This window comes from Mitsuaria sp. BK041 (assembly GCF_014193085.1).
Classification (GTDB): Bacteria; Pseudomonadota; Gammaproteobacteria; order Burkholderiales; family Burkholderiaceae_C; genus Roseateles.
The window spans coordinates 169,658-226,454 of the sequence record NZ_JACHYT010000001.1; the positions used below are offsets into that span (position 1 = coordinate 169,658).

At 70.4% G+C, this 56,797-nt stretch carries 50 protein-coding genes (2 of these 50 cut by a window edge); 32 read left to right on the top strand and 18 right to left on the bottom strand.

Translation table 11 applies throughout. The features are described from left to right. Positions 1-180: the 5' portion of an HlyD family secretion protein gene (locus tag FHT38_RS00725; RefSeq protein ID WP_183488905.1), read on the bottom strand. 819 nt of this gene lie to the left of the window's left edge; only the first 180 of its 999 coding nucleotides appear in the window; it begins with the start codon at positions 178-180; the stop codon falls past the left edge of the window. A gap of 378 nt (positions 181-558) precedes the next feature. Between FHT38_RS00725 and FHT38_RS00730 the strand changes: the two genes are divergently transcribed. Next, the gene (locus tag FHT38_RS00730; protein ID WP_183488908.1) at positions 559-1,260 is read left to right on the top strand and encodes an SDR family oxidoreductase; all 702 of its coding nucleotides are present in this window, start codon (positions 559-561) and stop codon (positions 1,258-1,260) included. 125 nt (positions 1,261-1,385) lie between these two features. Beyond that, positions 1,386-1,601: a putative motility protein gene (locus FHT38_RS00735; protein ID WP_183488911.1), complete on the top strand. Its 216-nt coding sequence runs from the start codon at positions 1,386-1,388 to the stop codon at positions 1,599-1,601. Positions 1,602-1,626: 25 nt separating this feature from the next. On the opposite strand, the gene FHT38_RS00740 is transcribed toward FHT38_RS00735, so the two are convergent. Beyond that, positions 1,627-2,034 carry a DUF3224 domain-containing protein gene (locus tag FHT38_RS00740; protein ID WP_183488914.1) on the bottom strand — a complete coding sequence of 136 codons (408 nt, stop codon included), beginning with the start codon at positions 2,032-2,034 and terminating at the stop codon, positions 1,627-1,629. 103 nt (positions 2,035-2,137) lie between these two features. Here FHT38_RS00740 and FHT38_RS00745 point away from each other — a divergent pair, with 103 nt between their 5' ends. The 5 genes from FHT38_RS00745 (at position 2,138) to FHT38_RS00765 (ending at position 6,489) form a co-directional block, all read left to right on the top strand. Further along, a complete protein-coding gene (locus FHT38_RS00745; RefSeq protein WP_183488917.1) occupies positions 2,138-3,055 on the top strand; it encodes a helix-turn-helix transcriptional regulator in 918 nt (305 codons plus the stop codon). 123 nt (positions 3,056-3,178) lie between these two features. After that, the gene (locus FHT38_RS00750) at positions 3,179-3,580 is read left to right on the top strand and encodes a VOC family protein (protein WP_183488920.1); all 402 of its coding nucleotides are present in this window, start codon (positions 3,179-3,181) and stop codon (positions 3,578-3,580) included. Next, positions 3,577-4,464, top strand: coding sequence for a helix-turn-helix transcriptional regulator (locus tag FHT38_RS00755; RefSeq protein ID WP_183488923.1), 888 nt, complete (start codon positions 3,577-3,579; stop codon positions 4,462-4,464). The genes FHT38_RS00750 and FHT38_RS00755 overlap by 4 nt, the downstream gene beginning before the upstream one ends. Positions 4,465-4,537: 73 nt before the next feature. Continuing rightward, on the top strand, positions 4,538-5,677 hold the full coding sequence (locus FHT38_RS00760) for a hypothetical protein (protein WP_183488926.1): 1,140 nt from the start codon (positions 4,538-4,540) through the stop codon (positions 5,675-5,677). Then, positions 5,674-6,489, top strand: coding sequence for a hypothetical protein (locus tag FHT38_RS00765; protein WP_183488929.1), 816 nt, complete (start codon positions 5,674-5,676; stop codon positions 6,487-6,489). The genes FHT38_RS00760 and FHT38_RS00765 overlap by 4 nt, the downstream gene beginning before the upstream one ends. A gap of 9 nt (positions 6,490-6,498) precedes the next feature. Here the strand turns inward: FHT38_RS00765 and FHT38_RS00770 are convergent, their stop codons facing one another. The 5 genes from FHT38_RS00770 to FHT38_RS00790 form a co-directional block, all read right to left on the bottom strand. Beyond that, complete coding sequence (locus tag FHT38_RS00770; RefSeq protein ID WP_091720178.1) at positions 6,499-6,885, bottom strand: hypothetical protein; 387 nt, start codon at positions 6,883-6,885, stop codon at positions 6,499-6,501. 9 nt (positions 6,886-6,894) lie between these two features. Next, the gene (locus tag FHT38_RS00775; RefSeq protein WP_183488931.1) at positions 6,895-7,707 is read right to left on the bottom strand and encodes a hypothetical protein; all 813 of its coding nucleotides are present in this window, start codon (positions 7,705-7,707) and stop codon (positions 6,895-6,897) included. A 229-nt stretch (positions 7,708-7,936) separates the two neighbouring features. Beyond that, the gene (locus FHT38_RS00780) at positions 7,937-9,265 is read right to left on the bottom strand and encodes a TRAP transporter large permease (RefSeq protein ID WP_091720188.1); all 1,329 of its coding nucleotides are present in this window, start codon (positions 9,263-9,265) and stop codon (positions 7,937-7,939) included. Then, a complete protein-coding gene (locus tag FHT38_RS00785) occupies positions 9,262-9,921 on the bottom strand; it encodes a TRAP transporter small permease (RefSeq protein WP_221213781.1) in 660 nt (219 codons plus the stop codon). The genes FHT38_RS00780 and FHT38_RS00785 overlap by 4 nt, the downstream gene beginning before the upstream one ends. Before the next feature lie 176 nt (positions 9,922-10,097). Then, positions 10,098-11,132 (bottom strand): TRAP transporter substrate-binding protein, encoded by a 1,035-nt coding sequence (locus FHT38_RS00790; protein ID WP_183488936.1) that lies wholly within the window; start codon positions 11,130-11,132, stop codon positions 10,098-10,100. Positions 11,133-11,304: 172 nt separating this feature from the next. On the opposite strand from FHT38_RS00790, the gene FHT38_RS00795 reads away from it, so the two are divergent. Both FHT38_RS00795 and FHT38_RS00800 read left to right on the top strand, forming a co-directional pair. Beyond that, on the top strand, positions 11,305-13,251 hold the full coding sequence (locus FHT38_RS00795; protein ID WP_091720196.1) for a sensor histidine kinase: 1,947 nt from the start codon (positions 11,305-11,307) through the stop codon (positions 13,249-13,251). Then, positions 13,248-13,886 carry a response regulator transcription factor gene (locus tag FHT38_RS00800; RefSeq protein ID WP_091720200.1) on the top strand — a complete coding sequence of 213 codons (639 nt, stop codon included), beginning with the start codon at positions 13,248-13,250 and terminating at the stop codon, positions 13,884-13,886. The genes FHT38_RS00795 and FHT38_RS00800 overlap by 4 nt, the downstream gene beginning before the upstream one ends. A 23-nt stretch (positions 13,887-13,909) precedes the next feature. Here FHT38_RS00800 and FHT38_RS00805 read toward each other — a convergent pair whose 3' ends face one another. The 3 genes from FHT38_RS00805 to FHT38_RS00815 are packed head-to-tail and all read right to left on the bottom strand — an operon-like array spanning position 13,910 to position 16,348. Further along, complete coding sequence (locus tag FHT38_RS00805; protein ID WP_183488939.1) at positions 13,910-15,136, bottom strand: beta-ketoacyl synthase; 1,227 nt, start codon at positions 15,134-15,136, stop codon at positions 13,910-13,912. 14 nt (positions 15,137-15,150) lie between these two features. Beyond that, positions 15,151-15,435: an acyl carrier protein gene (locus FHT38_RS00810; RefSeq protein WP_091720218.1), complete on the bottom strand. Its 285-nt coding sequence runs from the start codon at positions 15,433-15,435 to the stop codon at positions 15,151-15,153. Continuing rightward, a complete protein-coding gene (locus tag FHT38_RS00815) occupies positions 15,419-16,348 on the bottom strand; it encodes a carboxylesterase (protein WP_183488942.1) in 930 nt (309 codons plus the stop codon). Before FHT38_RS00815 ends, FHT38_RS00810 begins: the two co-directional genes overlap by 17 nt. Before the next feature lie 135 nt (positions 16,349-16,483). Here FHT38_RS00815 and FHT38_RS00820 point away from each other — a divergent pair, with 135 nt between their 5' ends. The 4 genes from FHT38_RS00820 to FHT38_RS00835 all read left to right on the top strand — a co-directional run bounded on the left by FHT38_RS00820 (position 16,484) and on the right by FHT38_RS00835 (position 20,918). Next, the gene (locus FHT38_RS00820) at positions 16,484-17,173 is read left to right on the top strand and encodes a response regulator transcription factor (RefSeq protein WP_091720224.1); all 690 of its coding nucleotides are present in this window, start codon (positions 16,484-16,486) and stop codon (positions 17,171-17,173) included. A gap of 8 nt (positions 17,174-17,181) precedes the next feature. Continuing rightward, positions 17,182-18,573 (top strand): sensor histidine kinase, encoded by a 1,392-nt coding sequence (locus FHT38_RS00825; RefSeq protein WP_183488945.1) that lies wholly within the window; start codon positions 17,182-17,184, stop codon positions 18,571-18,573. Positions 18,574-18,732: 159 nt separating this feature from the next. Then, a complete protein-coding gene (locus FHT38_RS00830) occupies positions 18,733-20,409 on the top strand; it encodes an S-layer protein (protein ID WP_310737335.1) in 1,677 nt (558 codons plus the stop codon). 116 nt (positions 20,410-20,525) lie between these two features. Then, positions 20,526-20,918 (top strand): DUF488 domain-containing protein, encoded by a 393-nt coding sequence (locus FHT38_RS00835; RefSeq protein WP_183488948.1) that lies wholly within the window; start codon positions 20,526-20,528, stop codon positions 20,916-20,918. Between the two features lie 43 nt (positions 20,919-20,961). Here FHT38_RS00835 and FHT38_RS00840 read toward each other — a convergent pair whose 3' ends face one another. Beyond that, positions 20,962-21,975, bottom strand: coding sequence for a LysR family transcriptional regulator (locus FHT38_RS00840; protein WP_183488951.1), 1,014 nt, complete (start codon positions 21,973-21,975; stop codon positions 20,962-20,964). Between the two features lie 257 nt (positions 21,976-22,232). Between FHT38_RS00840 and FHT38_RS00845 the strand changes: the two genes are divergently transcribed. The 5 genes from FHT38_RS00845 (at position 22,233) to FHT38_RS00865 (ending at position 30,642) form a co-directional block, all read left to right on the top strand. Beyond that, positions 22,233-23,081, top strand: coding sequence for an alpha/beta hydrolase fold domain-containing protein (locus FHT38_RS00845; protein WP_091720246.1), 849 nt, complete (start codon positions 22,233-22,235; stop codon positions 23,079-23,081). 89 nt (positions 23,082-23,170) lie between these two features. Next, positions 23,171-24,400, top strand: coding sequence for an efflux RND transporter periplasmic adaptor subunit (locus tag FHT38_RS00850; RefSeq protein ID WP_183488954.1), 1,230 nt, complete (start codon positions 23,171-23,173; stop codon positions 24,398-24,400). A 115-nt stretch (positions 24,401-24,515) separates the two neighbouring features. Further along, on the top strand, positions 24,516-27,779 hold the full coding sequence (locus FHT38_RS00855) for an efflux RND transporter permease subunit (protein ID WP_183488957.1): 3,264 nt from the start codon (positions 24,516-24,518) through the stop codon (positions 27,777-27,779). Positions 27,780-27,884: 105 nt separating this feature from the next. Beyond that, on the top strand, positions 27,885-29,300 hold the full coding sequence (locus FHT38_RS00860; RefSeq protein WP_183488961.1) for an efflux transporter outer membrane subunit: 1,416 nt from the start codon (positions 27,885-27,887) through the stop codon (positions 29,298-29,300). 46 nt (positions 29,301-29,346) lie between these two features. Next, positions 29,347-30,642, top strand: coding sequence for a hypothetical protein (locus tag FHT38_RS00865; protein ID WP_183488963.1), 1,296 nt, complete (start codon positions 29,347-29,349; stop codon positions 30,640-30,642). A gap of 93 nt (positions 30,643-30,735) precedes the next feature. Here the strand turns inward: FHT38_RS00865 and FHT38_RS00870 are convergent, their stop codons facing one another. Genes FHT38_RS00870 through FHT38_RS00880 form a run of 3 tightly spaced genes read right to left on the bottom strand, consistent with a single transcriptional unit; the run spans position 30,736 to position 33,203 of the window. Continuing rightward, positions 30,736-30,969, bottom strand: coding sequence for a hypothetical protein (locus FHT38_RS00870; RefSeq protein ID WP_183488966.1), 234 nt, complete (start codon positions 30,967-30,969; stop codon positions 30,736-30,738). Between the two features lie 60 nt (positions 30,970-31,029). Then, positions 31,030-31,986 carry an alpha/beta fold hydrolase gene (locus FHT38_RS00875; RefSeq protein ID WP_183488969.1) on the bottom strand — a complete coding sequence of 319 codons (957 nt, stop codon included), beginning with the start codon at positions 31,984-31,986 and terminating at the stop codon, positions 31,030-31,032. Further along, positions 31,983-33,203, bottom strand: a complete 1,221-nt coding sequence (locus tag FHT38_RS00880) for a low temperature requirement protein A (RefSeq protein ID WP_183488972.1) — start codon at positions 33,201-33,203, stop codon at positions 31,983-31,985. Before FHT38_RS00880 ends, FHT38_RS00875 begins: the two co-directional genes overlap by 4 nt. Before the next feature lie 178 nt (positions 33,204-33,381). Between FHT38_RS00880 and FHT38_RS00885 the strand changes: the two genes are divergently transcribed. The 5 genes from FHT38_RS00885 (at position 33,382) to FHT38_RS00905 (ending at position 38,776) form a co-directional block, all read left to right on the top strand. Continuing rightward, a complete protein-coding gene (locus FHT38_RS00885) occupies positions 33,382-35,298 on the top strand; it encodes a diguanylate cyclase domain-containing protein (protein ID WP_183488975.1) in 1,917 nt (638 codons plus the stop codon). A gap of 7 nt (positions 35,299-35,305) precedes the next feature. Next, entirely contained in the window at positions 35,306-36,193 is an 888-nt protein-coding gene (locus tag FHT38_RS00890) for a c-type cytochrome (protein WP_221213720.1), read from the top strand. Continuing rightward, positions 36,190-37,590 (top strand): c-type cytochrome, encoded by a 1,401-nt coding sequence (locus FHT38_RS00895; RefSeq protein ID WP_255488568.1) that lies wholly within the window; start codon positions 36,190-36,192, stop codon positions 37,588-37,590. The genes FHT38_RS00890 and FHT38_RS00895 overlap by 4 nt, the downstream gene beginning before the upstream one ends. Before the next feature lie 209 nt (positions 37,591-37,799). Beyond that, positions 37,800-38,294 carry an Hsp20/alpha crystallin family protein gene (locus FHT38_RS00900; protein WP_183488978.1) on the top strand — a complete coding sequence of 165 codons (495 nt, stop codon included), beginning with the start codon at positions 37,800-37,802 and terminating at the stop codon, positions 38,292-38,294. Between the two features lie 50 nt (positions 38,295-38,344). After that, on the top strand, positions 38,345-38,776 hold the full coding sequence (locus FHT38_RS00905) for an Hsp20/alpha crystallin family protein (RefSeq protein WP_183488981.1): 432 nt from the start codon (positions 38,345-38,347) through the stop codon (positions 38,774-38,776). 141 nt (positions 38,777-38,917) lie between these two features. Here the strand turns inward: FHT38_RS00905 and FHT38_RS00910 are convergent, their stop codons facing one another. Next, positions 38,918-39,724, bottom strand: a complete 807-nt coding sequence (locus tag FHT38_RS00910) for an amidohydrolase (protein ID WP_183488984.1) — start codon at positions 39,722-39,724, stop codon at positions 38,918-38,920. A gap of 41 nt (positions 39,725-39,765) precedes the next feature. Here FHT38_RS00910 and FHT38_RS00915 point away from each other — a divergent pair, with 41 nt between their 5' ends. Both FHT38_RS00915 and FHT38_RS00920 read left to right on the top strand, forming a co-directional pair. Further along, positions 39,766-40,494, top strand: a complete 729-nt coding sequence (locus tag FHT38_RS00915) for a GntR family transcriptional regulator (protein ID WP_147240438.1) — start codon at positions 39,766-39,768, stop codon at positions 40,492-40,494. Positions 40,495-40,515: 21 nt separating this feature from the next. After that, complete coding sequence (locus FHT38_RS00920; RefSeq protein ID WP_183488987.1) at positions 40,516-41,487, top strand: tripartite tricarboxylate transporter substrate binding protein; 972 nt, start codon at positions 40,516-40,518, stop codon at positions 41,485-41,487. A gap of 39 nt (positions 41,488-41,526) precedes the next feature. Here FHT38_RS00920 and FHT38_RS00925 read toward each other — a convergent pair whose 3' ends face one another. The 3 genes from FHT38_RS00925 to cphA (FHT38_RS00935) are packed head-to-tail and all read right to left on the bottom strand — an operon-like array spanning position 41,527 to position 48,471. Then, positions 41,527-43,647: an FUSC family protein gene (locus FHT38_RS00925; protein ID WP_183488990.1), complete on the bottom strand. Its 2,121-nt coding sequence runs from the start codon at positions 43,645-43,647 to the stop codon at positions 41,527-41,529. Next, a complete protein-coding gene (cphA, locus tag FHT38_RS00930) occupies positions 43,647-46,235 on the bottom strand; it encodes a cyanophycin synthetase (RefSeq protein WP_183484598.1) in 2,589 nt (862 codons plus the stop codon). Before cphA (FHT38_RS00930) ends, FHT38_RS00925 begins: the two co-directional genes overlap by 1 nt. Before the next feature lie 58 nt (positions 46,236-46,293). Beyond that, a complete protein-coding gene (cphA, locus tag FHT38_RS00935; RefSeq protein WP_183488993.1) occupies positions 46,294-48,471 on the bottom strand; it encodes a cyanophycin synthetase in 2,178 nt (725 codons plus the stop codon). Positions 48,472-48,647: 176 nt separating this feature from the next. Between cphA (FHT38_RS00935) and FHT38_RS00940 the strand changes: the two genes are divergently transcribed. The 7 genes from FHT38_RS00940 to FHT38_RS00970 form a co-directional block, all read left to right on the top strand. Beyond that, entirely contained in the window at positions 48,648-50,954 is a 2,307-nt protein-coding gene (locus FHT38_RS00940) for an ABC transporter ATP-binding protein (RefSeq protein WP_183484603.1), read from the top strand. An 18-nt stretch (positions 50,955-50,972) separates the two neighbouring features. Next, positions 50,973-51,440 (top strand): DUF1854 domain-containing protein, encoded by a 468-nt coding sequence (locus FHT38_RS00945; protein WP_091720330.1) that lies wholly within the window; start codon positions 50,973-50,975, stop codon positions 51,438-51,440. Between the two features lie 159 nt (positions 51,441-51,599). Then, positions 51,600-52,778 (top strand): isovaleryl-CoA dehydrogenase, encoded by a 1,179-nt coding sequence (locus FHT38_RS00950; RefSeq protein WP_091720335.1) that lies wholly within the window; start codon positions 51,600-51,602, stop codon positions 52,776-52,778. Between the two features lie 56 nt (positions 52,779-52,834). Beyond that, a complete protein-coding gene (can, locus tag FHT38_RS00955) occupies positions 52,835-53,512 on the top strand; it encodes a carbonate dehydratase (protein ID WP_091720339.1) in 678 nt (225 codons plus the stop codon). Positions 53,513-53,558: 46 nt separating this feature from the next. Continuing rightward, positions 53,559-55,436 (top strand): bifunctional isocitrate dehydrogenase kinase/phosphatase, encoded by a 1,878-nt coding sequence (aceK, locus tag FHT38_RS00960; protein ID WP_183492348.1) that lies wholly within the window; start codon positions 53,559-53,561, stop codon positions 55,434-55,436. Positions 55,437-55,485: 49 nt separating this feature from the next. After that, positions 55,486-56,664, top strand: coding sequence for an acetyl-CoA C-acyltransferase (locus FHT38_RS00965; RefSeq protein ID WP_183484609.1), 1,179 nt, complete (start codon positions 55,486-55,488; stop codon positions 56,662-56,664). 11 nt (positions 56,665-56,675) lie between these two features. Beyond that, on the top strand, positions 56,676-56,797 hold the 5' portion of the coding sequence (locus FHT38_RS00970; RefSeq protein WP_091720345.1) for an SDR family oxidoreductase. It continues 547 nt past the right edge of the window; the window shows 122 of its 669 coding nt (coding positions 1-122); its start codon is at positions 56,676-56,678; its stop codon lies off the right edge, out of view.

The window sequence follows — 56,797 nt, forward strand, 5'->3', positions numbered from 1 at the left end:
GTCGATGCTGAACAGCGGCGCGCCGGCCGCCACGGTGTCGCCGCGCTGCACCTGGAGGTCGAGCAACTGGCCCGCGACCGGCGCCGCGACGTAGACCGGATCGCCTTCGGCATAACCGGACCAGGCTGGCGGCGGTTCGCGACCGCAGGCGGCGAGGGCTGTGGCGGCCAGCAGCGCCATGACCGCATTCGCGCGACCTGCTCCCCGAGCCTCCGGAGCCTGCGGGGTCGCCGCGCCGGCCGCGCGGACCGCCTCGGCCTGGCGACCGATCCGGACCCCATTCCAACGGAAGAGGCGGTGAGGCGGGCGGCGCGGCATCGTGGGCATCGGCGGCTTCTCCGGACGACGGGATGGCCGGGATTATTGCCCCTGAGCCAGCTGCGCGCGCGAGTAGCCGGAGCGCCAACATCGGTCCGCGCGGCTCGGCGACGTCCCCTCCGCCGACAGGGGCAAGGCGTGCGCGGTTCGGCGTTTAGATGATGGTCGACATTACATTATTCATGTCGAGTGAAATTGAAAACAGCCACTCCACCCTCTTCCACTGCTCAAGGATTCACCATGGACTTCAAGAACACTGTCGCGCTGGTCACCGGCGCCAATCGCGGTCTCGGCAAGAGCTTCGTCAAGGCGCTGCAGGCCGCCGGCGTGAAGAAGATCTACGCGGCGGCGCGGGATCCGGCGTCCATCGACCTGCCCGGCGTGACGCCGCTCCGGCTCGACGTCACCAAGCCGGACCAGATCGCCGCGGCGGTGCGGGCGGCGGGTGACGTCACGCTGCTGATCAACAACGCGGGCATCACCCGCGGCTCGCCGCTGCTGGGCGAGCAGGCGATCGCCGCGCTGCGCGATGAGTTCGAGACCAACGTCGTGGGACCGCTCGAGCTGACCCGCGCGTTCGCGCCGGTGCTCAAGGAGCAGGGCGGCGGCGCGGTGGTCAACGTGCTGTCGGTGCTGAGCTGGCTCAACCTGACCGGCGCGGCGACCTACAGCGTGTCCAAGGCGGCGACCTGGTCGGTCACCAACGGACTGCGCCAGGAGTTGAAGGACCAGGGCACGGCGGTGCTGGGGCTGCACGTCGGTTTCATGGACACCGACATGACGGCCGGCATCGATGCACCGAAGACCGACCCGCTGGACGTCGCCCGACAGGTGCTGGCGGCGCTGGCCGCCGGCAAGGACGAGGTCTATGCCGATGACATGACGCGCGCGGTGAAGGCGGGTCTGTCGGCGGAGCAGGGCAGCTACCGCGGCGGCGTCTGAGGCGGCGTCCACGGCCGCGCGCGACGTGGTGGGTGAGGCGGCGGGCGAGGTGGCTCGGCGCGGGAGCGGCGGCCACTTCGTGAAATTCCGCTCAAGTTGGCGCGGAAGCGGCCGATAGTGCCTGCATGGTCATCGCCAACTCCCCCAGCGTCAACGCCGTGGTCCGGAATGCATCCCGCCGCACGCCCGGCACGGCCGGCAATGCCGCCAGCCTGCTGGTGCTGCGCAAGGCCATGGACGTCCAGGAAGCCGGCGCCGCCGCCCTGCTCGCCGCCTTGCCGCAGGCGCCTGCCCTGGCCACCGAGGGCACGCTCGGGCGGAACATCAACACCTACGCCTGATCCTGCGGCGCGGCGCCTGTCCGCGTTACTCGCCGGGCAGGCGATAGGTGAAGACATAGAGGTGCTGTCCGTTGCGGGCCTCGATGCTCATGTCGCCGCTCAGGCCGGCCAGCTCGCCGGTGCCGGAGTCGGGCACGACGCGAACCGACAGCTGAGGCGCACCGCGCGTCATCTCGCCGAGGTGCATCAGCACGAAGGAACCGCTGCGACCCGCAAGACGCCCTTCCACGCGCTCCATGGCGACATAGCCCGCCGAGCCGGGCGTCGCGCTGCGGAAGGACAGCATCTGTCCCATGCCGCTGGCCTCGAGGTCGCCGCGGAACTGCTTGTGGATCAGCGTCCGGGCCGGTTGAGCCGGCGCCTCGCCGGGTTCCAGTGGCTGGGCGGTGAGTTTCACGTCGAAGAGGCCGCGAGCGACGCGGGCCGGCGCCATCGGCGCACTCGCGGAAACGGCAGGCGCTGTGGCCTCGGGCGCCGGGGCGGCCATCGCGGAACCTGCGGACAGGAGCGCGGCGATACTCGTCGCAAGAGCTGGCATGGTGATCGGGACGGAGTTGATTTCGTCCCATTGCACCGGAACCGCCATCCCGGCGATAGGAAAAACACGACATCGGCATCGCATGACAGCACACGCCCCTCGCGGCGCGCGAGGCGTTCTCTACCCCGGACTGGCGCCAGGGCGCTTCCGCCATGACCGGCAGCCACCCAGCGCCGATCTGGCGCCTTGGATCGAGCATCACTGGTTCGTGAGCTGGGATCTCCGCGGATGTCCGCCGCAGGTTCAATCGACGCTGCCCCATCCCAATGTCCACCTGGTCGTGGAAGACGGCGCGGTGCGCCTGTGGGGCGTCCATCGAGCACGTTTCAACCGGACGCTTGCCGGTCACGGCTGGGTGCATGGCGTCAAGTTCAAGGTCGGAGCGCTGCCGGCGTTCCTGAATTCGCCGGCGGCCGACCTGATGGACCGGCAGGTCGATGCCCGCGGCCTGCTGGGTGACGATGTGGATCGGTTGCTCGATCCGCCGCTGGCCGACGCTCCCGAGGCGGGGAAGGCGCGCATCGAGGCCGTACTGCGCGCGCGAGTTCCGGCGGTGGTGGATGCGCGCGGCGCGAGGTTGGCGGAGATCGTCGAGGTCATAGGCCGTGACGCGGGCATCACTTCGGTCGAACAGCTGTGCGCGATGACGGGAGAGTCCGCACGTCGCTTGCAGCGGGACTTCAGGCACTACGTGGGAGCGAGTCCGAAATGGGTGATCGCACGTTACCGGCTGCATGAGGCGCTCGCCTTGCTGCAGAGCGGTGAAGCGAAGCCCGACGCCGAACTGTCGCAGCGCCTCGGCTATTTCGACCAGGCGCACTTCATCCGGGACTTCCGCCAGTTGGTCGGCATGACGCCGAGGGCGTATGTGAGCGCGCTGCACCGCGACTCGGGCGAATCGGCAGCGGCGCGTTGAGGTGTCCATGCCGCCGGCCGATCGCCATGGGCCTGATCGGATCGGCACCGAACTTGAACGGACGCGGCGAGGAGCCGGCGCCGGCGCTGCCTACACTGGCTGCGTCATCCACAAGGAGTGTTCATGTTCAACCACATCGTCATCGGCACCAACGACATCGACCGCGCGCGGCGCTTCTATGACCAGGTGCTGGGCGTGCTCGGGGTGGGCGGGGTCATGCCGCACCAGGTCAAGTCCGGCCACCAGCGCCTGTTCTACCGCCATGACGGCGGTACGCTAGGCATCGCGCAGCCGATCAACGACGAGCCCGCGACCTTCGCCAACGGCGGCACCATTGCCTTCCGCTGCGCGTCGCCGGAGCAGGTCCATGCCTTCCACGACACGGCGGTGGCCCATGGCGGCGTCTCGATCGAGGAGCCACCCGGCCTGCGCGTCGATTCGCTCGGGCAGTTCTACCTGGCTTACGTCCGTGACCCCGATGGCAACAAGCTGTGCGCCCTGCATCGCGTGAAGACATCGCCTTGAGCGTCGCCTGCGGCAGCGCGAGCCTGGCCACCGGGGCAGAGCTCGCGCGGACCTTGCATGTCAGGCCCGGCCTGGGCGTCGCCGCGCACGTCGTGCAGGGCGAGGGGCTGGAGATCGTGCGCATCCGCGTCGAGCGGCCGGCCGTCATCGTCGTCGACCGCGGCATCAAGACGGTCAAGCCCGCGCGCGGCAGCGCCGTCCGGGCTTTGCCCGGCCAGGCGCTGCTGCTGGCCGGCGGGCACACGGTCGACTTCCACAACCGCATCACCGATGGCGAGCGCTACGAGGCGCGCTGGCTCATGTTCGGCGGGACGGTGCTGGACGATCCCTACTACCTGGCCACCGCGCAGCGCCAGTCCTCTGCCGACGCGTCCGAGGTGGCCCCGCCTCCGGCGCGGGTGCTGCGCCGCGTGCCGGAGGGCCTGGCCGAGGCCTTCGAGCGCGCGCGACGTGGCCTCGCCCCGGACCCGTCGCGGCCCGAGGCGGTGGTGCGCCAGCAGATGCTGGAGGTGGCGCACTGGTTGCTCGCGGCGGGCATGGTGCTGCGCGTGCCCCCTGACGACGCGAGGGTCTCGGGGCGGATCCGGGCCATGCTGTCGGCGCGGCTGGACGGCGAGTGGAGTTCCGACGCCATCGCCCGGTCGTTGGCCATGTCGGAGGCCACGCTGCGACGCCGTCTGGCGGCCGAGGGCGTGACGCTGCGCGAGTTGATCACGGATGTGCGCATGGCCTCCGCGCTGGTCCTGCTGCAGGCCACCTCCCGGCCCGTCTCCGAGATCGCATCGGCGGTCGGCTACGACTCGCCATCGCGATTCGCGGTGCGCTTCCGTGATCGATTCGGCTTCGCGCCGACCGCGGTGCGCGGGCATGCGAGGGCGGTGTGACCTTCGACTGTTTCCCGCACCGTTGCAGCACTCAGAATCGATGGTTCCTCCGACACGGATCAGGGAGACAGGAATGACGAGTCCCGCGCAACAGATCGCACAAAACAAGGCGGCTGAATGCAGGCTGCAAGTGCTGGCGCATCGACAGGCCTTTGCCCGGCAAGGCCTGGCCGCTGGTCAATGTGCCGCTGACGGTTGGGATCTTTGCGCTGAGACCTTCAGTGGCGAGTTTGACCTGGACACGCCCGTCGGTCAGGGTCTGTTGCGGGGACTGCTCGCTCAACAGCCCAGCGTCTTGCACACGTTGCGAAGCTGGGAGCCGACCATGCCGGTCGCCCGAGTGCCAATGCCCGTCGCTGCGCCCCGTCCCGGCCCCGGACCGCGCCCCGAAGACGATCTCCCACCATGGCTCAAAGACTATCTTTTCGGGCAATGGGGCGGCGCCGGCGTGCAGTCCGAAATCCGCTCTGCCGGTGTGGGACCCGGCAACATCATTGGCAACGGTCTCGCCGCGGCGCAGACCGCGACCATGATGGGCATGCAGGGCCAGACAGCCGCGCGCCTCAGCACTGCCGCGCAGCAGGTCGCCTCTGGCGCTTCGCGTACGGTCCGCATCAATCAGTTCATGGACCTGTACAACGCCAACCAGGGAAAGGGGCCGCCGCGTCTACGGCTGAGAATCCGAAACCTGCCATTGACGGTTGCCGCGCCGATTCCGGGAACCCAATGGCGTACCAACGCAAAAGGCACGACCCACTCCACGCGCTGGGCCGCTCCAACGGCCAGTCAGGTCAAAGGCGCGGGGGCGGTCGCCGCGGAAAGCCGATGGGCCCGGAGCATGGGCTGGTCCACGGGGAAGTTGGGGACCGGCCTGATCACCTTTGCCCCCACAGCCGCCCTCGATGCGTGGAGCAGCATTGAATTCGACCTGGACGCGAACGGCAAGCGGCAGATCCGGTCCTTCGACACCAACAAGTTCCTGGTCGCCTCTGCCCGCAACCAAAGCGGCAACGCCCTGGGACTGGCCGCCAGCGTCGCCGCGGTCCCCGTGGCGGTAGCGATCACCGCTGGTCTGGGCCTGACTGTGGTGGGCGCCCCTCTCGTGCTGATCGGCTTGGCGGCGGGCGTTGCGGTGCAAGTCATCTGGAACGCTTCTGGCGGCGCTGATTTCGCGGAGAACCAGGCGCGCGCCGCGCTCGGGATGTCTCGGTGAGGCCTCCGGACAACCTCGCCACCCTGAAAGGCACGCCGGTCGCCATGGCGATTGCCGGCGTGCTGATCGTGCCGGCGATGTGGGCGTTCCTGCTGGCGCCGCGCATCGTGCTGGCGGTGGCGCCGTTCACCGGCTTGCTGTTTCTGCTGTCGGGCGTGCACATGACCTACCGAAGCCGCTTCTCGCCCGCGGAGGCGATGTGGAGCTTCGTCCTGGCGTTGATCTTCTTCGGCAGCCTGCTGGTGGCGTCGACCACCTCGCTGGTATGGCGAATGGGGCGCCCCGAACTCCACGGCGCCGCAGTGGCCGTGGCCGCGGCGATCGGCACCGGTGGACTGCTGCTGGGCTACCTCGCGGAGCGGCGGCGGCTGTCTCCGTCCAAGGACGGCATCCCCGTCGCGCTGATGCCCATCATCGACCTGGAGCAGCATCGACTTCGTCCGCTGCCGATCGCCGGCAGTCCACCAACGATGGGTCGGGTCGCCTTCCTGGCCGCCTTGGCGCTCAACCTGCCATTGCTGCTCCAACTGAACGGACTGCAACGCGACGACGTGCTGTGGCTCGCCATGCCGGTCCTGGGCGCCGCGGTGACCTACGTCCTGACCACGGGGATCGGCCCATCGCTCGCTCGTATCCAGGCACTCCGGGCGCTGGAGCGGCGTACCGGTCAGCGGTTCACGACCTCCCGCATCGAGGAGTTGAACGCCATGCGTCGAGGCTTGTGGCTGGCGCGATGGTTCTGCCGCGCGGACGACTTGAAGGCCGCTGCGCCAGCCAGTGCGGGGCTCAAAGGCGCGCGGCCTCGGCGCTGACGAGGCCGCTCATACCGAACGAATGTCGTTCCGAAGCTCCTTGACGGTCGGCAGCACCAGGTTCCACTTCTGCAGCCAGATGACGGTGGCCAGCAGCATGACGTCCCCCACCACCTCGACGATCTTGTCGATGGCCTTGATCTTCGCCAGCGCCGCGGTGGCCTCCTTCGTCGTGACGACGATGTCCGCCAGCGGCTCGGTGGTGTCGGCGAGGTAGTCCCGCTGGGCCATCAACAGCAGGTTCTGCGCCGCTCCGCCGAGCGACTGGCTCCATCGCATCGCTGTCAGACCGTCGGGGCCGGGCGTACCGACCGGCATGGCTTCGGCCATGTCGTCGAGGGCCTTGGCCAGCTGCACCAGTTCGTCGGCGCTGTACGCCAGGGTCGTGTCGGTCATGCGCCCTCCCTAGAGCTTGGCCACGGCGTCGTGCGCCTTGTCGAGTTCCTTGGCCGTCGCGGCGATCGCCTTCAGCGTGCGCGTCATCGCGTCGCGGTCCATCGCCAGCGCGCCGCGAATCCGGTCGTGATCGTCGGCGAGCTTTTGAAGTGCCGCCTTGTAGGTGGCGATCGCGCTCAGTTCCTTGTCGTAGTCCGCCCCGACGCGAGCGAGCTCCCGTCGGCCGAGGTACTTGTCGCCGAGATCGGATTGCCCGATCTCGCACTTCACGAAGTTGATCGCCTGGATGCGTTCGCCCCGCAGGCCTTCGGCATAGACGTCGGCGAGCTTGCGCATCAGGCCCAGCACGCGCGCGACGTCGCCATGCGAGGACGCCATCAGCTCGCGGAGCTTCTTGTGGCGATAGCCGTCGAGCCCCCGCCGGAGCAGCGCGAACAGTCCTTGCACGGCGGCCTCCTCTTCGGGCGACACCTTGGCGCCGGCGCCCTTGATGCCCTCGAGCGAAGGAGCGGCCGTCTTGGCGACGTCGGGCAACTGGTCCGAGGCGAGTTCACCGAGGGCGGTGAAGTACGCGCTCATGGCCTGGTGCAGCTTCTCCGCGTCGTCATAGGCAGCGTCGAACTGCGCTTGGGGAAGCCGGCCGGTGTAGCCGATGGGGCACACGTCGCCATCGAGGCGTTGCTCGCGCAGCTTCTTGTCGGAATCACGCCAGCGCTTGGCGGCATCGGTGGCGCCGGCCACGCCGGCCGCCGATTCGGCGTAGGTGCTGATGGCCTGCAGGTTGACGCAGCCCGCAAGCATCGCCGCCAAGCCGACGGCCAAAAGACGGTTCCGGAAAGGCAAGGCAGTTCCTTTCGAACAGGTCGAGTACCGGTTGCCCCAGGGGCTTCGGCGGCGGCGAATCGTAAGGCGGTCGGGAAATCGGCCCACCCCTTCAGTCTGGGGGAGGCCGCGGTGGAGCACTTCGGACGTCCCATGAAAAAAGCGCCGACAGGACTGTCGGCGCTTTCGCGGTGTCGATGCCTGGCGAGGCAGGCGTTGCAGGGGACGGTCAGCCGACCAACCCCAGCGCCCTCGGCAGCGCCAGCGACAGGCCCGGCCAGTAGGTGACGACGAGCAGGAAGCCCAGCATCGTCAGCAGCCACGGCCAGACCGCGACCGTCAGTTCGGTGATGCCCATCTTCGTGATGCCCGACGCCACGTAGAGGTTGAGCCCCACCGGCGGGTGGCACAGGCCGACTTCCATGTTGACGGCCATCAGGATGCCCAGGTGCACCGGATCGACGCCCAGCTTGGCCGCGACCGGGAACAGGATGGGCGCCATGATCAGCACGATCGCCGCCGGGTCCATGAAGTTGCCCGCGCCCAGCAGGATCAGGTTGACCAGCAGCAGGAACACGATCAGCCCGAAGCCCTGCGCCGACATCCACGCCGCCATCGTCTGCGGGATCTGCTCGGAGGCCATCAGGAAGCTGAACAGCACCGCGTTGGTGATGATGTACAGCAGCATCGAGCTCATCGCCGCCGCCTTCAGCAGCACCTTGGGCACGTCCTTCAGGCCCATGTCCTTGTAGACGAAGACCGAGATGATGAAGGCGTAGACCGCGGCCACGGCCGCCGCCTCGGTCGGCGTGAACTTGCCGCTGTAGATGCCGCCGATGACGACGACGATCAGCATCAGGCCCCAGAAGCTCTCGCGGAAGGCCTTGAAGCGCTCGGCCCAGGTCGCCTTGACCATGCGCGGGTAGTCGTACTTCTTGGCGCGGTACCAGGTGGTGATGCCCAGCAGCAGCGACAGGCACACGCCCGGCACGACGCCGGCCATGAACAGCTGGCCCACCGACGCGGTGCCTACCACCTCGCCATTCGGTCCGGTGGCGCTCATGCCGGCCGTCGCGATCGAGAACATCACCAGGTTGATCGACGGCGGGAACAGGATGCCCAGCGCGCCGGACGTCGTGATCACGCCCGCGCCGAACTGCTTCGGATAGCCCTGCTTGGTCATCGCCGGCAGGATGATGGAACCGACCGCGACGACCGTCGCGACCGATGAGCCCGAGATCGCCGCGAACATCGCGCAGGCCAGCACGCCGGCCAGGCCGAGGCCTCCGTACCAGTGGCCGATCATGGTCGTGGCGAAGTGGATGATCCGCCGCGCCACTCCGCCATGGGTCAGGAAGTTGCCCGCCAGGATGAAGAAGGGCACGGCCATGATCTCGAACTTCTCGATGCCGGTGAACAGCTTGAGCGCGACCGATTCGATCGGCACGTTCGTCATCGTGAAGAGATAGGTCAGGACCGTCAGGCCCAGCGAGATCGAGATCGGCATGCCGGTGAGCATCAGCACCACCAGCAGCGAGAAGATGATCAGGGTGTTCATGCGCGATCTCCCTTCGAGCCGTTCGAGCCCTTGGCGGCTTCCTCGGCTGTCTTGGCCGCGCCGACCGCGGCGACGTCATCCTCGATGCCCTCGACGTGGCCGTGGTCCGCGTGCGGCGCCTCGCCGGTGCGGATGAAGTGCCAGCACACCTGCAGGAAGCGGAAGCACATCAGGTAGGAGCCCAGCGGCACGCAGGAGTAGGCGATCCAGGTCGGGATCTCCAGGTCGGGCGAGGTCGGGCCTTCGAAGAGGTCGGGGTTCTCGATGCCGAAGGCATGCGTGAACGCGTAGTGCGCGCCGTTCTCCCACACGAAGGTCGCGCCCAGCGTGCCGATGGTCGCGGTGAACACCGCGCCGGCCAGCAGGCTGAAGATCACCAGGTACTTCGCGTGCTCGGGCCTCAGCTTGCGCACCAGCACGTCCACGCCCACGTGGGTGCCGGCCCGCACGCCGTAGGCGGCGCCGAACTTGGCCATCCACACAAACATGTAGATGCACAGCTCCTGCGCCCAGCTCACGTCAATGCGGATGACGGCATCTTGCAAGTGCGGCACGCCGGCCAGGAAGCGGTGCAGCACGGCCATCGCGATGACCAGCGTCGCGGCGCCCATGAGGAACGCAATGAGCGTCTCCTCCAATCGATCCAACCATCTCAGCGACATGGCGATCTCCTTCAGACAAAAGAAGGCCGCGCCGCCCAGAACAGGGGCGCGGCACACAGGACGCCGCCACCGGCGGGCGGACCCATCAAGCGGGAGCCCGGAGAACCGGCTTCGCCGGGCTCCTGGGGTCCGCCCCCTCGGGGGGCCGGCGTGAGCCGGTAGGGGGGAACTTATCTAGTCGGCGGGACGAAGCCGGCGGCCTTGTAGGCAGCCTCGACGGTGGCCTTGCCGACGCGGCCTTCCATCTCCTTGTGGACCGGCATCAGCGCGAGCTTCCACTCGTTCACCTCGGCCGGCGTCAGCGTGTAGATCGTGGTCTTGCCGCTGGCCTTGATCTTCTCCAGCGCCTGCTGGTTCTCGGTCTGCGCGATCGCGTTGGCGTAGATGGTGGCGTCCTTGACGCTGCTGTCCACCACCGCCTTCAGGTCGGCGGGCAGGCCGTCGTAGAACTTCTTGTTGATGATCAGCGCGTAGGCCAGGTGGCCGTGGTTGCTCAGCGTCGTGTGCTTCTGCACCTCGTAGGTCTTCTGCGTGTAGAAGTTGGACGGCACGCCCTCGGTGCCGTCCACCACGCCCGACTGCAGCGCCTGGTACAGCTCGGAGAAGGCCATCACCTGCGGGATCGCGCCCAGCGCGCGCATCTGCGCGTCCAGCACCTTGGAGGACTGGATCCGCATCTTCAGGCCCTTGAAGTCCGCCACGTGGTGCAGCGGCTTGTTGGCGCTCATGATGTGGAAGCCGTTGTCCCAGAAGGCCAGGCCCTTGATGCCCTTGGGCTCGAGCTTCTTGAACAGCTCCATGCCCAGCGTGTTGGTGGTGTTGCGGAACGAGGCGTCGTCCTTGAACAGGAAGGGCAGGTCGAAGACCTCGAACTCCTTCACGCCCAGCGGGCCGAACTTGGCCAGCGACGGCGCCAGCATCTGCACCGAGCCCAGTTGCAGCGCCTCCAGCTCTTCCTTGTCCTTGTAGAGCTGGCTGTTGGGATAGACCTCGACCTTCAGGCGGCCCTTGCTGCGTTCCTCGGCCAGCTCCTTGAAGCGCTGCGCGCCCTTGCCCTTGGGCGTGTCGGGGGCGACGACGTGGCTCAGCTTGATCACGATCGGCGCCTGGGCGAAGGCGCTCGTGGTGGTGCCGAGCGCGGCGCACAGGCCGGCGGTGGCGAGCGCGACGGACAGCAGCGCGCGGCGAGGGAAGGTGGCGGACATGGAGGTCTCCTGGTGTTCTCGGGATCCAAGGCGCCGGCGCGGGGCCGGTCTGCGGGATGGAGCGGATTGTGGAAATCCGGCCTGCGCGCGGCCAGTTGTGGACTTCCACATTGGGGGAGCCCGCAGCGCCCGCGGCCCGGCCCGCGCGCCGCGCAGCGCCTAGACTGCCGCCATGGCCGTGTCCCGACGACTGCTCCAGATGCTCAAGCGCGCCAGCTGGGCCTTGCCGCTGCTGCTGGCGCTGGCCTTTGCCGCCTCGGTTGGCGTGTGGCTGCGGCTGAGCGACGTCCGCGACCTGGAGGAGGAACGGCTCACGCTGATCACCGACGCGCTGTCGCTGGAGGCGCGCATCTCGGACTGGCTCAACGCGGAGCACGCGGCGGTGGACCGGCTCGCGCAGCAGCTGCCGGGCGCGGTCGACGACCGCATGCTGCTCAACCACCGTGCGGTGGCCGAGGGCCTGCGCCGGCTGTGGGTCAGCGCGACGGTCCTGGACGCCAACAACCGCGTGATCGCGCATGTGCCGCAGCAGGTGCCGCAGGCGACGGCGCCGTCGAAGGAGCGCAGTGGCGTGAGCCTGGACGAGGGCGGCCTGACCGCGCACTGGAGCGCGGCACGGCCGCAGGGCGGGCGGCTGGTGGTGCGCTTCGCGCCGAGCGCGCTGCTGCGCCAGACGCTGCCGTGGTGGCTGGCGCAGAAGTACGACGTGCGCCTGGTCGACGGACTCGGGCAGCGGCTCGCGCAGACGGGCGATGCGATCGCGCTGCCCGGGACGCAGAGCTACCGCGTCAGCGTCGATCCCGCGATGCGCGAGACCTGGCTCGAGCTCAACACGCGCGTGCCTCACCGGCCCTGGTGGTACACGCTGGCGGCGGGGCTGATGGGGGTGTTCTTGCTGCTGTCGGCGCTGGCCAGCGCGATGCTGCGCCGGCAGATGCGCGAGGTGCGGCGCGCCGAGGGCGAGGCGCGGACCGAGGCCGCCTGGCGGCGCGCGGTCGAGGATTCATTGACGGTGGGCCTGCGCGGGCGGGACCTGGACGGCCGCCTGACCCATGTGAACCGCGCGTTCTGCGACCTGGTGGGTTATGGCGCGGAGGAGCTGCTGGGCCGCCTGCCGCCGATGCCGTACTGGCTGCCCGACGAGATGGCCGACAGCCTGCGCCGCCACCAGCGCAACATGGCGGGCGGCGCGCCGCGCGAGGGCTACGAGGCGCGCTGGATGCATCGCGACGGCCATGAGTTGGACGTGATGATCTTCGAGGCGCCGCTGGTGGATGCGAACGGCGTGCAGATCGGCTGGATGGGGTCGATCGTCGACATCAGCGCGCGCAAGCAGACCGAGGAGCGCGAGCGCCGCCGCACCGAGGCGCTGGCGCACCAGGCGCGGCTGAGCACGCTGGGTGAAGTGGCCTCGGCGCTGGCGCACCAGCTCAACCAGCCGCTGGCGGCGATCGCGGGCTACAACGCGGGGGCGTTGCGCTCGCTGGAGCGGGCCGGGCATCCGGACGACGACATCGTCATGGAGGCGCTGCGGCGGCTGGGCGAGCAGGCGCAGGAGGCGGGGCGCATCGTGCAGCGCATCCGCGCCTTCCTGACGCGCCGCGCCCCGCAGCCGGAACGCTGCGCGGTGCCGGAACTCGTCGCGCGGGTGCTGGCGCTGCTCAAGCGCGACCTGCGCGGCGTGCGGGTGGACGTCGAGATGCCCGCCGGGTTGCCGGAGGTGCAGGCCGACGCGGTGCTCATCGAGCAGGTGCTGATCAACCTGGTGCGCAACGCGCTGGATGAACTGCACCATCGGCCCGGGGCGCAAGTGCGCATCGCCGCGCAGCGCGTGGGCGAGCGCTTCGTGCGCGTGGACGTCGACGACAACGGGCCCGGGCTGCAGGGGCGCGGCATCGATCAGCTGACGACGGCGTTCTACTCGACCAAGGCCGAAGGCATGGGCATGGGGCTGGCGATCTGTCGCTCGGTGATCGAGGCGCACCACGGCGGCATGGAGGCCGGCGCGGGCGCGCTGGGCGGCGCGAGGATCAGCTTCACGCTGCCGCTGTGTCAGGAGACCGGGCCGTGCGGCGCGGGCGAGGCGGGCGTCGATTCATACAAGGAGGGCGCGCGATGAGCGACCCACAGGCGACGGTCCACCTGGTGGACGACGAGGCGGCGGTGCGCGACGCGCTGGCTTTCCTGATGCGCTCGCACGGTCTGCGGGTGGACGCGCATGCGAGCGGGCCGGCGCTGTTCGAGGCGCTGGACCAGGCGATCGATCCGCATGGCTGCATCGTGCTGGACGTGCGGATGGAGCCGCTGTCCGGGTTGCAGGTGCATGACGAGCTGATCGCGCGCGGGGTGCCGCTGCCGGTGATCTTCCTGAGCGGTCACGGCGACATCCCGATGGCGGTGGATGCGATGCAGAAGGGCGCGGTCGATTTCGTCGAGAAGCCGTTCAACGACCAGGCGCTGGTGAACAAGGTGCAGCGCGCGATCGCGACGGACGTCCACCGCTGGCGCGAATCGCGCGCTCATGCGGACGTGGCCGGCAGGCTCGCCAGCCTGACCGACCGCGAACGTGAGGTCGCGGTGCTGGTGGCGGCCGGCAAGCTGAACAAGCAGGTCGCGGATGAACTCGGTATTGCGATCCGCACGGTAGAGGTCCACCGCGCGCGGGCGTTCACGAAGCTGGGCCTGCGCTCCGCGGCGGAGCTGGCGACGCTGCTGGAGCGGTTTGAGGTGAAGCGGGAGAAGGGCGCTCAGTGAGCGACGGCGGCAGCCGCATGCCCTCATGCCGCACTGATGACGAGCGACACGTTGCTCCCGCCGAATGCGAAGGAATTGCTGACCATCGACTTGGATGGGTCGAAGGCCCGCGGCTCGCGGATCACATCCGCGATCTCCTCGAGCGCGCTCGTGCGCACATTCGCGCTGCGCGGCAGCTCGCCCCGGCGCAGCGCCTGCACGCAGGCGATCAGCTCCAGCGCGCCGCCGGCGCCGATCAGGTGACCGTGCAGCGCCTTGGTCGCGCTCACCGGCACGCCGCGCGGACCGAAGACGCGCGCCAGCGATTCGGCCTCGACCGCATCGCCCACGTCCGTGGCCGTGCCGTGCGCGTTCACGTAGCCGACCTGCGCCGGATCGATCCCCGCGTCGGCCAGCGCGGCGCGCAGCGCGCGCTCCTGGCCGTCGGCATCGGGCCGCGACAGATGCACCGCGTCCACGCTATGCCCGTAGCCGGCCAGCACGGCAAGCGCCGACGCGCCGCGTGCGCGGGCGTGCGAGGCCGTCTCCAGCACCAGCGCCGCCGCGCCCTCGCCCAGCACCAAGCCACGCCGGCCGTCGTCGAAGGGCCGGCAACTGTGCGAGACCTCCTCCGGATCCGGCGGCGCCATCACGCCCATCGCCTGCCACGCGGCCACCGAGCCCGGATTCAGCATCGCCTCCGAGCCCCCCACCAGCGCCAGGTCCGCGCGGCCCTGGCGCAGCAGCATCAGCGCCTCGCCGATCGCCTGCGCCGATGACGCGCAGGCGTTGGAGATCGTCAGCATCGCCGCCCTCAGCCCGTGCCGCATCGCCAGGTGCGAGGCCGCCGAGTTGCTCATCACCCGCACCACCGTGTAGGGATGGATGCGTGGCGTCTCCTTGGTCAGGTGCTCGCCATAGGACTGCTGCAGCGCATTCGACCCGCCCAGCCCCGTGCCCCAGGCCACCGCCGCCCGCTCGGGCCGGGGCGCCGTCGCCGGCAGGCCGGACTGGGCCCAGGCTTCGCTGGCCGCCTGCAAGGCCATCAGGCTGTGCCGGTCGTGCAGGTTGCGCTGCGCCGGCGGCATGTCCTGGCCCAGCGCCTGCGTCACCGCCGCCGCCGCGAACGGCGCCACGCCGCGCGCCGGATCGCCCGGCTGCAGCGCGATCCCCGACCGTCCCCGCGCCAGCGCGTCCGCGAACGAGGCCGCGTCCGGGCCAAGCGCGCTGCAGGCGCCGATGCCGGTGATCCATACCGCTTCCGCGTTCATGCGGCTGGCGGCGCTCAGGCCGCGACCGCGGTGGCGGACGCCGCCGGCGTGCCGGCGTCGCCGTCGCCCGCCAGCAGCGCATCCACGAGTGCCGCCAGGCCGGCGATCGTCGGCTGCTTCATCGCGGCGTCGTGGTCGATCTCGATGTGGAACTTGTCCTCGACCGCGAACATGAAGTCGACCAGCATCAGCGAGTCCAGCCCCAGTTCGGCGAAGGTGACGTCGTTCTTCAGGTCGTCGGCCGACATGCCCAGGTCGTGGCAGGCCAGCTGGCGGAGTTCTTCAAGCGTGTTGCTCATGGGGGAGGTCCTCGGTCGCGGTCAAAGGGGAAAAACGCTCGGCCGGCGCCGCGACGGGCACCTGGCGAAGCAGGAACTGACGGGCGGTCTGCGTGACCGCGCCGCGCTCGTTGTCCAGGGTCAGCATGTGATAGCTGTGGTGGAACCAGTGCACCTCGGGCGTCGTGCCCAGGCGCCGCTGCAGCTCCAGCACCGAGCGCGCGCCGCTGACGTCGTCCTCGCTCGCGTGCAGCACCACGGCGGGCGCGGCGATCTGGTGCAGGTTCCGGCGCACGTGGCGGATCAGCCGCGACGCCTGATGCAGCGAGGCCGCCGGCAGCCGGTCGGCGCCGGCGGCGGAGACATGGCTCGCGTTCATCGCCTGCGCGACCCATTCGCGCAGCCGTTCGTTCTTGATGCCGTAAGGCGGCGTCTCGCGGAAGCTCAGCCACTGGCGCAGTGGCGGCACATAGGCCAGCGGCAGCAGGCGCCGCCAGGGCGAGACATTCCAGCCGTCGAAGTGCAGGCTGGTGGACAGCAGCATCAGCGCCGCCGCAGGCCGCTCGAGCGCCAGCGCCAGCGTCAGCACCGCGCCCATCGACAGGCCGCCCACGGCCACGCGGGCATGCCGGGCGGCCAGCGCGTCGAAATGCGCGGCGGCCATCTCGACCCAGGCCTCGAAGGGCGGGACCGCGCGGCGGCGCGCCGGCGCGGGCGCCCCGGCCACCGGCGGCACCACGCCGTAGCCGTCCAGCGCGGGCGCCTCCACGACGTAGCCGGCATCGCGCAGCGCGCGGGCCAGCGGCATCATCTCCAGCGGGTTCGCGCACAGGCCGTGCAGCAGCAGCACGGCCGGGCGCGGATCCAGCGCGGGCGCCGGCGGCGGCTCTGCGGCCGCGGCGGTCGTGGAGAACGGGGCAACGATGTTCGGCATGGGCGGCAGTCTGTCCAAGCTCGCTGTTGCGGACTTGACGCGAAGCTGTCGGAAAGCTGTCGGCGCCGTTGCCCTCAGGTTTCTGACAGGTCTCGGATTGGCCCCCGCAAGGCTCAAGGCTTATGCTGCCGCTCCATGCGAATCCTCCTGGTCGAAGACGATGAATTCCTGGCGGAATCCACCGCCCGGGCGCTGCGCTCGCAGTCCTGGGTCGTGGACGTCAGCGCGCGTGGCGAGCCGGTGCCGCTGTCGCTGCGCGAGGACCGCTACGACCTGCTGATCCTGGACATCGGCCTGGCCGGCATCGACGGCTTCGAGACGCTGCGACGCGTGCGTTCCCAGGGCAGCACGACCCCGGTGCTGCTGCTGACGGCGCGCGACGCGGTCGAGGACCGCGTGCGCGGCCTGGAGGGCGGCGCCGACGACTACCTGGTCAAGCCCTTCGCCCTGAGCGAGCTGATCGCCCGCGCCCGCGCGCTGGTGCGCCGCAGCCAGGCGCGCACCGGCAACGAGCTGCGGCTGTCGACGCTGCGCATGGACCTGGAGGCGCGCCGCGCCTTCATCGCCGAGGAACCGCTGGCGCTGTCGGCGCGCGAGTGGGACGTGCTGGGCTTCCTGCTGGCGCGTGCCGGCAAGGTGGTGGCCAAGGAGCAGATCGCCTCGGCCAGCAACGGCTGGGAGCAGGGCGTGAGCGACAACGCCATCGAGGTCTGCGTCTCGCGGCTGCGCGCCAAGATCGAGCCGGCCGGGCTGCAGCTGCGCACCGTGCGTGGCCTGGGCTACCTGCTCGAGGAGATGCCCGCCGCGCCGGCGGCGAAGGCCTGACCCGCGGCATGAGCGACACGCCGCGCCACCGCACCTTCAGCCTCAAGCAGCGGCTGCTGATCTGGCTGATGGCGCCGGTGCTGGTGGCGGTGCCGGCCGCCGGCCTGGTGCTCTACGACGTGATGCACGACACGGCCATCTCCTGGCTGGACCAGGCGCTGGGCGACACCGCGCTGGCCGTGGCCAGCCTGCTGCGCGAGCGCGACGGCACCGTGTTCGTCGACGTCTCCGGCGCGACCGACCGCGCGCTGCGCTTCGACCGCACCGACCGGATCTATTACCTCGTCCTCGACCCGGCCGGCGAGGTGCTGCTCGGCGACGCGCCGCTGGCGCGGCTCCAGCTGCCGCGGCGCAAGCCCAACGAATGGTTCTTCACGCTGGCGACGCTGGATGGCGAGTCGCTGCGCGCCGCGGCGCTGGGCGCCACCTGCGGCCGCTCGGTCTGCCAGATCCTGGTCGCCGAGACCCTCAACAAGCGCGATGCGCTGCAGCGGCAGCTGGCGGTGGTCGTGGTGCTGCTGATCGGCGGCATGGCGATCCTGCTGGCCGGCGCGGGCTGGTGGGCGACCTATCGCGGCCTGCGGCCGCTGGCGCGGTTGAGCGCCGAGCTGGAGCAGCGCGACCTGGCGCGCCTGGAACCGCTGCAGCCCGACGTGCCGGGCGAGCTGCGGCCGCTGATCGCGGCCTTCAACCGGCTGTTCGAGCGGCTGCGGCGGGCGTCGTCGGCGCAGCAGGACTTCCTGGCCAACGCGGCCCACCAGCTCCGCACGCCGCTGACCTCGCTGCGCACCGAGATCGATCTGGCCCTGCTGGAGCCGCACGACCCGCAGATGGAGCCGGTGCTCAAGCGCCTGCAGGGCTCGGTGGACCGCAGCGCGCGGCTGGCGACGCAGATGCTCTCGATCGCGCGCGCCGAGGCCGAACCGGGCGGCCGCGAGCAGCCGCTGGACCTGCGCGACATCGCGGCCCAGGTGGCCGAGGACTGGGTGCCGCGCGCGCTGCAGTCGGGCGCGGACATCGAGTTCGAGCTGGACAGCGCGCCCGCGCTGGGGCAGGGCTTCCTGCTGCGCGAGCTGCTGGCGAACGTGCTGCACAACGCGCTGAACTACGCCGGACCGGCGCCGCGCATCACGGTGCGCACCGGCTGCGACGGGGAGTGGTCGCGGATGGAGGTCGAGGACAACGGTCCCGGCATCCCGCCGCAGGAGCGCGAGCGCGCGCTGCGCCGCTTCGAGCGCGGCAGCGAGTCCAAGGGCACCGGCAGCGGCCTGGGCCTGGCCATCGCGCTGGACATCGCGCAGCGGCACCGCGGCCGGCTGGAGCTGCTGGATGCCGGCGCGGGCACCGGGCTGCGGGTGCGGCTGAGCGTGCCGAGGGCGGGCGCCGACGGGGCGAACTGAACGCGCGCCGGGCGCAAGGCGCCCGATCACGATGGGCAATCGCAACGGAGGTGCAACGAAGGCATCTCCGGGGCGCCGTTCATGGGGTCGTCATCGCGCGTGGACAGACTCGCGGGCTTCCTCCCTCCCGTGCCTTGCCTTTGGGCGGCCCCCCTGCTCGTGAACACTGTCCGCACCGACTCTCCCGAACCCGTCGAAGCCATCGTCTCCAACGTCACGGCCAACGCTGACCGCAGCCGCCTCGCCGCGGCGGGCGCCATGGCCGGCCTCCTGTCCCTCGCCTTGGCCGCCTGCGGCGGCAGCGGCAACGGCAGCGGTGCTCCCGAGCCCGAAGCCGGCGCCTGGACGACCGGCGACCTGCACGTGCACACCGTCCAGTCCGACGATTCGCGCACGACGCAGACGCTGGACTTCGTGCTCGGCAAGGCCTTCACCACCCACGGGCTGGACTGGATGGCGGTCACCAACCATCTGCGTTCGTCCAAGTACGACAACGACGCGAAGCTGCTGCCGGCGCCGGTGGCCTTCGCCTATGGCATGGCCGCCTACGAGATGCCCCGCGTCAAGGCGCTGCAGGCGGCCGGCAGCTACACCGGCAAGCTGATCTTCTCCGGCTTCGAGTGGGACACGCCCACCCATGACCACATCGGCATCGGCATCTTCGAAGGCGACCCGACGCTCGCCACCTCCGCCAGCGCGATGAAGGAGTTCCAGTACGTCTTCACCAACGGCGACGAGTCGCTGTTCCAGGCGGACGACCTGGCCCGCTGGAAGGCCAAGTACAGCCAGCGCGCCAACGCCACGGCCGCCGACGCGCTCAAGGGCATCGCCTGGCTGAAGGACAACTACCCGGACACCAGCTACGCGGTCATCAACCATCCGTCGCGCAATCCCGGCAAGTACACGATCGCCGACTTCCGGCAGATGAATGACCTCGCGCCGAAGATCGTCTTCGCGATCGAGGGCATGGTGGGCAACCAGATGGAGCCCAACCGCGGCGGCTACACCTCGGCCTACATCGACGCCAACAAGCCCAACCGCACCTACGGCGGCACCGACTACGTCGTCGCCCAGCTCGGCGGCGTGTGGGACGCGCTGCTGGGGGAAGGGCGGCGCATCTGGAACGTCGCGAACTCCGACTCGCACTTCGAGATCGATGCCGCCGGCAACAGCAGCGGCTACTACCCCGGCGAGTACGCGAAGAACTACGTGTGGCAGCCCAAGGGCAGCACCGGCGTCGCCGGCCTGCTGGGCAGCCTGCGCGCGGGCCGCGGTTTTGGCGTGTTCGGCGACCTGATCAACGCGCTGGACTTCCGCGCCGCGGCCGGCGGCGGCCAGGCGACCATGGGTCAGGAGCTGGTCGCCAGCGCGGGACAGACGGTGACCGTCACCCTGCGCTTCAAGAGCCCGGCGGTGAACAACTATCAGCGGCCGGTCAACAGCGGCAACCTCGGCAACATGGTGCCCAAGGTGCATCACGTCGACCTGATCGTCGGCGACGTCGGTCCCAAGGCAGTGCCCGGCACGCCGGCCTACGACGTGGCGACGAATCCGTCGACGCGGGTGCTCAAGCGTTTCACCAGCGCCGACTGGATCCTGGGCGCGGACGGCTACTACAGCGTCACGACGACGCTGCCGGCGAGCCGGAGCCAGTACCTGCGCCTGCGCGGCACCAACCTGGCCGAGGACGTGCCCGGCCTGAGCGCCGGCGGCGAGCCGCTCGCCGACCAGCCGGTGAACACGGCCGACAACGCGACGCGCCATGACCAGATCAACGACCGCAACTACGGCAGCCTGTGGTTCTACTCGAACCCGATCTTCGTCACCGTGAAGTGAGGGGCGCGACGCGGGCTCGTTCGGGGCGAGCGTCATGGACCAGCCACCGGTCGTCCGGGCGAGCACAATCGCGGCTCGGAGCTGGCCGGTTCCCAGTCCTGCGCACCCGCATCGCCATGTCCATCCGCATCGTCCAACTCGGCGTCACGCCGCGCCTGCCCGACGAGGGCGCCCGCCTCGGCACCGTGCGTCGCCCGCCGCGCGGCGTCCGCAAGGAGGACTACGCGCGCCTGGGCTATTACGACAGCTGGCTGCCGCTGCTGGCGCCCAGCGCCGAGCTGATGGCGCAGGGCAAGGCGGCCGAGGACGACCGGCAATGGGCCGCCTTCGCCAAGGCCTACCGCAAGGAGATGGGCGAGTCCGCGCCGTCGCAGCTGCTGGATGCGCTGGCGGCGCTGTCGCACTCGGCCAACCTGTCGGTGGGCTGCTACTGCGACGACCCGGCGCGCTGCCACCGCAGCCTGCTCACGCAGCTGCTGGAGGAGCGCGGGGCGGCGATCCGAAGCTGAGCGCGACGACCAGCCGCTGCGGCCCGGCCCCGCCCCCGAGGGCTCACGCCGCGCTCAGCACCGCCTGCTTCGCCGCGTTCGCCTCCAGCGGGAGGTAGGCCTGATCCGACTCTGAGCGCTTGGCCTCGCAGTTGGCCACCAGCTGCTTCTGCCATTGGCCGTGGCGGTCGAAGAGCTCCGCGATCCAGTCGACGAAGACCCGCAGCTTGGTGCTCAAGTGCCGGTTCGGCGGGTACACCACGTACAGCGGCAGCGGGTCCGACTCCCAGTCGCACAGGAAGGGCACCAGCTCGCCCGCGTCGATGTGCGGCTTGATCATGAAGTAGGGCGCCTGGATCACGCCCAGCCCCGTCAGGCCCGCCGTCATGTAGGCGTTGCCGTCGTTCACCGAGACCTTGTAGTGGCCGTAGATCTCGTAGCGCTGGCCGTTCTTGCTGTAGTCGAACGGGAAGCGCTTGCCGGTCCGGGTCGAGAAATAGCTGACCACGTGATGCTGGTCCGATTCCAGGTCCAGCGGATGCTGCGGCATGCCGTGGCGCTGGATGTAGGCGGGCGAGGCGCAGCAGCCGTAGCCCCAGTCCCCGATGCGCCGCGCCACCAGCGACTGGTCGGTGATCTCGCCGCCGCGCACGACGCAGTCGACGTTGTCGCCGATCAGGTCCACCGGGCGGTCCGACACGCCCAGGTCGATCTGGATGTCCGGATGTCTTGCATAAAACTCCGGAAGTGCCGGAATCAGCAGCAGCCGCGCCACGCTCGACGCGACGTCCACGCGGATCCGCCCCTTCGGCGCCGCGCGCGCGTGCGAGACGGAGCCCTCCAGCTCCTCGATGTCCGATAGCAGCCGCGTGACCCGCTCGTAATAGGCGGCGCCATCGGGCGTGACGCTGACGCGCCGCGTGGTGCGGTTCAGCAGCTTGACCTTGAGGTGCTCCTCGAGCGACTGGATCAGCCGCGTCACCGCGGTCTTGGGCAGGTCCAGCGATTCCGCCGCCCGCGTGAAGGTACCCGCTTCCACGACGCGCGCGAAAGCCTGCATGGCATTGAGCTTGTCCATCCTGAACCCCTGATGTCGGCGCGAGGCCGCGACTGCTGATGTGCTTCTGAGCTGCTGTTGATCGGCTGCCCATCGGCTGCCGATCGGCGCGTCTTCGTGCGCGCGCGAGGTCGCCATCCTGCCCGATCGATTGTTTCGTCGATGAAACGCTGATTCGCGCCGGGCCCTGTTTATCGGACGGCGTCCGATCTCTAAATTTCGCTGCATTGCAACATGAACCGGCCTGCCCCCACGCGGAGCAGGCCTTTGCTCCTGCCATGGATGCGCTGCCGCTGACCTCCTGCCAAGACGACCTCCTGCCCGCCGGCGACGGCGTGGTGCCGGTGCGCGTCTACAAGGGTGCCGCGCGCCGCAAGGACGCGCCGGTCGTCATGCACCTGCACGGCGGCGCCTTCACCTGCGGCGACCTGGACAGCGGCGAACTGGTGTCGCGCCTGCTGGCCGACGCGGGCGCGGTGGTGGTGGACGTCGACTATCCGACCGGCGCCGACCACGTCTTCCCGGCCGCGCTGAAGATGCTGGACGCGCTGCTGGCCGGCCTGCACAAGGCGCGCACGCGGCTGTCCGGCAAGGGCGCGCCGCTGGTTGTGGCCGGCGAGGAGGCCGGCGGCAACCTCGCCGCGGCGCTGGCGCTGATGGCGCGCGACCAGGGCCACCGCAAGCTCGCCGGCCAGATCCTGATCGGGCCGATGCTCAATCCCTGCATGGCCACGGCCTCGCTGCGCCAGGCCGAGGCCGGCTACGGCGAGTGCCGCTGGATGCACGGCTGGCGCGCCTACCTCGGCGAGGGCGAGGACGGCGACCATCCCTATGCCGCGCCGGCCAACACCAGCCGCCTCGCCGGCCTGGTGCCGGCGCTGGTCGTCAGCGCCGAGGACGACCCGATGCGCGACGAGGCCCTGGCCTACGCCCGCGCGATGAAGCGCGCCGGCGTCGACGTCCAGCAGGCGCTGATCGCCGGCCCGAGCGGCTGGCCCTGCAGCCTGATGAAGCGCCCCTCGCTGGCCGCGCCGCCGCAGCCCTGGGCGAGCGCGCTGCGCCAGAAGCTCGCCGATTTCCTGACCCTGATTCCTCCCGCCGGCCCGCGCCGGCCGCAACCCGCCTGACCGGCCCACCGAGCCTTCCCCTGACCGATCCACCGATTTCCCAGCCGTCCCGAACTCCCAACGTCTACCCCCGTCCACGGAGCACCACCATGAACAAGAAGATCTTTGCCACCTCGCTCACCGCCGTCGCCGCGGTCGTCGGGGCTCTCGTCGTCGGCCTGCACAGCCAGCAGGCGGTCGCCAATCAACCGTCGGGCGCGCCGCAGGCGATCCCCGTGTCCGTCGCCACCGTCGCCAGCCAGGACGTCGCGGCCTGGGACGAGTTCTCCGGCCGCCTCGAGGCCGTCGAGCGCGTCGACGTCCGCGCCCGGGTGTCGGGCGCGGTGCAGTCGGTGCACTTCCGGGAAGGGGCGCTGGTCAAGGCCGGCGAGCTGCTGATCACCATCGACCCCGCGCCCTACCAGGCCGAGGTCGACCGCGCCGAGGCGCAGGTGCTGGCCGCGCAGGCCCGCGTCAGCTACACGAAGAGCGAGCTGGAGCGCTCCACCCGCCTGTGGAGCGAGCGCGCCATCGCGCAGCGTGAACTCGACGAGCGCAGCAACGCCGCCAACGAGGCCAATGCCAACCTGCGCGCGGCGCAGGCGGCGCTGCAGTCGGCCAAGCTGAACCTTGGCTACACGCAGGTCCGCGCGCCGGTGGCCGGCCGCGTCGGCAAGCTGGAAGTCACGCAGGGCAACCTGGTGGCCGCCGGCCCCGGCGCGCCGGTGCTGACGACGCTGGTCTCGGTCAGCCCGATCTACGCCAGCTTCGACGCCGACGAGCGCACCGTGGCCCGCGCGCTGGGCGAGCTGCATGGCAGCGCCAAGGGCGGGACGGGCGGAGCTGGCGCGATGGGCGACCTGTCCAGCATCCCGGTGCAGATCGGCACCGCCGCCACCGCCGACACGCCCTTCAACGGCCGGCTGCAGCTGATCGACAACCAGGTCGATGCCCGCAGCGGCACGGTGCGGGTGCGCGCGGTGCTGGACAACAAGGACGGCGCGCTGATCCCGGGCCAGTTCGCCCGAATCCGCCTGGGCCAGGCCAAGTCGCGTCCGGCGGTGCTCGTCAACGAGCGCGCCGTCGGCACCGACCAGAGCAAGCGCTTCGTGATGGTGGTCGGCGCGGACAACACGCTGAGCTACCGCGAGGTGCAGCTCGGCGCCAATGTCGATGGGCTGCGCATCGTCACCACCGGGCTGAAGCCCAACGAGCGCGTGGTCGTCAACGGCCTGCAGCGGGTGCGTCCCGGCGCGCTGGTGGCGCCCACCCTGGTCCCGATGAACGCCAAGGCGGAACTCCAGGCCAAGGACGGCGCGGCGAAGGCCGACAAATCCTGACAGCACGCCGCGGACCGGATCGCCTCCGGTCCGCCGTCGTGGCCGTCAGCGGGTCGGGAGCGCCTCGGCGCTGCCCGGCACCGCCTTCCATTCCCAGTCGATCTGAAAGACTGACATGAATCTCTCCAAATTCTTCATCGACCGCCCGATCTTCGCGGGCGTGCTGTCGGTGCTGATCTTCGTCGCGGGCCTGCTCGCGGTGCGGGTGCTGCCGATCTCGGAATACCCCGAGGTCGTGCCGCCCCAAGTGGTGGTCCGCGCGCAGTACCCCGGCGCCAACCCCAAGGTCATCGCCGAAGCCGTGGCCACGCCGCTCGAGGAATCGATCAACGGCGTCGAAGGCATGCTCTACATGGGCAGCCAGGCCACCACCGACGGCCTCATGACGCTGACCGTGACCTTCAAGCTGGGCACCGACCCGGACAAGGCGCAGCAGCTGGTGCAGAACCGCGTCTCGCAAGCCGAGCCGCGCCTGCCCGAGGAGGTCCGCCGGCTCGGCCTGACGACGGTCAAGAGCAGTCCCGACCTGACCATGGTCGTGCACCTGCTGTCGCCCAACGACCGCTACGACATGACCTACCTGCGCAACTACGCGGTGCTCAACGTCAAGGACCGCCTGGCGCGGATCCAGGGCGTGGGCCAGGTGCAGCTGTTCGGTTCGGGCGACTACTCGATGCGCATCTGGCTGGACCCGCAGAAGGTCGCCGAGCATGGCCTGTCGGCCAGCGACGTGGTCCAGGCGATCCGTGAGCAGAACGTGCAGGCCGCGGCCGGCGTGGTCGGCGCGTCGCCCGGCCTGCAGGGCATCGACCTGCAGCTGCCGATCAACGCGCAGGGCCGCCTGAACAGCGAGCAGGAATTCGGCGACATCATCGTCAAGTCCGGCGCCAACGGCCAGGTGACGCGGCTGCGCGACCTGGGCCGCATCGAGCTGGGCGCGTCGGAATACGCGCTGCGCTCGCTGCTGGACAACAAGTCCGCCGTGGCGATCCCGATCTTCCAGGCGCCGGGCTCCAACGCGATCGAGATCTCCAACAACGTGCGCGCCACGATGGCGGAGCTGAAGAAGGCGATGCCCGAAGGCGTCGACTACTCGATCGTCTACGACCCGACGCAGTTCGTGCGGGCGTCCATCGAATCGGTGATCCACACGCTGCTGGAAGCGGTGGCGCTGGTCGTGCTGGTGGTGATCCTGTTTCTGCAGACCTGGCGCGCGTCGATCATCCCGCTGCTGGCCGTGCCGGTGTCCATCATCGGCACCTTCGCGGTGATGCACCTCTTCGGCTTCTCGATCAACGCGCTGTCGCTGTTCGGCCTGGTGCTGGCCATCGGCATCGTGGTCGACGACGCCATCGTGGTCGTCGAGAACGTGGAGCGCAACATCGAGTCCGGCCTCAGTCCGCGTGAAGCCACCTACCGCGCGATGCGCGAGGTCTCCGGGCCCATCATCGCGATCGCGCTGGTGCTGGTGGCCGTGTTCGTGCCGCTGGCCTTCATCACCGGTCTGACGGGCCAGTTCTACAAGCAGTTCGCGCTGACGATCGCGATGTCGACGGTGATCTCGGCGGTCAACTCGCTGACGCTGTCGCCCGCGCTGGCCGCGATGCTGCTCAAGGGCCATGACGAGCCCAAGGACTGGCTGACCCGCGCGATGGACAAGGTGCTGGGCCGCTTCTTCGGCGGCTTCAACAAGCTGTTCAACCGCGGTGCCAAGGCCTACAGCGGCGGCGTGACCAAGGCGATCTCGCGCAAGGTGATCATGCTGGTCGTCTACGGCGGCCTGCTGGGCCTGACCGTGGGCCTGTTCAAGGCGGTGCCCAGCGGCTTCGTGCCGGCGCAGGACAAGCAGTACCTGATCGGCTTCGCGACGCTGCCCGACGGCGCCACGCTGGACCGCACCGAGGACGTGATCCGCCGCATGAGCGAGATCGCGATGAAGACGCCGGGCGTGGAGCACGCCATCTCCTTCCCGGGCCTGTCGATCAACGGCTTCACCAACAGCTCCAACTCGGGCATCGTGTTCGCGTCGCTCAAGTCCTTCGACCAGCGCACCGGCAAGGGCCTGTCCGCGGGCGAGATCGCGGGCAACATGAACGCGCAGTTCGCGCAGATCCAGGACGCCTTCGTCGTGATGTTCCCGCCCCCGCCGGTGCAGGGCCTGGGCACGACCGGCGGCTTCAAGCTGCAGCTCGAGGACAAGGGCGGCCTGGGCTACGAGGCGCTCGACCAGGCGGTCAAGGCCTTCATGGCCAAGGCCCAGCAGGCGCCCGAGCTGGCCGGCATGTTCACCAGCTACCAGGTCAACGTGCCGCAGCTGTATGCCGACCTGGACCGCACCAAGGCGCGCCAGCTGGGCGTGGCGGTCACGGACGTGTTCGACACGATGCAGATCTACCTGGGCTCGCTCTACGTCAACGACTTCAACAAGTTCGGTCGCACCTACACCGTGCGGGTGCAGGCGGACGCCGCCTACCGCGCGCGCGCCGAGGACGTGGGCCTGCTGAAGGTGCGTTCGGCCTCGGGCGAGATGGTGCCGCTGTCGGCGCTGATGAAGGTCCAGCCGAGCTTCGGCCCGGAACGCGCGATGCGCTACAACGGTTTCCTGTCCGCCGACATCAACGGCGGCCCGGCCCCGGGCTACTCGACCGGCCAGGCGCAGGACGCGATCGCGCGCATCGCCGCCGAGACGCTGCCCCCGGGGATCAGCTACGAATGGACCGAGCTGACCTACCAGGAGATCCTGGCCGGCAACTCCGCGGTGTGGGTGTTCCCGCTCGCGATCCTGCTGGTGTTCCTGGTGCTGGCGGCGCAGTACGAGAGCCTGTCCCTGCCGGTGGCGATCATCCTGATCGTGCCCATGGGCCTGATGGCGGCGATGACCGGCGTCTGGCTGAGCCATGGAGACAACAACGTCTTCACGCAGATCGGCTTGATCGTGCTGGTGGGCTTGTCGGCGAAGAACGCGATCCTGATCGTGGAGTTCGCCCGGGAGCTCGAATTCGCCGGCAGGACGCCGCTGCAGGCGGCGATCGAGGCGAGCCGGCTGCGGCTGCGTCCGATCCTGATGACCTCGATGGCGTTCGTGATGGGCGTGCTGCCGCTGGTGCTGGCCTCCGGCGCCGGTGCGGAGATGCGCAACGCGATGGGCGTGGCGGTGTTCGCCGGGATGATCGGCGTGACGGCCTTCGGCCTGTTCCTGACGCCGGTGTTCTACGTGGTGGTGCGCCGCCTGACCGGCAACAAGCCGCTCAAGCAGCATGGCGAGGTGCCGCATGACGTCGAGGCCTTCGTCCAGCCCGAGCAGGGCGCGGGCCACGACTTCGGTCCGGGCGGCAACGCCCGTCCGCACCCGGCCGCGCCGCGCCACGAGCACGAGTGATCCCGCAATCTTGATCCCCGGACTTCCGGCGTCCCGCCACCGCGCGGGCGCCGGGGCCGGCGGAGCGCTTCCCGCCGCTTGCGGGGGCGCCAAGGAGTCGATGCCATGAAAACGAAACTGATGATGACGACGCTGCTGGCCGCGCTGGTGCTGGCCGGCTGCGCGACGCCGCCGCCGATCGACGAGTCGCGCCTGCCGGCCACGCCGGCGGCCTTCAAGTCGACCGCCCCCGCGACGGTGGGCGAGGCGCGCTGGGCGGTGGTCCCGCCGGCCGATGCCGAGCCGCGCGGCGACTGGTGGCTGGCCTTCGGCGATGCCACGCTGAACGACCTGATCCGCCGCTCGCTGGTCGGCAACACCGACCTGCAGGGCGCCGCGGCGCGGCTGGCGCAGGCCCGCGCGCTGCTGCGCAGCGCCAACGCCGACCGCCTGCCGCAGCTCGGCGCCAGCGCCGGCGCGGCGCGCGGCACCGTGGCGGGGCAGGGCCCGGCCGCGGCGACGGTCTGGAACGCCGGCCTGGCCGCGAGCTGGGAGGTCGACATTTCCGGCCGGCTGTCGCAGGCCAGCCGCGCGGCCTCGCTGGATGCGCAATCGCGCGAGGCGCTGTTGCAGTCGACCCGGCTGATGGTGCAGGCCGACGTGGCGCAGACCTACCTGGCGCTGCGCTTCGCCGACCAGGAGCGCCGCCTGGTGCGCGACACGGTGGCGGCCTACCGCGAGACGCTGGCGCTGACGCAGCGCCGCTACCAGGCGGGCGACGTGGCCGAGCTGGACCTGGCGCGGGTGCAGACCGAGGTGGCCGCGACCGAGGCCGAGGCGATCAGCCTGGACCGCCGCCGGGCCGAGCTGGAGAACGCCTTGTCGGTGCTGCTGGGCGAGCCGGCCTCGGGCTTCAAGGTGGCCGAGGACACGGCGCTGGCGGCCCTGCCGGCGATCCCGTCGGGCCTGCCGAGCGCGATGCTGGCGCGTCGTCCGGACGTGGCCGCGGCGCAGCGCGGCCTGCTGGCGGCGCAGGCGCGGGTGGGCGTGGCGCAGGCCGCGTGGTTCCCGAGCCTGACGCTGACGGCCAACGGCGGTTATGCCTCGCCGGAGCTGAGCGATGTGTTCCGGTGGTCGGCGCGGGCGTGGTCGGTGGACGCGCTGCTGTCGCTGCCGATCTTCGACGGCGGCCGGCGCAAGGCCGGTGTCGAATCGGCGACGGCGGGGCTGGACCTGGCGATGTCGAGCTACCGCCAGCAGTTGCTGCAGGCGCTGCGCGAGGTCGAGGACTCGCTGGTGGGTCTGCAGACCTTGTCGCAGCAGGCGGACGTGCAAGGGCAGGCGGTGCAGTCGTCGGCGCGCGCGACGGCGCTGTCGGACTCGCGCTACCGCAACGGGCTGGTCAGCCAGCTGGACCTGCTGGACGCGCGCCGCAGCGAGCTGCGCAACCGCCGCGCGGCGCTGCAGGTGCAGGCGGCGCAGTACCAGGCGACGGTCGGACTGGTGCGCGCGCTGGGCGGCGGCTGGAACGCCCCGGCCTGAGGCCCGCGGCCGGGCAAGGCCCGGCCCCTTCATTCGCGACCGGCTCATGACCGGTGCCCCTTTGGGCGTGCAGGGATGCATGCCCTTTTTTCATGATTCCAGTCAGCGCCACGGCATGTTGCCGTGGGTGTCGCTGGTTTCTCCGCCAATGGAGGTGATGGCTCGCCGGTCGCGTCACGGAGAACATCTGCCGCATCGAACCCACAAGCGACCCGGCTCCGACATGGCGACGCAAGACATCCCCGCACCGACGGCACCCACCACGTCCTTCCGTGAGGCGTTCCCCGATGATCCCTTCGACCGGGAGATGGCGAGCCATCTTGCCGACGGCGTCTTCCCCAGCTACGAAGGCCTGCCCGAGGACTACAAGCAGTGGCGATTCGAGAACACGAAGAGCATCCTGCGGGCCATCTACACGGCGGATCCGACGGCGTGGACGTCGCTCAAGAAGAATCAGAAGAAGATCATCGTGCTGCTCCTCGACAAGCTGGCCGTCTCCAACGAGAACGACGCCATCTTCGAGGTGCTGAACAGCGTGCTCGAGCTGGACGATGCCACGACGAAGCGGCTCGCCATGCAGCTCAAGAGTGTGTCCTTGCAAAGCGTCGTCTCCGCAATCGAGATCCTCCGCCGCAGGCACGAGGTGGCCGAGAAGCTGAGGGCGCTGATGAACGACCACTACCTCGACACGCTTGAGACACCGGACCTGCAGGGCATCATCGAAGCCAACACCTGGTTGTTCGGCAGTGCCTACGAGACCCTCGGGGCCGAGGAGGATACGTTCACCAAGATCGCCAAGTCGCTCCGCGATGCGGTGAAGGGCATCGACGACGTCGACGTGAGCGACCTGGATGAGAGCGAGTCAGCGTTCATCGACGGCGCGAACAAGCAGGCGGACTTGTTCCTTGCTCGCAAGGTGCCGCATTACGACTCGATGGGCCGGAGGATCTATCGCTGCATCGTGGTGGAGATCAAGCGCCCAAGCGTCGCCCTCAACTACCGGCACCTCCAGCAACTCGACGGTTATGCACAGCTGATCAAGAAGCATGCGGAGTTCGGCAGTGAGGCCATGCACTTCGAGCTGATCCTGATCGGGCGGAAGATCTCGGAGGCGGATACAGAGATCCGCAGCCGGATGCAGGGCCAGTTGCAAAAGGGCCTGACGGGGTTGGTCAGCGACGACAACCGCATGAAGCGCTTCGTCCTGAATTGGTACACCGTGCTCGACAACTTCCTGCTGAACAACCTGGCGATGATCGAGGCGCTCGAGCTGAAGCGCGAGTCCTATGCCCACGCGTCGAGGCCGGAACTCATCGCCGACATGCAGGCGCTGGCCACCTAGCCGCTGGCCATGCTTGGCTGATCGATCCGTGGACCCGCCAATCCATCAGCCGATTCGCCAATCAGCCGATCAACCGATCTACCGATCAATCGATCAGCAATGCCCGCCCGCCTTCGCCCGCAACCGCCGCCAGCCGTTGCGCATCAGCCAGGTCCCGACGCCCGCGAGCAGCAGCACGATCACCAGCGCGCCTGTCGCGCCGCTCGGCGCGCCCGCGCCTTCCGCGGCGCCGATCAAGGGGCTCAGCGCATTCCCGCCCGCCACCACCGCCGCGATCCACAGCACCGCGCCGCCCGCCAACTGCCCAAGGGCGACCAGCTTGTTCATGCCTTCACTCCGGATGTCGTCAAAGGACGCAGCGTAACGGTCGCAGCGCCGCTTCCTCGATCAAAGCCCCGCGCGCAGGAACGGCATCACCGCCGCCAGCAGCGCGTCGGGCGCCTCCTCGGGGATGTAGTGACCGCAGGGCAGGGCCTCGCCGTAGACCTCCGAGGCCACACGCCGCCATTCCGCCAGCGGATCGAAGCACTTGGCCACCACGCCCTGCGCGCCCCAGCAGACGCGCAGCGGCATTGCCAACTTGAGGCCGGCATCGCGGTCCGCCCGGTCGTGTTCGAGGTCGATGCCCGCCGCTGCGCGGTAGTCCTCGCACATGCCGTGCGCGGTGCCGGGCAGCGCCAGCGCCCGCTGGTACTCCACGAATGCGCGTGGGTCGAAGGCCGCCTGGCCCGCATGCCGGCGTCCCATCGTGTCCCGTGCATAGGCGGCAGGGTCGGCCTCGATCAGCCGCTCCGGCATGGGCGCCGGCTGGATCAGGAAGAACCAGTGCCAATACGCGCGCGCGAAGGCCTCGGTCGTCTGCTCGTACATCGCCAGCGTCGGCGCGATGTCCAGCAGCGCCAGCCGCTCGACCACCGCGGGATGGTCCGCCGCCATCCGGTGCGCCACCCGCGCGCCGCGGTCGTGCGCCAGCACGCGGAAGCGCCCATGCCCCAGCGCGGCCATCACCGCGACCAGGTCCAGCGCCATGCGCCGCTTGCTGTAGTTCGCGTGGTCCGACGCGCCGGCGGGCTTGGACGAATCGCCATAACCGCGCAGGTCCGGCATCACGACGCTGAACTGCGCCGCCAGCGCCGGCAACACGCGGTGCCAGATCGCCAGCGTCTGCGGATGGCCGTGGATCAGCAGCAGTGGCGGACCCTCGCCGCAGACGCGCGCATGGATGCGCACGCCGGGCTCGACCTCGACGGACAGGCGCCGCGCGGCCGGCGGGAACAGGGCATCGGCCGGATGCGGCTCGGCGATGAACCTGGCGGTGAAGGAAGGGGTAGAAGGGGCGCTCATGGTCCGATGCTAGGGTCGCCGTCCTCGGTCGCGCTGTCGGGCACGAGACACTGCGCCCGCGAGCGCCGCTCCCAGGCCGCCAGCGCCACCAGCACGGCGCAGGCGAAGGCGCTGGTCGCCACCGGCGGCCAGGCCTGCACGAACGGCCCCGCCGCCGCCAGCACCAGCACCGCCACGCCGTGCGACCACGGCCAGTGCCCGACCACCGCGCGCTTGAACAGCCCGACGCCGACGGCATACAGCCCCACGCCGCCGAGCAGGCACAGCGCCGTCTTCAGGTCGGTGTGGCCGTCGGGATGGGCGAGCACGAACTCGTCCGCCGCCGCGTTGACGATGATCCCGGCCACGATGGGCAGGTGGATGTAGGTGTAGGCCAGCCGCGCCAGCCGCCCCGGATCGTCGCTGTGGGTGATGCGGCCGGTGGCGAAGTCGTTGGTGGTGTCGAAGTAGAGCCACCACAGCGCCAGGCTGCCGGCGAAGGAGACCAGGAAGGCCAGCAGGCTCATCGGCGTCAGCGGCGCCGCGGCGAAGGTCGCGCCGGTGACCAGCAGCGATTCGCCCAGCGCGATGATCACGAACAGCGCGCAGCGCTCGGCCAGGTGGCCGCCGGAGACATTCCAGTCCGCGGTCGTCGACCGGCCCAGCCCCGGCACGAAGAACCCGGCCGACGGGCCGATCACCTCGATCCCCAGGGCCACGACCCACAGTGGCACCCGCAGGTCCTCATGCAGCGCGCCGGCGATCCACAGCGCCGCCGACACCGACAGCCACGCGCCGATGCGCTGGAAGTTGCGCACCAGGGCCAGGTCGGCGCCGCGCGCCGCCCAGAGGAAGAACAGCGTGCGGCCGACCTGCAGGGCGGTGAAGGACAGCGCGAACATCAGCGCGCGCTCGCCGAAGGCCTCGGGCAGCGACACCGACATCAGCAGCCCGGCCAGCATCATGGCGAACAGGCACAGCCGCACCGGCAGCCGCTCCGGGTCCAGCCAGTTCGTCACCCACGAGGTGAAGATCCACACCCACCAGACCGCCAGCATCAGGAAACCGGTCTGCGCCGCGCCGCGCAGCGTGACGCCGTCGTGGGCGAAATGCCCGATCAGCGTGTGCGACAGCTGCGTGACGGCGAAGACGAAGACGAGGTCGAAGAACAGCTCGACGAAACTGACCTTGGCATGGCCGTGCGGGTCGGGACGGCGCAGGAGGGGAATCCGGGACATCCCCGGACTGTCGCACGCGGCCATGAGCGCTCCACCGGGGCCGATGCCAGCTTGACGCAGATCGCACGGCCGCACCCATAATCGCCCGCACCCCCATTTGTCTCCCGCTTCCGCCGGCGCCCGCCGGCCCCGTTCCCGCCGATCCGCCTTCAAGAGACCGACCCGCCCGAGACGTCGCATGCGTTCCTCCGCCGAGCCGATCCACCGCACCAGCCTCGGTCGCGGCGTGGGGCTCCTGATGGTGGCCCTGGTGGCCATGGGCGTGATCGTGGCGCTGCTGGCCTGGCGGGCGCGGGCGACGCTGGACGACCTGCGCCGCGCCGATCGCATCAACAACGTGCTGCCGTCGATGACCACGCTGATGGAGGACCTGCTCAATGCGGAGACCGGCCAGCGCGGCTACCTGCTGACGCAGCGCGCCAGCTACCTGCAGCCCTACCGCGACGCCGTGCGCAACCTCGACCGCCGCGTCGAGGAGCTCGGCGCCCGCGACCAGGACCCCGCCCACGCGCCGAAGCTGGCGCGTGTGCGCGAGCTGGTGAACCTCAAGCTCGGCGAGATGAACCAGACGATCCGGCTGCACGATTCGGGCCGGCAGGACGAGGCGCTGGAACTGGTGCTCAACGACCAGGGCCTGCACCACATGGACGAGCTGCGCGACGTGCTGGGCGAGCTGACCTCGTCGCTGCGCGCCGAGCGCGCCGCGATCAGCGAGCGGCTGTCGCGCGAGGCCGGCCACACCGAGCTGCTGATGCTGGCCGGGCTGGCGATGCTGGGACTGTTCACCGTGATGGCGACCTCCCAGGTCGTCCTGCGCTCGCGCGAGCTGATGCGGACGCAGAAACGCCTCAAGGGCATCACTGACAACGTGCCCGCGCTGATCAGCCATTACGACGCCGACGGCCTGCTGCGCTTCGCCAATGCCGAGGTCGGCCGCGTCTTCCACGCCGATCCCGCCGCGCTGCGGGGCCGCACGCTCGAGCAGGTGCGCGGGACCGAGAACGCGGCGCAGATGCGCCCCTTCGTCGAGCGCGTGATGCGCGGCGAGGCCGTCTCCTTCGACGCCGAGCAGGTGATCGACGGCGAGACGCTCCACTTCCACCAGCGCTTCGTGCCGGAGCTGGTCGACGGCCGCGTCGAGGGCTTCTACGCCTGCTCGATGGACATCACCGAGCGCAAGCGCGCCGAGGCGCTGGTCGCCGCGAGCGAGCGCCGCATGAAGGCCGTCACCGACAACCTGCCGGTGTTCATCACCTACATCGACGCCGAGCGCCGGATGCGCTACGTCAACGAGACCCTGCGCACCTGGTTCGGCCTGGACCCGCAGGCGGCGATCGGCCTGCACATCGACGACGTGTTCGGGCAGGCCAGCACCAGTCAGCGCAGCGCGCAGCTGGACCTGGCGCTGGGCGGCGAGCGGGTCGAGTTCGAGATCACCTCGGTGATGCTGGGCAAGCAGCGGCACCTGCGCACCGTGTACGTGCCCGACGTGGTCGCGGACGGTCGCGTGCAGGGCATCTTCACCCTGTCCGTCGACATCACCGTCATGAAGCAGGCCGAGGCGCAGCTGGCGCGGCTGGCCAGCTCGGACGCGCTCACCGGGCTGCCCAACCGGCGCGAGTTCGACCAGGCGCTGGCCGCGGCGCTGGCGCGGCAGCGTCGGCTCGCGCGCGAGGGCCGCGTGATGGCATTGCTGTTCCTGGACATCGACCGCTTCAAGGTCATCAACGACACGCACGGTCACGGCGTGGGCGATGTCGTGCTGCGCGAGTTCGCGGCGGTGCTGCGTCGCGCGGTGCGCGGCAGCGACCACGTGGCCCGCATCGCGGGCGACGAGTTCGTCGCGGTGCTGGAGGGCCTGAACCGGCCCGAGGAGGCGGAGCAGGTCGCCGCCAAGATCGTCGACGCGGTGCGCGCGGCGCGGCCGGCCGAGGTCGCGATCACGACCAGCATCGGCATCGCCACCGTCGCCGACATCGAGGCGCCGGCGATGGACCTGATCGCCCTGGCCGACCGCGCGCTGTACCAGGCCAAGCACCAGGGGCGCGACGGCTGGACGGCGCTGCGATGGCCGGCACAGGACCAGCGGCGATGATGGCCCGATGAATCGCACCCGAATCGTCACGAGCGTCCTCATCGCCGCCGTACTGGGCCTGGGACCGTCCACCGCCTCCGTCGCGTTCGCGCAGGCGTCGCCGACCTCTTCCTCCCAGGTCGCCCCGGCCGCGAAGCCCGTCCCGACGGCGAAGCCCGCTCCGACCGCGACGGCCGCGCCGGTCCCGCGGATCGCGCCGGCAGTACCGGCCGCCCCGGCGGCCTCCGCCATCGCTACGGACGAGGAAGCCGCGCCCGGCGGCCGTCCGCTGCGGCCGCTGAGCAACGACATCGCGGAGCGCGTCCAGGCCTGCACGCTGTGCCACGGCCCGCAGGGCCGGGCGACGCCGCAGGGCTATTTCCCGCGGCTGGCGGGCAAGCCGGCGGGTTATCTCTCCAACCAGCTGCAGGCCTTCCGCGACGGGCGTCGCCATCACGCGCTGATGGCCGGGCTGCTGCGCAACATGAGCGACGACTACCTGCGCGAGATCGCCGGCTATTTCGCCGCGCTCGACGTCCCGTATCCGGCGCCCGCGCCGTCCGGGCTCGGCGCCGAGCAGCAGGCCCGGGCCGAGCGGCTGGTGACGCAGGGCGATCCGTCGCGCCGCGTGCCGGCGTGCACCGCCTGCCACGGGCCGTCGATGGCGGGTCGCCAGCCGGCGATCCCTGGCCTCTTGGGATTGCCGCGCGACTACCTCGTCGGGCAGCTCGGCGCCTGGCGCAACGGACTGCGGCGCGCGCATGCGCCGGACTGCATGGCCGACGTGGCCCGGGCGCTGTCGGCCGACGACGTCGCCGTGGTCGCGAGCTGGCTCGCGGCACGCCCGGCGGGTGCGCATTCGGAGCCGCCGTCGTCGGCGCCGCTCCCGGTGGCTTGCGGAGGCCTCGCGCCATGAGCGGGCCGGAACACGCATCGGGGGCGGCGCCCCGCGACGCCGGCTCGTGGCCGGCGCAGGACCCGGCGCGGCCGATGAAGACCTTCCTGCGCGGACTGCTCGGCCTGGCGATCGCGCTGCCCGTGATGGCGCTGCTGTTGATCGCGGGTGCCTGGGGACGGGAGCTCTGGCTGTCCGGCCGTCCGGCCCTGTCCGGCGCCGAGGACACCAACCCCGCGCTGATCGCGCGCGGCGCCTACCTGGCGCGCGTCGCCAACTGCGCCGGCTGCCACAGTCCGCGCGGTGGCGCGCCGCTGGCGGGCGGGCTGCCGCTGGGCACGCCCTTCGGCACGCTGTTCAGCAGCAACCTCACGCCCGATCCGGAGACCGGCCTGGGCCGCTGGTCCGCCGACGACTTCTGGCGCGCGATGCACCACGGCCGCAGCCGCGATGGCCGGCTGCTCTATCCGGCCTTTCCGTACACCAGCTACACGGCGATGTCGCGCGAGGACGCCGACGCGATCTTCGCGTGGCTGCGCCAGCAGCCGGCGGTCCGGCAGGCCGCGCCGGCCCACCAGCTCGGCTGGCCCTATCGCTGGCAGACCGCGCTGGCGGTGTGGCGCCTGATGTACTTCACGCCCGGCGATGCGCCGTCGCAGGACGAGTCCGGTGTCGATCGCGCCGCGTCGCGCGGGGAGGGCTCCCAGGCGGTGATCGCGCGCGGCCGCTACCTGGTCCAGGCGGTGGGTCATTGCGCCGAATGCCATGCGCCGCGCAACCGGCTGGGCGCGCTGCGGGACGCGACGGGGCTGCGCGGCGGCTGGGTCGGCGTGCAGGGCTGGACGGCGCCGTCGCTGGCGGATCCGCGGGCGGCGGGCGTGCAGGACTGGACCGAGGACGAGGTGGCGCACTGGCTGCGCGCAGGCTGGTCGCCGCGCGGCGCGGCGCTGGGGCCGATGGCCGATGTCGTCGCCGAAAGCCTGCAGCATCTGAGCGAGGCGGACGCGCGCGCGATCGCCGTCTACCTGCGCGGCCTGCCCCGCGAGGCGACGACGCCGGCCGAGTTCAAGCCGGCGCCGCCGGCGCAGCTGGACCTCGGCCGCCAGGTCTATGCGAAGCACTGCGCCGATTGCCACGGCGATCGGGGCCAGGGACGGCGCATCGACGGCCAGCCGGCTTATCCGCCGCTGGCCGGCAACCGCGCCGTGACGCTCGACGCCCCGCAGAACCTGCTGCAGACGCTGGCCGACGGCGGCTACGCGCCGACGACCGCCGCCCACCCCCGGCCCTACGGCATGCCGCCGTGGCGGCAGGTGCTGAGCGAGGAGGAGATGGCGGCCGTCGCGACGGTCATCCGGCAGAGCTGGGGCAACCAGGCGCCGGCGGTGACGGCGCAGGACGTGCTGCGCTTGAGATGAGGCCGGTCATATGACGCGGCGCAGCGGATGACGCGGAGCCGGGGGGCTTGAAATCGCCCGGATCGGACGGGCTCCCCGCGGCGGGCGCGGCATATGGGGACGGGCCACCCTCGATTTCAAGATCTTGAAGCGCGACCGGGCGCTCCTAGTTGGGGAGTCATGGCGGACACCCCGCCGCGACCCATCCGCAGGAAGCCAAGGAGCCCCGCATGTACCGTCAACTGTTTGCCCGTGAACTGTTCAACGACCTGGACCGCTTCCAGCGCGAGATGAGCAGCCTGTTCGAAGCCACCGCCGGCCGTGGCGTCGCGCGCGGGGGTTATCCGGCCCTCAACGTGGGCCTGTCGCCGGAGGCGGTGGAGGTCTATGCCTTCGCCCCCGGCCTGGACCCGGCCACGATCGGCGTGGACCTGGACCGCGGCGTGCTGAGCCTGTCCGGCGAGCGCGTGTCGCCGCTGGCCGCCAAGCCGTCCGCGACCGAGGGCGACGGCGAGACCGCGGCCCAACCCGCCGCGTCGGCCGCGTCGGCCGGCAAGACCATCGTCCGTCAGCGCGAGCGCTTCGCCGGCAAGTTCCGCCGCGTCGTCAGCCTGCCCGATGACATCGATCCGGAGCAGGTGACCGCCTCCTACAAGGACGGCGTGCTGCGTGTCAGCGTCAAGCGCCGTCCCGCGCCGCAGCCCCGCCGCATCGACATCCACTGATCCGCGCCCGCCGCGATCAAGTCCCCGGAACCCCGAGACGAAAGCATTTCATGAGCACGACCGCCGTTCACACCCCCGCCACCGACGCCGCCACCGTATCGGCTTCGACCTCCGCCACCGCCTCGACACAGGCCGCGCGCCGACGCGACGACTACGCGATCCAGCCCGCCGTCGACGTGATCGAGGACGCGCAAGGCCTGACGCTGTTCGCCGACCTGCCCGGCGCGCCGCGCGAGCAGTTGCAGCTGCGCGTCGATCAGGACCGCCTGGTCATCGAGGCCGAGATGCAGCTGGACCTGCCCGCTGGCCTGGCCGCCGGCCATGTCGAGGTCTCGCGCCAGTTCTATCGCCGCGCGTTCACGCTGAGCAAGGAACTCGACGCCGACCAGATCAGCGCCGAACTGAACCATGGCGTGCTGCGGGTGCGCATCCCCAAGGCCGCGCACGCGCAGCCGCGCAAGATCGACGTCAAGCTGAGCTGAGCTCGCCGGGCGCGCCGGCCTGCCTCGGGCCGGCCGCGATCGTCGACATGACACGGGCTCCCAGTCGGGAGCCCGTGTCGCCTCCGGGCCCCAACCTCCGCCGGGTTGGATCAGACGCCGCGTGGCGTCCGCTGCGCGCTTTCAGAACCGGTACAGCCGACGCGCGTTGCCGGCCCGCAGCGCATCGAGCGTCCCGCTCGTTCCCGCCGCGTCCTCGAGCCATGCGGGCGAGGTCGACGTGTCCCGCGCCTGCTCGTGCGCGGTGCAGGGCCAGTCGCTGCCCCACATCAGGCGCCCCGGGCCGATCAGGTCCCGCCAGCGGGACAGCAGCGCCGTCGCCTCGCAGCCGGCCGCCAGGCGATAGGGCGCGCTGAGCTTCACATGCAGCCGATCCCGCTGGGCGGGTGCCAAGGCCTTGAGCTCAGACGCCGCCGCGGGCTTGCCGAAGTGGTCGGCGACGACGGTCAGCGCCTGCGGTATCCGGGCCAGGACTTCCGCCAGCCGGCCGTGGTCCGTGTGGACCTGCACATGCCAGTCCAGCGCCTGGAGGCGCTCGAACAGCGGATGCCACTCGGCGCCCAGCTCGTGATTGGTGCCTACGAGGTTGAGCCGCACGCCGCGCACGCCCAGGGCTTGCATGCGCTCAAGTTCAGCCATGGCGATGTCCGGCGCGACCACCACCACGCCGCGCAGTCGTCCGGCCTGCTCCGCCAGCAGCCGCAGCAGGTGGGTGTTGTCGGTGCCCAGGAAGCTCGGCTGCACGAGCACGCCCTGCGTGACGCCATGAGGCGCCGTCGCCGCGACCCAGGCCTCCAGCGGCGCCGCGTAGGCCGGCACATAGCGCGCGCCGGGCACGCCAGTGCCGGTTAGCGGGAAGGCGTGGAAATGAGCGTCGACCACGCCCACGCGGGGCGCGGGCTTGACGTCGGAAGAGGGCGTCGGCATCATGCGCGAATTCTAGTCCTATAGAGGACCATAGGAAAACAGCCTTGGACACAGGACTTCCGAACGCGGCCGGCGTGAGCCGGTATGCCCAGCTCGCGCAGGAGCTGCGCCAGCGCATCGTCGGCGGGGAATGGGCCGCCGGCGCGGCCATTCCCGCCGAGACCGAACTGGCGGAACGCTTCGGCGTGGCGCTGGGCACGGTGCGTCAGGCCGTGGCCATGCTTGCCGCCGAAGGCATCGTCCAGCGCGTGCATGGCAAGGGGACCTTCGTCACGCAGGGGCTGAACGGCCCGTCGCTGCTGCGCTTCTTCCGCTTCCGCGGACCGACGGACGAGCCGCCGACGGCCCGCGTCCATCGCTGCCAGACGGTGCGGCTGCGCGCGGCCGAAGCGCTGGCCCTGGGCCAGCAGACCGGCGATGCGGCGCTGCGGGTGAAGCGGGTCCGGCTGCTGGCGGGGCGGCCGGTGCTGGCCGAGGACCTGCTGCTGCCGCTGGCCCGCTTCGAGGCGCTGCGCGCGCTCCCGACCCGCGAGTGGGAGGACCTGCTCTATCCGATGCTGGCCCGTCTCTGCGGCGTGACCGTCGCGCGGGCCAATGACGAGCTGAGCTTCGGGCACCTCGACGCGGCCACTGCCGCGCTGCTGGACCTGCCCGAGGGCGCGCCCGCCATCCGGGTCGACCGGCAGGCCTTCGACCTGGGCGGCCACTGCATTGAGCTGCGCACCACCTGGGGCGACGCGACCGCCTTCCACTACAGCGCCGAGATGCGCTGATCGCTTTATCAGGAGACCACGATGATCGGACGACGCCCTGCCGTGATGACGGCACTTGCCCTGGCCTGCGGCCTGTCGACGGGCGCCTGGGCGCAAGCCTGGCCCAGCAAGCCGGTGACCCTGATGGTCAGCTACCCGCCGGGCGGCGGCGCCGACCTGATCGCACGGCTGATCGCGCCCAAGCTGGGCGAGGCGCTCGGCCAGACCGTCATCATCGAGAACCGCCCCGGCGGCAGTGGCCAGATCGCCGCCGGCGCGGTGGCGCGCGCGCCGGCCGACGGCTACACGCTGCTGTTCGACGCCTCGTCCTACGCGGTCACGCCGACGCTGTTCCCGAACTCGCCCTACAAGCAGGGCAAGGCCTTCAAGACGGTCGCGGTCACGGCGCTGTTCCCCAACGTGGTCCTGGTCAACGCCCAGTTCCCCGCGAAGACGGCCGCTGAGCTGGTCGCCGCGGCCAGGGTGAAGACCGACCAGGTCGCCTTCGCGTCGTCGGGCAACGGCTCGGCGCAGCACATCGCCGGCGTGCTGTTCGAGCAGGCCGCGAAGGTCGAGATGATGCATGTGCCCTACAAGGGCGGCGGTCCGGCGCTGACCGATGTCATCGGCGGCCAGGTGCCGGTGTTCTTCGGCAACGTGGCCTCGACGCTGCAGTACGTGAAGCAGGGCAAGCTGCGCCCGCTGGCGGTGAGCGGCCGCCAGCGCTCGGCGGCGCTGCCCGAGGTGCCCACCGGCGCCGAGGCTGGCCTGCCCGGCTTCGAGATGTACGAGTGGAACGGCTTGTTCGCGCCGGCGGGGACGCCGGCACCGGTGGTCGAGCGCCTGTCGCGGGCCGTCCAGCAGGCGCTGGCCGCGCCGGAAGTGAAGGCCCGGATCGTGGAACTGGGCGGCGAGCCCTTCGCCGGCGGCGTCGCCGAGTCCGGCAAGTTCGTCGAGGCCGAGCTCAAGCGGATGTCGTCCCTCATCAAGGAGCGGCACATCACGGTGGAGTGATCACGGTGGCGTGATCGCCCGCGCGGCGTCGCCGGGCGATCAGTTCAGCCGCGACACCGGCATCTCCGCCTCGGGGGGCGCCGCCATCGCAGCGAACGCCGCCTCGGCGGCCTGGCCCGCGCGCGCCGCGTCGTCCAGGCTGACCTGCATGCGGCGCCGCATCCACGGCCGGATGTCCTCCAACGGGCCGACGTCCGGCAGCAGGCTCCAGTCCTGCAGCGCCTGCACCGCGTGCGGCACCGGCTCCTGGCCGGCCAGCGCGCGCTGCAACTTCGCGGCCGCGGCCGGCATCTCGGCCATCAGGTCGCCGTCCAGCTCCTTGCCGCGCCGCATCAGGCTCTGCCGCATCATCGACAGGTGGGCCATCAGGCGGTAGCCGTGGTCCAGCACCGCATTGAGCTCGTCCTGCGGCGGCCGCACCCGGCGCGGTTCCGCCGCGCTGCGCTGCAAGGCGGCGGACAGCGCCGCCAGCGCGTCATAGGCCTGGCGCCGCGCCATGCGCTGGGTGAGCGCGCCCGCGGGCGTCATCGCCGCGGTCATCGCCTGCAGCGCGTACTGCTGCAGCGCGTGCTGCGCCCGCTTCAGCGCGCGCGGCAGGTTGCGCCGCTCCCAGGCCGGCAGCACGTAGCTGAAGGCCCACGCCAGGACCGCGCCCAGCACCGTGTCGGCCAGCCGCTCCGAGACCGCGATCCCGTGCGACGGATCGGCCAGGTGCGACTGCAGCAGGGCCAGCATCGTCGCGGCGATGGCGGTGACCAGGTAGCGGCGGGTGACGAACGCATGCGCGATGCCGACCGCCACCTGCAGCACGACGATCCACAGCGTCTGGCTGGGGATCAGCGACAGCGCCAGCATCAGTCCGCAACCGATCGCCGTGCCCAGCACCCGCAGGTTGCGGCGCTCCAGCGTCTGGTCCAGGCTGCCGCGCAGCACGACGGCCACCGACAGCACCAGCCAGTGCGGATGGGAGGCCCAGGGCAGCGCCAGCGCGATGAAGTAGGCCGAGGCCAGCGCCAGCGTGCTGCGCAGCGCGTGCCGCAGCACCGGTGAGTCCAGGTGCAGCTGCGCCCGCAGCAGGCCCATGGGCCAGCCGACCGGCGTGACGAACTGGCGCAGCGTGCCGGCGTCCAGCGCCAGCGGGGGCACCGGCTGGGCGACGTCGAGCGCACGGCCCATCGCCAGCACCTCGCCGTCCAGGTGCGAGAGCCGGTCCTGCAGCACCAGCTGCAATCGGGTGCGCGGATCCTGCGGCGGCAGCTCCGGCCAGCGCGTCGGCCTTACCGTGTTCATCGCGGGCGCGCGCTCGTCGAGCAGCGCATCGCGGTACTCGTCCAGCAGCACGCCCAGCGCCTTGAGCCGGCCCACCAGCGCCGCGCGCATCTGCTGCCCGACCGGGTCCTCGCCCAGCAGTTCCAGGTCGAGCCGGCTGGCCAGCATCAGGTCGCGCAGCTCCACCACGTGCAGCAGCACGGCGGCGCTGCGCGGGTCGGTGCGGGCGCGCGGGAACACCTGGTCGCGCGCGGTCTGCAGCAGCTCGGCAAGCTGGGCCTCGTTGCCCAGCCAGTCACGCATCGCATGGGCCGCGCCGCCGCTGCCCAGCAGCTCGGCGCGCGCGGTCAGCAGCTGGGCCAGGCCGTGCAGCGCCTCGGCCAGCGCGAGGCGATGGAAGCGCCGCTGCAGCAGCGCGCTGGTCAGCACGCTCCACAGCAGGTAGAGCGCGATGCCGGCCGCGCCGCTGGCCAGCACCACCGGCAGCGGCTGCGGCGGCCAGGCCAGCGCGAAGACCATGGCCAGGATGGGTGCGAACGAGACCGGGCCCGCGCGCGGGCCCCAGCTCAGCAGCAAGGCGCTGCCGAAGGCCAGCGCGGCCACCAGCACGCCCATCGCGATGCGGTAGGGATGCAGCACCGCGACCAGCCCGACCGCCAGCAGCGACATCGCGCCGGCGGTGAGCACCCGGTTGCGGTTGCGCCGGACGCTGCCCGGCAGATCGGCCAGGCTGGCACAGATGGCGCAGGCCATCGCCAGCTGCGAGGCGACGTGCGACAGCGCGGCGGGCGCCGCGTGCGACACGATCGCCTGCACCAGCATCACCCCCAGGGCGACGCTGAGGCCGTTCCACCAGTGCGCCGGCCAGTGACGCCAGCGACCGGCCGCCATCAGGCTTCCCGGACGCGCTGGTTCAGGTGGGCCAGGGCTTCCTCGACCTGGTCGACCAGCACCAGGCACAGGTCGCCCGGCTGCAGGCGTTCCAGCGCGCGGTCGATCGCGACGAACTCGCCGCGGATCTCCTCGATGTGCTTCGTCCGGGTCGCGCCCTTGAGGCCTTCCTGCAGCAGCGCCAGGACCTCGCCGTCCTCGCGCCCGCGCTGGCAGGCGTCCTGGAACAGGATGGCCTCGTCGAAGGCCTCGCCCAGGATCTGCGTCTGGATGCGGATGTCCTCGTCGCGGCGGTCGCCGGCGCCCGAAATCACCACCGAGCGCTTGTTGGCCGGCAGCGCCTGCACGGCCTGCACCAGCGCGCGCATCGCGTCGCCGTTGTGGCCGTAGTCGGCGATCACCGTCGCGCCGCGGTAGTCCATCACGTTGAAGCGGCCCGGCACGCTGTCCGGGTCGCTCATGAAGCTCGCCAGCCCGCGCCGGATCGTGTCCCAGTCCAGGCCCACGCCCCAGGCCGCCGCCACCGCCGCCATCGCGTTCTCGTTCTGGAACGGGATCGCGCCGCCGCGGGTGAAGGGGATGTCGCGCAGCGGGATGGACTCGCGCCACGCGCCCTGCGCCGCGACCAGCGCGTCGCCGTCGATGTAGACGCAGCGCTTGCCCTGCGCGCGGTGGGTGGCCATCAGCGGATGGTGACGGTCGCTGGCGAAGAAGATCACCTGGCCCGGGCAGACCTCGGCCATCTTGGCCACGACCGGGTCGGCGGCGTTGAGCACCGCATAACCGTTGTCGGCCACGTTCTGCACGATCACGCGCTTGACCAGCGCCAGCTCCTCGACGGTGTTGAGGAAGTTCATGCCCAGGTGGTCGCCTTCGCCCAGGTTGGTCACTACCGCCACCTGGCAGCGGTCGAAGCCCAGGCCCTCGCGCAGCACGCCGCCGCGCGCGGTCTCGAAGACCGCCGCCTCGACGTCCGGATGCATCAGCACGTTGCGCGCGCTCTTCGGGCCGGAGCAGTCGCCGCTGTCGGTCTGGCGGCCGTCGACGTAGACGCCGTCGGTGTTGGTCATGCCCACGCGCAGGCCCTGCGTCGCGAACATGTGCGCCACCAGGCGCGAGGTCGTCGTCTTGCCGTTGGTGCCGGTGACCGCGACGATGGGGATGCGGCCGTCCTCGTTCGCGCTGCCGCGGTTGCCCGGGCCGTAGATGCTCGAGATGATGGCCTCGCCGACGTCGCGGCCCTTGCCGTAGGACGGGCTCAGGTGCATGCGCAGCCCCGGCGCGGCGTTGACCTCGACGATGCCGCCGCTCTGCTCCTCGAGCGGCTTGTGCACGCTCTCGGCCACCACGTCGACGCCGCAGACATGCAGGCCGACGACGGTCGCCGCCGCGATCGCGCGCGCCGCGACCTCGGGATGCACGTCATCGGTCACGTCGGTGGCGGTGCCGCCGGTGGACAGGTTGGCGTTGTTGCGCAGGATCACGCGGCGGCCCTTGTCGGGTACCGACTCGGGCGTCAGGCCCTGCAGGTCCAGGCGCGCGATGGCGATGTCGTCCAGGCGGATCTTCGTCAGCGAGGTGGCATGGCCGTCGCCGCGGCGCGGGTCCTCGTTGACCTTGTCGACCAGCTGGCGCACCGTGTGCACGCCGTCGCCGATCACGTTGGGCGGGTCGCGGCGGGCCGCGGCCACCAGCTTGTCGCCGACCACCAGCAGGCGGTAGTCGCTGCCGGGCAGGAACTTCTCGACCATCACGGTGCCGATCTCGTCGGCCGCCTTGTAGGCCATCTCCAGATGCTCGCGGGTGGCGACGTTCACCGTCACGCCCTTGCCCTGGTTGCCGTCCAGCGGCTTGACCACGACCGGCAGGCCGATCTCCTGCGCCAGCTCCCAGGCTTCGTCGACCGAGTTCACCGGCGCGCCGATCGGCACCGGCACGCCGGCCGACTGCAGCAGGCGCTTGGACAGGTCCTTGTCCTGCGCGATCGATTCGGACACCGCGCTGGTGGCGTCGACCTCGGCCGCCCAGATGCGGCGCTGCTTGACGCCCCAGCCCAGCTGCACCAGCGAGCCCTGCGTCAGCCGGCGGAACGGGATGCCGCGCTTGCAGGCGGCGTCGACGATGGAGCCGGTCGAGGGGCCGAGGCGGATGTCCTCGTCGGTCTCGCGCAGCGCCTTGATGGCGGCGTCGGCGTCGAAGGCGCCGCCGGACTGGGCCGCGGCGATCAGCTCGACGGCCTTGTCGAAGGCCATGCGGCCGACGTCTTCCTCGCTGTACTCGACGACGACCTGGTAGGTGCCCGGCTCGGACGTCGTGTGGGTGTGGCTGAAGGTCACCGGGCAGCCGGCCTGGGCCTGCAGCGCGAGCGCGGCCTGCTCCAGCACATGGGCCAGCGTGATGGGCGACTTGGCGCTGCTGGCCGGCCGCAGCGGGCCGATGCCGGGGAAGCGCTCGCGCAGGCGGGCCTCGAAGCCGGCCATGTCGGCGAGCGCGCGCTCGGTCTCGCTGCAGTGCACGACCGCCTCGATGGCGGTGTGGCGGCTCCACATGTTGGGGCCGCGGAGGGCGCGGGTGCGGGAGACTTCCATCTGTCGTCTTTCGGTTCGACTGTTCTTTGAAGGGGCGATCGGAACGGCGGCCGGGCGCTTACTGCGGCAGGTCCGGCACGAAGGTGTCCAGGCCGGCGGAGATCAGCTCGGGCGAGATGCCCATCGCCCACGCGGTGGCGACGGCGGCCAGCACCGAGTCGGTGGCGATCTCCTGCCCGGCCGCGCGGAAGCGGGCCTGCAGCGAGTCGACATTGGCGCCCGAGGTTTCCGCCGTGCCCTGCGCCAGCATCGCGGCGCCGCCGCGCAGGAACACGCCGCGGCCTTCCCGCGCGCGGTGCGCGGCCAGCGCCTCGTTGGCGGCGTCCAGGGCGTAGAAGATGACCTCGCCGTCGGAGAGCTCCGCCATCTCGGCCACCTTGGCCTCGTCGGCGTTGAGCACGGCGACGCCGTCGGACAGCACCACGTCCACCTGCGTGCGCAAGACCTTGAAGAGCTGGTCCTCGGTCTGGATGTCGTGCTGGTCGAGCTCGGGCACGCGGCCCATGTCGGTGACGACGCCGACCTGGCAGCGGTCGTAGGCCAGGCCGTCGCCCAGGATGGTGCCGGCGCCGTTCTCCACGACGATCGCGTCGACCGCGCGGTTCATCAGCAGGCGGTGGCTGGCGGCCCAGGTCGCGCTGGGCTTGCGCTCGACGCGGCGGGTGCCCAGGAACAGGCCGGCGCCGCAGGCCAGGCCGACGTGGCGGCCGTTCAGGTGCAGCAGCCAGCCGACCAGGCGCGCGATCTGCGCCGTGCCGCGCGAGCCGGCCACGCCCACGATCGGGATGCGGCCGTTCTCGTCCTCGGCGAACAGGTGGTCGATGATGGCCTGGCCCACCGGCTGGGGCATGCCCTCGGCCGGCTTCAGGTGCATCAGCAGGCCGGGGCCCGCGTTGACCTCGACGATGGCGCCGCCGGTCTCGGACAGCGGCCGGGAGATGTCGCTGCAGACCAGGTCCACGCCGGCGATGTCCAGGCCAACGGTGCGTACCGCCAGCGAGACCGCATGGGCGACCTCGGGGTGGATCTGCGCGGTGCAGTCGATCGCGACGTTGCCGTTGCGCTGGATCAGCACGCGCCGGCCGGCCTCGGGCACGCCGTCGCCAGACAGGCCCTGGCGCTGCAGGTCCAGCAGCACGACCGGGTCGTCGCGGATGTCGATGCGGTTGAGCGGGAAGTCCTCGGTCGTGCCGCGGCGCGGATCGGTGTTGATCTGCAGGTCGATCAGCTCGACGACGCTGTGCGTGCCGTCGCCGGTGATCCAGGCTTCCTCGCCGCGCGCGGCGGCGACCACCTGGCCGCCGACCACCAGCAGGCGGTGCTCCATGCCGGGGATGTAGCTCTCGACCAGCACTTCCGAGCCTTCTTTGTCGGCCAGGTGGAAGGCGGCTTCGACATCGGCCTGGCGGCGCAGGTCCAGCGTGACGCCGCGGCCGTGGTTGCCGTCCGAGGGCTTGACGACGACCGGCAGGCCCAGGTCCTGGGCGACGTCCCAGGCCTCGGCGGCGGTCTTGACCGCCTGGCCGGCGGGCACCGGCACGCCGACGGACTTCAGCAGTTCCTTGGTCAGGTCCTTGTCGCGCGCGATGCCCTCGGCGATCGCGCTGGTCATGTCGGTCTCGGCCGTCCAGATGCGGCGCTGGCGCGCGCCGTAGCCGAGCTGGACCAGGTTGCCGTCGTTCAGGCGGATGTGGGGGATGCGGCGATCGGTCGCGGCGGCCACGATGGCGGCGGTGGAGGGACCGAGGTAGCAGTCGTCGAGCTTGTCGCGGATCGCTTCGACGGCGGCGCCGACGTCGAAGTCGTCGCCGTTGATGGTGGCCATCAGCAGCGCATGGCCCTGCTCCAGCGCACAGCGGGCGACCTGCTCGTCGCGGGCGCGGAAGACCATGCGGTAGACGCCATGCTGCGAGGTGGAGCGGGTCTGGCCGAAGCCGGTGGGCATGCCCGCCAGGTTCAGCAGCTCGATGACGACGTGCTCCAGCACATGGCCCATCCAGGTGCCTTCGGTCAGGCGCTGCAGGAAGCCGCCGCGCTCGCCCACGCCGCAGTGGTGCTCTTCCAGCGCCGGCAGCCGCTTGCACAGGCGCTCGGTGAAGCCGGGGATCAGGTTCGAGGGATGTTCCTCCAGGCCACCCAGGTCCAACCAGGTTTCCAGCACCGGACGGTAGGTCCACATGTTGGGGCCGCGCAGGTAGTTGATGCGCAGGAGCTTGATGTCGTCGTGTCGGCTCATGAGGGGTGGGAACGTGGAAGGGGGCCGCCCGGCGGACCACCGGAGAGGAATGCGAAGCACAATTGTGCGCTTAAGCGAAAATCCCGCGAAAAATGCCGCATCCGGGTTGGTCCGGGTCTTGCCCATCAGGGAAGCGGCGAAGAACGTCCGGTTTCGAAGATCGCAGAACAACACAAATGCAGCATCAACATCCTGTCGCGTCGGCCAGTGCCGGCGGCGTTTCGCTCGCCGAGGCCTTCGCGTCACGCCTGCGGCGTGGCGAGAACGTCCGGGCCACGCTGGAGGTTGACCTCGACGCGCGATTGCGCTTCGCCCGGGGCGGTCTGCAACTCACCGATCAACGGTTGCTGTCGCTGGAGCCCGCCGAGGACGGCGCCGGCGCGCTGGTCGAGCGCGAATGGCCGCTGACGCCGGCGCTGCGCCTGGCGTTGTCGGACCATGCCGGCCTGGGCCTGCTGGAACTGGTCGACGAGCGCGGCCGGCTGGCCCAGTGGCGCTTCACGATGAAGGTCAACCTGCAGGCCCAGCGCTTCCAGGACGCCTTCAACCGCCGCGATGAGCCGGCGCTGACCCAGGACGCCGAACCCGAGCTGTGCCCGAGCTGCCAGGCCGTGCTGCCCGAGGACAGCGAGGAATGCCCCTCCTGCGCGCGGGAGCTGCACACGCCGCCCTCGACCTGGGTGCTGCTGCGGCTGTGGCGCTTCGCGCGGCCCTATCGCGGCCAGCTGCTGCTGGGTTTCCTGCTGATGCTGGGCGCGACCGGCGCGACGCTGGTGTCGCCCTACCTGACCATGCCGCTGATGGACGACGTGCTGATCCCGTTCCAGCAGGGCCGCCAGATCGACACCGGGCTGGTGGCGCTCTACCTGGGCGGCCTGCTGGGCGCGGCGATCGTGTCCTGGATCCTGGGCTGGGCCAAGACCTACATCCTCGCGCTGGTCTCCGAGCGCATCGCCGCGGACCTGCGCACGGCGACCTTCGACCACCTGCTGGGCCTGTCGCTGGAGTACTTCGGCTCCAAGCGCACCGGCGACCTGATGAGCCGCATCGGCTCGGAGACCGACCGCATCAGCGTTTTCCTGTCGCTGCATGCGCTGGACTTCATCACCGATTGCCTGATGCTGCTGATGATCACGGTGATCCTGTTCTCCAACAACGCCTGGCTGGCGCTGGCCACGCTGGTGCCGCTGCCCTTCATCGCCTGGCTGATCCACCTGGTGCGCGACAAGCTGCGCACCGGCTTCGAGAAGATCGACCGCGTCTGGGGCGAGGTGACCTCGGTACTGGCCGACACCATCCCCGGCATCCGCGTGGTCAAGGCCTTCGCGCAGGAGCGCCGCGAGGCCGAGCGCTTCCGCAGCGCCAACAAGCACAACCTGCTGGTCAACGACCGGCTCAACAAGACCTGGAGCCTGTTCACGCCCAGCGTGTCGCTGCTGACCGAGATCGGCCTGCTGGTCGTGTGGGCCTTCGGCATCTGGTTGATCGCGCATTCGCAGATCACGGTCGGCACGCTGACCGCGTTCCTGGCCTACATCGGGCGCTTCTATGGGCGGCTGGACTCGATGAGCCGGATCGTCTCGGTGACGCAGAAGGCGGCCTCGGGCGCCAAGCGGATCTTCGACATCCTCGACCACCATTCCAACGTGCCTGAACCGGCCCAGCCGGTCCGGCTGGAGAAGGTGCGCGGCGGGCTGACGCTGCAGGACATCGGCTTCCGCTACGGCAACCGGACGGTGATCCGCGATCTCAACCTCGAGATCCAGCCCGGCGAGATGATCGGCCTGGTCGGCCACAGCGGCTCGGGCAAGAGCACGATGGTCAACCTGATCTGCCGCTTCTACGACGTCACCGAAGGCGCGATCAAGCTGGACGGCGTGGACCTGCGCCGCTTCTCGCTGGCCGACTACCGCCGCCACATCGGCCTGGTCCTGCAGGAACCCTTCCTGTTCTTCGGCACCATCGCGGAGAACATTGCCTACGGCAAGCCGGACGCGACGCGCGAGGAGATCGTCGCCGCGGCCCGCGCCGCGCATGCGCATGAATTCATCCTGCGGCTGCCGCAGGGCTACGACTCGCTGGTGGGCGAGCGCGGCCAGGGTCTGTCCGGCGGCGAGCGCCAGCGCATCTCGATCGCGCGGGCGCTGCTGATCGATCCCCGCATCCTGATCATGGACGAGGCTACCTCGGCGGTGGACACCGAGACCGAGAAGGAGATCCAGAAGGCGCTGGACAACCTGGTGCGGGGCCGCACGACGATCGCGATCGCGCACCGTCTCTCGACGCTGCGCAAGGCCGACCGGCTGGTGGTGATGGACCGCGGCGAGATCGTCGAGGTCGGGCCGCACGACGAGCTCATCGCCAAGCAGGGTGCCTACTGGCGGCTGTGGGAGGCGCAGGCCCGCCGCGTCGACGCGGAGGAGCAGGACAGCGTCGTCGTCGTCGCGCCCAACGTCAATGTCCACACGGCCACGCAGGCCTGACCGCGCCGAGGTGTCTTCATGAGCAACATCCAGTCCCTGGCGCGCAATCCGTTCGGCCGGCTGGTCCTGGTCGACGCGACCGGCCAGACCCATGACAACGTCACGCCGGTGCGGGCGCATCCGCTGTCCGCGCCCGAGGAGGGCATCTCGCTGGTCGGCACCGACGGCCATGAGATCGCCTGGATCGATCGCCTCGGCGACCTGCCCGAGGCGCAGCGCACGCTGCTGCGCGACGAACTCGATCACCGCGAGGTCACGCCCACGGTGCTGAAGCTGCTGGCGGTCTCGACCTTCTCGACGCCGTCGCAATGGACCGTCGAGACCGATCGCGGCGCCACCGAATTCATCCTCAAGAGCGAGGAAGACATCCGGCGCATCGGGGAAGGGCGGCTGCTGATCGCCAGCTCCCACGGCCTGCACTTCCTGGTGCCGGACCGCTTCTCGCTGGACCGGCATTCGCGCAAGCTGCTCGAGCGATTCCTCTAACGCCGATCCATCAGTTCCGGGCCCACCCTTACGCATTTATGCAATAGCCGAAACGGTACAGACCTGCCCTACAATTGACGTTTACGTAAACGTAAGAGAACGAATTGCCCAGCGCGCGTCCGGAGCGGCGCGCGTGGAGGCGGTCGAGGAGACATTCCCATGAGCCTGCCCGGTCTGAACTTCCACCTCGGCGAAGACATCGACGCGCTGCGCGACGCGGTGCGCGAATTCGCCCAAGCCGAGATCGCCCCCCGCGCGGCCGAGATCGACCGCAGCGACCAGTTCCCGATGGACCTGTGGCGCAAGATGGGCGACCTGGGCGTGCTGGGCGTCACCGTGCCCGAGGAATTCGGCGGCGCCGGCCTGGGCTACCTGGCCCACATGGTCGCGATGGAGGAGATCTCCCGCGCCAGTGCCTCGGTGGGCCTGAGCTACGGCGCCCACTCCAACCTGTGCGTCAACCAGATCAAGCGCAACGGCAACGAGGCGCAGAAGAAGAAGTACCTGCCCAAGCTGATCTCCGGCGAGCACGTCGGCGCGCTCGCGATGAGCGAGCCGGGCGCCGGCTCCGACGTCGTGTCGATGAAGCTGCGGGCCGAGGACAAGGGCGGCTACTACGTCCTCAACGGCACCAAGATGTGGATCACCAACGGCCCCGACGCGGACACGCTGGTCGTCTACGCCAAGACCGAGCCCGAACTCGGCGCCCGCGGCATGACCGCCTTCCTGATCGAGAAGGGCATGAAGGGCTTCTCGATCGCGCAGAAGCTGGACAAGCTCGGCATGCGCGGCAGCCACACCGGCGAGCTGGTGTTCCAGAACGTCGAGGTGCCGGCGGAGAACGTCCTGGGCCAGGTCGGCGGCGGCACCAAGGTGCTGATGTCGGGCCTGGACTACGAGCGCGCCGTGCTGGCCGCCGGTCCGATCGGCATCATGCAGGCGGTGATGGACAACGTCGTCCCCTACATCCACGACCGCAAGCAGTTCGGCCAGTCCATCGGCGAATTCCAGCTCATCCAGGGCAAGGTCGCCGACATGTACACGGTGCTGCAGGCCGCGCGCGCGTTCTGCTACACGGTGGGCAAGAACCTGGACGCGCTCGACGGCGCGCACGTGCGCCAGGTCCGCAAGGACTGCGCCTCCGTCATCCTGTGGTGCGCCGAGAAGGCCACCTGGATGGCGGGCGAGGGCATCCAGATCTTCGGCGGCAACGGCTACATCAATGAATATCCGCTCGGCCGGCTCTGGCGTGACGCGAAGCTCTACGAAATCGGCGCGGGCACGTCCGAGATCCGCCGCATGCTGATCGGCCGCGAGCTCTTCGCCGAAACGATGTGAGGCCTTCGCGGGTGCGACAGGCCGGTGTCCGCCCGCAACCGCGACAATCCCGCCCCATGAGCACCAACGACCACATCGACGGACTGCTGGACAACAACCAGCGCTGGGCCACCGAAACCGAGGAGCGCAGCCCCGGTTTCTTCTCGCGCCTGCTGAAGCAGCAGACCCCGCAGTACCTCTGGATCGGTTGCGCCGACAGCCGCGTGCCGGCCAACGAGCTGGTCGGGCTGCTGCCCGGCGAGCTCTTCGTCCACCGCAACGTGGCCAACGTCGTGGTCCACTCCGACCTGAATTGCCTCTCGGTGATGCAGTTCGCGGTGGACCAGCTCAAGGTCCAGCACATCATCATCGTCGGCCACAGCAACTGCGGCGGCGTGCGCGCCGCGCTGCAGGACCTGCGCGTCGGCCTGGTGGACAACTGGCTGCGCCATGTGCAGGACGTCCGCAACCACCATCAGGACTGGCTGGACCAGCTGCCCGAGGAGCAGCGCGTCAATGCGCTGTGCGAGCTCAACGTGCTGGAACAGGCCCGCAACGCCTGTCAGACGACGGTGGTGCAGGACGCCTGGTCGCGCGGCCAGTCGGTGGCGGTGCACGGCTGGGTCTACGGCCTGCACAACGGCCTGCTCAAGGACCTGAGCGTCACCGCCGCGGGGCCGGAGGACGTCGGCCCGGCCTACCGCCGCGCGCTCGAAGCGCTGCAGCGCCGCTACGAGGCGGCCATGGGCCGCTGAGCCCGCGCGGCCAGGACCGGACATGAGCGGAACGGACGGCGGCGCCATGTTCCCCCACGAGCTCAACGACCCGCGCGCCTTCGAGATCGCGCAGGCCATGCTCGAGGGCTTCGACAAGCACTACCGGCTCTTCCGCGCCGCGTCGGCCACCGCCAAGCAGCGCTTCGAGCAGGCCGACTGGCACGGCCAGCAGCGCGCGCAGCGCGAGCGCATCGAGTTCTACGACCTGCGCGTCGACGAGGCCGTCGCGCTGCTGGAGGCACGCTACAAGACCAGCGAGCTGCCGAGCGAGGTCTGGCAGCAGGTCAAGCTGCACTACATCGGGCTGCTGACCCGCCACCTGCGCCCGGAACTGGCCGAGACCTTCTTCAACTCGGTCACGACGCGCATCCTGCACCACAGCTACTTCCACAACGAGTTCATCTTCGTCCGGCCCGCCATCTCGACCGAGTTCATCGAGAACGAGGAGCCCGCCGCCCAGCCCACCTACCGCTGCTACTACCCCTCGCAGGACACGCTGCGCGACACCTTCATGCGCATCGTCTGGAACTTCCAGCTGGCGCTGGAGTTCGAGGACCTGGGCCGCGACATCGACCTGGTGCTGAAGGCGGTGGGCGAGCAGCTCGGCGCCTTCCGCTGGCGCACCAACTTCCAGGTGCAGGTGCTGTCCTCGCTGTTCTTCCGCAACAAGGGCGCGTACATCGTGGGCAAGGTCGTCAACGGCTTCAGCGAGACGCCGTTCGCGCTGCCCATCCTGCACAAGGAGCCCGCCCCGGGTGACGCCGCGCCGGCGAGGGCCAACGGCGCGAAAGCCAATGGCGCGAAGGACCCCGCCGCGGCGCGCCGGCTCTACATCGACGCGGCGCTGTTCGGCGAGGACGAGCTGCAGATGCTGTTCAGCTTCGCGCGCGCCTACTTCCTCGTGGACATGGAGGTCCCGAGCGCCTACGTGCAGTTCCTGCGATCGCTGATGCCGCGCAAGCCGCGCTCGGAGATCTATTCGGCGCTGGGGCTGCAGAAGCAGGGCAAGAACCTGTTCTACCGCGACTTCCTCAACCACCTGCGCCACAGCAGCGACAAGTTCCGCATCGCGCCCGGCATCAAGGGCATGGTGATGCTGGTCTTCGACCTGCCGTCGTATCCCTTCGTCTTCAAGGTCATCAAGGACTTCTATCCGCCGCAGAAGGACACGACGCGCGAGCAGATCCAGTCCAAGTACCTGCTGGTCAAGCAGCACGACCGCGTGGGGCGCATGGCCGACACGCTGGAGTACACCCGCGTGGCCTTCCCGCGCCATCGCTTCGAGGACGAGCTGGTCGCCGAGCTCCGGCACTTCTGCCCCTCGCTGCTGGAGGAGACGGGCGAGGACCTCGTCATCAAGCACCTGTACATCGAGCGCCGCATGGTGCCGCTCAACATCTACCTGCAGGAAGCCTCGCCGGCGCAGCTGGCACATGCGGTGGTCGAGTACGGCAACGCGATCAAGGACCTGGTGGCGGCCAACATCTTCCCGGGCGACATGCTGTGGAAGAACTTCGGCGTGACGCGCCACGGCAAGGTCGTGTTCTACGACTACGACGAGATCGAATACCTGACCGACTGCAATTTCCGCAAGGTGCCCGCGCCGCGCAACGAGGAGGAGGAGCTGTCCGGCGAGGTCTGGTACCACGTCAACAAGTTGGACGTGTTCCCCGAGACCTTCGGCCCCTTCCTGCTCGGCCATCCGGGCGTGCGCGACGTCTTCATGGCGCACCACGCCGACCTGCTCGATCCGGCGTTCTGGCAGACCCACAAGGAGCGCATCCTGGCGGGTCATGTCGAGGACGTCTTCCCCTACGACCCGCACAAGCGCTTCCACGTCCACGACGCCGCGCCGGCCCTGAAGGTGCCGGAGCCGCAGGACCGGGAGCTTCCCATCCACTGATCCGCCGCGGCCCCGTGGGGCCGCACCGCTTCCCTTGAAGGAGACCCCCATGTCCGATTCCATCGTCATCGTTTCCGCCGCGCGCACGCCGATCGGCGGCCTGCTGGGCGACTTCGCCGGCCTGGCCGCGTGGGAGCTGGGCGCCGTCGCCATCAAGGCGGCCGTCGAGCGCGCCGGCGTGCCGGCCGACTCGATCCAGGAGACCTTCCTGGGCAACTGCCTGATGGCCGGCCAGGGCCAGGCGCCGGCCCGCCAGGCGGTGCTCAAGGCCGGCCTGCCGCAATCGGTGGGCGCGGTCACGCTGTCCAAGATGTGCGGTGCCGGCATGCGCGCGGTCATGTTCGCGCACGACACGCTGAAGGCCGAAAGCGCCGACGTGCTGATCGCCGGCGGCATGGAGTCCATGACCAACGCGCCGCACCTGATGTTCGCGCGCAAGGGCGTGAAGTACGGCGCCGCGCAGATGTATGACCACATGGCGCTGGACGGCCTGGAAGACGCCTACGAGCGCGGCAAGGCCATGGGGGTCTTCGCCGAGCAGTGCGTCGACAAGTACGCCTTCACGCGCGAGGCGCAGGACCAGTTCGCCATCGCTTCGACCGAGCGCTCCAAGCGCGCCAACGAGGACGGTTCCTTCGCCTGGGAGATCGCGCCGGTGACGATCGCCGGCAAGGGCGGCGACACGGTGGTCTCGCGCGACGAGCAGCCGTTCAAGGCCAAGCTGGACAAGATCCCGACGCTCAAGCCGGCGTTCAAGAAGGACGGCTCGATCACCGCGGCGACCTCGTCGTCGATTTCCGACGGCGCGGCGGCGATGGTGCTGATGCGCGAATCGACCGCCAACAAGCTGGGCGTGAAGCCGGTGGCGCGCATCGTCGGCACGGCGGTGCATGCCAACGCGCCGGAGTGGTTCACGACCGCGCCGGTGGGCGCGATCCAGAAGCTGCTGGCCAAGAACCAGTGGGATGCCAAGAGCGTCGACCTGTGGGAAGTCAACGAAGCCTTCGCCGCCGTCACGATGGCCGCGATGGCCGAGTTCAAGCTGCCGCACGAGATCGTCAACGTGAACGGTGGCGCCGTCGCGCTGGGCCATCCGATCGGCGCCTCGGGCGCGCGCATCCTGGTGACGCTGCTGGGCGCGCTCAAGCATCGCGGCCTCAAGCGCGGCGTCGCGGCGCTGTGCATCGGCGGCGGCGAAGCGACGGCCGTCGGCGTCGAGCTGATCTGAGGACGGGTCGGATGGCGCAAGTCCTCATCATCGGCGCGTCGCGCGGCATCGGCCTGGAGCTGGTGAAGCAGCATCGCGCGAGCGGCGACACCGTCGTCGCCACCGCGCGCGACGAGGCCAGCCTGGAGAAGCT

Bases quoted from the DNA above. Each gene is read 5' to 3' on its own strand.
- FHT38_RS00940 (WP_183484603.1), top strand. From the start codon at position 48,648: ATGCAGCATCAACATCCTGTCGCGTCGGCCAGTGCCGGCGGCGTTTCG.
- cphA (WP_183484598.1), bottom strand. From the start codon at position 46,235: ATGGAAGTCTCCCGCACCCGCGCCCTCCGCGGCCCCAACATGTGGAGC.
- FHT38_RS00760 (WP_183488926.1), top strand. From the start codon at position 4,538: ATGACGAGTCCCGCGCAACAGATCGCACAAAACAAGGCGGCTGAATGC.
- FHT38_RS00815 (WP_183488942.1), bottom strand. From the start codon at position 16,348: ATGCCGAACATCGTTGCCCCGTTCTCCACGACCGCCGCGGCCGCAGAG.
- FHT38_RS00750 (WP_183488920.1), top strand. From the start codon at position 3,179: ATGTTCAACCACATCGTCATCGGCACCAACGACATCGACCGCGCGCGG.
- FHT38_RS00950 (WP_091720335.1), top strand. From the start codon at position 51,600: ATGAGCCTGCCCGGTCTGAACTTCCACCTCGGCGAAGACATCGACGCG.
- FHT38_RS00835 (WP_183488948.1), top strand. From the start codon at position 20,526: ATGTCCATCCGCATCGTCCAACTCGGCGTCACGCCGCGCCTGCCCGAC.
- FHT38_RS00865 (WP_183488963.1), top strand. From the start codon at position 29,347: ATGACCGGTGCCCCTTTGGGCGTGCAGGGATGCATGCCCTTTTTTCAT.
- FHT38_RS00900 (WP_183488978.1), top strand. From the start codon at position 37,800: ATGTACCGTCAACTGTTTGCCCGTGAACTGTTCAACGACCTGGACCGC.
- FHT38_RS00795 (WP_091720196.1), top strand. From the start codon at position 11,305: ATGGCCGTGTCCCGACGACTGCTCCAGATGCTCAAGCGCGCCAGCTGG.
- FHT38_RS00845 (WP_091720246.1), top strand. From the start codon at position 22,233: ATGGATGCGCTGCCGCTGACCTCCTGCCAAGACGACCTCCTGCCCGCC.
- FHT38_RS00820 (WP_091720224.1), top strand. From the start codon at position 16,484: ATGCGAATCCTCCTGGTCGAAGACGATGAATTCCTGGCGGAATCCACC.
- FHT38_RS00735 (WP_183488911.1), top strand. From the start codon at position 1,386: ATGGTCATCGCCAACTCCCCCAGCGTCAACGCCGTGGTCCGGAATGCA.
- FHT38_RS00965 (WP_183484609.1), top strand. From the start codon at position 55,486: ATGTCCGATTCCATCGTCATCGTTTCCGCCGCGCGCACGCCGATCGGC.
- FHT38_RS00860 (WP_183488961.1), top strand. From the start codon at position 27,885: ATGAAAACGAAACTGATGATGACGACGCTGCTGGCCGCGCTGGTGCTG.
- FHT38_RS00840 (WP_183488951.1), bottom strand. From the start codon at position 21,975: ATGGACAAGCTCAATGCCATGCAGGCTTTCGCGCGCGTCGTGGAAGCG.
- FHT38_RS00850 (WP_183488954.1), top strand. From the start codon at position 23,171: ATGAACAAGAAGATCTTTGCCACCTCGCTCACCGCCGTCGCCGCGGTC.
- FHT38_RS00920 (WP_183488987.1), top strand. From the start codon at position 40,516: ATGATCGGACGACGCCCTGCCGTGATGACGGCACTTGCCCTGGCCTGC.
- FHT38_RS00890 (WP_221213720.1), top strand. From the start codon at position 35,306: ATGAATCGCACCCGAATCGTCACGAGCGTCCTCATCGCCGCCGTACTG.
- FHT38_RS00805 (WP_183488939.1), bottom strand. From the start codon at position 15,136: ATGAACGCGGAAGCGGTATGGATCACCGGCATCGGCGCCTGCAGCGCG.
- FHT38_RS00800 (WP_091720200.1), top strand. From the start codon at position 13,248: ATGAGCGACCCACAGGCGACGGTCCACCTGGTGGACGACGAGGCGGCG.
- can (WP_091720339.1), top strand. From the start codon at position 52,835: ATGAGCACCAACGACCACATCGACGGACTGCTGGACAACAACCAGCGC.
- FHT38_RS00905 (WP_183488981.1), top strand. From the start codon at position 38,345: ATGAGCACGACCGCCGTTCACACCCCCGCCACCGACGCCGCCACCGTA.
- FHT38_RS00895 (WP_255488568.1), top strand. From the start codon at position 36,190: ATGAGCGGGCCGGAACACGCATCGGGGGCGGCGCCCCGCGACGCCGGC.
- FHT38_RS00780 (WP_091720188.1), bottom strand. From the start codon at position 9,265: ATGAACACCCTGATCATCTTCTCGCTGCTGGTGGTGCTGATGCTCACC.
- cphA (WP_183488993.1), bottom strand. From the start codon at position 48,471: ATGAGCCGACACGACGACATCAAGCTCCTGCGCATCAACTACCTGCGC.
- FHT38_RS00875 (WP_183488969.1), bottom strand. From the start codon at position 31,986: ATGAGCGCCCCTTCTACCCCTTCCTTCACCGCCAGGTTCATCGCCGAG.
- FHT38_RS00925 (WP_183488990.1), bottom strand. From the start codon at position 43,647: ATGGCGGCCGGTCGCTGGCGTCACTGGCCGGCGCACTGGTGGAACGGC.
- FHT38_RS00825 (WP_183488945.1), top strand. From the start codon at position 17,182: ATGAGCGACACGCCGCGCCACCGCACCTTCAGCCTCAAGCAGCGGCTG.
- FHT38_RS00810 (WP_091720218.1), bottom strand. From the start codon at position 15,435: ATGAGCAACACGCTTGAAGAACTCCGCCAGCTGGCCTGCCACGACCTG.
- FHT38_RS00790 (WP_183488936.1), bottom strand. From the start codon at position 11,132: ATGTCCGCCACCTTCCCTCGCCGCGCGCTGCTGTCCGTCGCGCTCGCC.
- aceK (WP_183492348.1), top strand. From the start codon at position 53,559: ATGTTCCCCCACGAGCTCAACGACCCGCGCGCCTTCGAGATCGCGCAG.
- FHT38_RS00855 (WP_183488957.1), top strand. From the start codon at position 24,516: ATGAATCTCTCCAAATTCTTCATCGACCGCCCGATCTTCGCGGGCGTG.
- FHT38_RS00885 (WP_183488975.1), top strand. From the start codon at position 33,382: ATGCGTTCCTCCGCCGAGCCGATCCACCGCACCAGCCTCGGTCGCGGC.
- FHT38_RS00740 (WP_183488914.1), bottom strand. From the start codon at position 2,034: ATGGCGCCGGCCCGCGTCGCTCGCGGCCTCTTCGACGTGAAACTCACC.
- FHT38_RS00730 (WP_183488908.1), top strand. From the start codon at position 559: ATGGACTTCAAGAACACTGTCGCGCTGGTCACCGGCGCCAATCGCGGT.
- FHT38_RS00745 (WP_183488917.1), top strand. From the start codon at position 2,138: ATGGTGATCGGGACGGAGTTGATTTCGTCCCATTGCACCGGAACCGCC.
- FHT38_RS00880 (WP_183488972.1), bottom strand. From the start codon at position 33,203: ATGTCCCGGATTCCCCTCCTGCGCCGTCCCGACCCGCACGGCCATGCC.
- FHT38_RS00945 (WP_091720330.1), top strand. From the start codon at position 50,973: ATGAGCAACATCCAGTCCCTGGCGCGCAATCCGTTCGGCCGGCTGGTC.
- FHT38_RS00870 (WP_183488966.1), bottom strand. From the start codon at position 30,969: ATGAACAAGCTGGTCGCCCTTGGGCAGTTGGCGGGCGGCGCGGTGCTG.
- FHT38_RS00910 (WP_183488984.1), bottom strand. From the start codon at position 39,724: ATGATGCCGACGCCCTCTTCCGACGTCAAGCCCGCGCCCCGCGTGGGC.
- FHT38_RS00770 (WP_091720178.1), bottom strand. From the start codon at position 6,885: ATGACCGACACGACCCTGGCGTACAGCGCCGACGAACTGGTGCAGCTG.